The 54,890-nt window shown below is 62.8% G+C and carries 62 protein-coding genes and 1 tRNA gene (2 of these 63 cut by a window edge); 16 read left to right on the top strand and 47 right to left on the bottom strand.

The annotated features are described in order from the left end of the window. Window positions 1-913 carry the 3' portion of a diaminopimelate decarboxylase gene (gene lysA, locus AC56K1_RS14670; RefSeq protein ID WP_497158540.1) on the top strand. It extends 365 nt beyond the left edge of the window, so only the last 913 of its 1,278 coding nucleotides appear in the window; the start codon falls outside the window, past its left edge; the stop codon is at window positions 911-913. 40 nt (window positions 914-953) lie between these two features. Here lysA and msrQ read toward each other — a convergent pair whose 3' ends face one another. From msrQ to AC56K1_RS14645, 5 genes are all read right to left on the bottom strand, one after another. Continuing rightward, entirely contained in the window at window positions 954-1,577 is a 624-nt protein-coding gene (gene msrQ / locus AC56K1_RS14665; RefSeq protein WP_497158539.1) for a protein-methionine-sulfoxide reductase heme-binding subunit MsrQ, read from the bottom strand. Between the two features lie 3 nt (window positions 1,578-1,580). Further along, entirely contained in the window at window positions 1,581-2,552 is a 972-nt protein-coding gene (msrP, locus tag AC56K1_RS14660) for a protein-methionine-sulfoxide reductase catalytic subunit MsrP (protein ID WP_497158538.1), read from the bottom strand. A gap of 93 nt (window positions 2,553-2,645) precedes the next feature. Further along, window positions 2,646-3,812: a c-type cytochrome biogenesis protein CcsB gene (gene ccsB, locus AC56K1_RS14655; protein WP_497158537.1), complete on the bottom strand. Its 1,167-nt coding sequence runs from the start codon at window positions 3,810-3,812 to the stop codon at window positions 2,646-2,648. Between the two features lie 23 nt (window positions 3,813-3,835). Then, on the bottom strand, window positions 3,836-5,929 hold the full coding sequence (locus AC56K1_RS14650; RefSeq protein ID WP_497158536.1) for a cytochrome c biogenesis protein ResB: 2,094 nt from the start codon (window positions 5,927-5,929) through the stop codon (window positions 3,836-3,838). 179 nt (window positions 5,930-6,108) lie between these two features. Next, window positions 6,109-6,771 carry a c-type cytochrome gene (locus tag AC56K1_RS14645; protein WP_497158535.1) on the bottom strand — a complete coding sequence of 221 codons (663 nt, stop codon included), beginning with the start codon at window positions 6,769-6,771 and terminating at the stop codon, window positions 6,109-6,111. Window positions 6,772-6,941: 170 nt separating this feature from the next. Between AC56K1_RS14645 and yihA the strand changes: the two genes are divergently transcribed. Further along, on the top strand, window positions 6,942-7,688 hold the full coding sequence (gene yihA, locus AC56K1_RS14640) for a ribosome biogenesis GTP-binding protein YihA/YsxC (RefSeq protein ID WP_497158534.1): 747 nt from the start codon (window positions 6,942-6,944) through the stop codon (window positions 7,686-7,688). 25 nt (window positions 7,689-7,713) lie between these two features. Continuing rightward, the gene (hemB, locus tag AC56K1_RS14635; protein WP_497158533.1) at window positions 7,714-8,727 is read left to right on the top strand and encodes a porphobilinogen synthase; all 1,014 of its coding nucleotides are present in this window, start codon (window positions 7,714-7,716) and stop codon (window positions 8,725-8,727) included. Window positions 8,728-8,817: 90 nt separating this feature from the next. Here the strand turns inward: hemB and AC56K1_RS14630 are convergent, their stop codons facing one another. From AC56K1_RS14630 to AC56K1_RS14610, 5 genes are all read right to left on the bottom strand, one after another. Continuing rightward, window positions 8,818-9,723, bottom strand: coding sequence for a hypothetical protein (locus tag AC56K1_RS14630; protein WP_497158532.1), 906 nt, complete (start codon window positions 9,721-9,723; stop codon window positions 8,818-8,820). 213 nt (window positions 9,724-9,936) lie between these two features. After that, window positions 9,937-13,041, bottom strand: a complete 3,105-nt coding sequence (locus AC56K1_RS14625; protein ID WP_497158531.1) for an efflux RND transporter permease subunit — start codon at window positions 13,039-13,041, stop codon at window positions 9,937-9,939. Then, window positions 13,038-14,243, bottom strand: a complete 1,206-nt coding sequence (locus AC56K1_RS14620) for an efflux RND transporter periplasmic adaptor subunit (RefSeq protein ID WP_497158530.1) — start codon at window positions 14,241-14,243, stop codon at window positions 13,038-13,040. The genes AC56K1_RS14625 and AC56K1_RS14620 overlap by 4 nt, the downstream gene beginning before the upstream one ends. A gap of 145 nt (window positions 14,244-14,388) precedes the next feature. After that, window positions 14,389-15,750: an ATP-binding protein gene (locus AC56K1_RS14615; RefSeq protein WP_497158529.1), complete on the bottom strand. Its 1,362-nt coding sequence runs from the start codon at window positions 15,748-15,750 to the stop codon at window positions 14,389-14,391. Then, entirely contained in the window at window positions 15,747-16,475 is a 729-nt protein-coding gene (locus tag AC56K1_RS14610) for a response regulator (RefSeq protein WP_497131563.1), read from the bottom strand. The genes AC56K1_RS14615 and AC56K1_RS14610 overlap by 4 nt, the downstream gene beginning before the upstream one ends. 203 nt (window positions 16,476-16,678) lie before the next feature. Here AC56K1_RS14610 and AC56K1_RS14605 point away from each other — a divergent pair, with 203 nt between their 5' ends. Further along, window positions 16,679-17,242 carry a Spy/CpxP family protein refolding chaperone gene (locus AC56K1_RS14605; protein WP_497158528.1) on the top strand — a complete coding sequence of 188 codons (564 nt, stop codon included), beginning with the start codon at window positions 16,679-16,681 and terminating at the stop codon, window positions 17,240-17,242. A 111-nt stretch (window positions 17,243-17,353) separates the two neighbouring features. Here AC56K1_RS14605 and dsbD read toward each other — a convergent pair whose 3' ends face one another. From dsbD to AC56K1_RS14455, 30 genes are all read right to left on the bottom strand, one after another. Continuing rightward, window positions 17,354-19,228 (bottom strand): protein-disulfide reductase DsbD, encoded by a 1,875-nt coding sequence (gene dsbD / locus AC56K1_RS14600; protein WP_497158527.1) that lies wholly within the window; start codon window positions 19,226-19,228, stop codon window positions 17,354-17,356. 133 nt (window positions 19,229-19,361) lie between these two features. Then, window positions 19,362-19,757 carry a 50S ribosomal protein L17 gene (gene rplQ, locus AC56K1_RS14595; RefSeq protein ID WP_497158526.1) on the bottom strand — a complete coding sequence of 132 codons (396 nt, stop codon included), beginning with the start codon at window positions 19,755-19,757 and terminating at the stop codon, window positions 19,362-19,364. Window positions 19,758-19,879: 122 nt separating this feature from the next. Further along, window positions 19,880-20,857 (bottom strand): DNA-directed RNA polymerase subunit alpha, encoded by a 978-nt coding sequence (locus AC56K1_RS14590; RefSeq protein ID WP_171085163.1) that lies wholly within the window; start codon window positions 20,855-20,857, stop codon window positions 19,880-19,882. Between the two features lie 291 nt (window positions 20,858-21,148). Beyond that, complete coding sequence (gene rpsD, locus AC56K1_RS14585; RefSeq protein WP_497158525.1) at window positions 21,149-21,772, bottom strand: 30S ribosomal protein S4; 624 nt, start codon at window positions 21,770-21,772, stop codon at window positions 21,149-21,151. A gap of 262 nt (window positions 21,773-22,034) precedes the next feature. Then, entirely contained in the window at window positions 22,035-22,439 is a 405-nt protein-coding gene (gene rpsK, locus AC56K1_RS14580; protein ID WP_005663404.1) for a 30S ribosomal protein S11, read from the bottom strand. Window positions 22,440-22,453: 14 nt separating this feature from the next. Beyond that, window positions 22,454-22,819: a 30S ribosomal protein S13 gene (gene rpsM / locus AC56K1_RS14575; protein WP_056337616.1), complete on the bottom strand. Its 366-nt coding sequence runs from the start codon at window positions 22,817-22,819 to the stop codon at window positions 22,454-22,456. A 12-nt stretch (window positions 22,820-22,831) separates the two neighbouring features. Then, window positions 22,832-22,945, bottom strand: coding sequence for a 50S ribosomal protein L36 (gene rpmJ, locus AC56K1_RS14570; protein WP_005663407.1), 114 nt, complete (start codon window positions 22,943-22,945; stop codon window positions 22,832-22,834). Window positions 22,946-22,980: 35 nt separating this feature from the next. Beyond that, window positions 22,981-23,199: a translation initiation factor IF-1 gene (gene infA / locus AC56K1_RS14565; RefSeq protein WP_005663428.1), complete on the bottom strand. Its 219-nt coding sequence runs from the start codon at window positions 23,197-23,199 to the stop codon at window positions 22,981-22,983. A gap of 19 nt (window positions 23,200-23,218) precedes the next feature. Beyond that, entirely contained in the window at window positions 23,219-24,553 is a 1,335-nt protein-coding gene (gene secY / locus AC56K1_RS14560; RefSeq protein ID WP_497158524.1) for a preprotein translocase subunit SecY, read from the bottom strand. Between the two features lie 28 nt (window positions 24,554-24,581). Beyond that, a complete protein-coding gene (rplO, locus tag AC56K1_RS14555; protein ID WP_171085167.1) occupies window positions 24,582-25,013 on the bottom strand; it encodes a 50S ribosomal protein L15 in 432 nt (143 codons plus the stop codon). 28 nt (window positions 25,014-25,041) lie between these two features. Then, window positions 25,042-25,221, bottom strand: a complete 180-nt coding sequence (gene rpmD, locus AC56K1_RS14550; RefSeq protein ID WP_020655693.1) for a 50S ribosomal protein L30 — start codon at window positions 25,219-25,221, stop codon at window positions 25,042-25,044. A gap of 10 nt (window positions 25,222-25,231) precedes the next feature. After that, window positions 25,232-25,750: a 30S ribosomal protein S5 gene (gene rpsE / locus AC56K1_RS14545; RefSeq protein ID WP_036208946.1), complete on the bottom strand. Its 519-nt coding sequence runs from the start codon at window positions 25,748-25,750 to the stop codon at window positions 25,232-25,234. A 12-nt stretch (window positions 25,751-25,762) separates the two neighbouring features. Next, window positions 25,763-26,125, bottom strand: a complete 363-nt coding sequence (gene rplR / locus AC56K1_RS14540; RefSeq protein ID WP_171085170.1) for a 50S ribosomal protein L18 — start codon at window positions 26,123-26,125, stop codon at window positions 25,763-25,765. Window positions 26,126-26,136: 11 nt separating this feature from the next. Beyond that, entirely contained in the window at window positions 26,137-26,670 is a 534-nt protein-coding gene (gene rplF, locus AC56K1_RS14535) for a 50S ribosomal protein L6 (protein WP_497158523.1), read from the bottom strand. Between the two features lie 9 nt (window positions 26,671-26,679). Next, window positions 26,680-27,075: a 30S ribosomal protein S8 gene (rpsH, locus tag AC56K1_RS14530; protein ID WP_171085175.1), complete on the bottom strand. Its 396-nt coding sequence runs from the start codon at window positions 27,073-27,075 to the stop codon at window positions 26,680-26,682. Between the two features lie 14 nt (window positions 27,076-27,089). Continuing rightward, a complete protein-coding gene (rpsN, locus tag AC56K1_RS14525) occupies window positions 27,090-27,395 on the bottom strand; it encodes a 30S ribosomal protein S14 (protein ID WP_091877215.1) in 306 nt (101 codons plus the stop codon). 4 nt (window positions 27,396-27,399) lie between these two features. Further along, on the bottom strand, window positions 27,400-27,939 hold the full coding sequence (gene rplE, locus AC56K1_RS14520) for a 50S ribosomal protein L5 (protein WP_497131571.1): 540 nt from the start codon (window positions 27,937-27,939) through the stop codon (window positions 27,400-27,402). A gap of 6 nt (window positions 27,940-27,945) precedes the next feature. Next, window positions 27,946-28,260, bottom strand: coding sequence for a 50S ribosomal protein L24 (gene rplX, locus AC56K1_RS14515; RefSeq protein ID WP_091877211.1), 315 nt, complete (start codon window positions 28,258-28,260; stop codon window positions 27,946-27,948). A gap of 9 nt (window positions 28,261-28,269) precedes the next feature. After that, window positions 28,270-28,638, bottom strand: a complete 369-nt coding sequence (gene rplN / locus AC56K1_RS14510; protein WP_155436388.1) for a 50S ribosomal protein L14 — start codon at window positions 28,636-28,638, stop codon at window positions 28,270-28,272. 234 nt (window positions 28,639-28,872) lie between these two features. Next, a complete protein-coding gene (gene rpsQ, locus AC56K1_RS14505) occupies window positions 28,873-29,145 on the bottom strand; it encodes a 30S ribosomal protein S17 (RefSeq protein WP_258826434.1) in 273 nt (90 codons plus the stop codon). Further along, the gene (gene rpmC / locus AC56K1_RS14500; protein WP_091877207.1) at window positions 29,142-29,333 is read right to left on the bottom strand and encodes a 50S ribosomal protein L29; all 192 of its coding nucleotides are present in this window, start codon (window positions 29,331-29,333) and stop codon (window positions 29,142-29,144) included. The genes rpsQ and rpmC overlap by 4 nt, the downstream gene beginning before the upstream one ends. Window positions 29,334-29,345: 12 nt before the next feature. Further along, window positions 29,346-29,765 (bottom strand): 50S ribosomal protein L16, encoded by a 420-nt coding sequence (gene rplP / locus AC56K1_RS14495; RefSeq protein WP_005663456.1) that lies wholly within the window; start codon window positions 29,763-29,765, stop codon window positions 29,346-29,348. A gap of 2 nt (window positions 29,766-29,767) precedes the next feature. Further along, complete coding sequence (rpsC, locus tag AC56K1_RS14490; protein ID WP_497158522.1) at window positions 29,768-30,598, bottom strand: 30S ribosomal protein S3; 831 nt, start codon at window positions 30,596-30,598, stop codon at window positions 29,768-29,770. A gap of 11 nt (window positions 30,599-30,609) precedes the next feature. Next, window positions 30,610-30,942 carry a 50S ribosomal protein L22 gene (gene rplV / locus AC56K1_RS14485; RefSeq protein WP_171085678.1) on the bottom strand — a complete coding sequence of 111 codons (333 nt, stop codon included), beginning with the start codon at window positions 30,940-30,942 and terminating at the stop codon, window positions 30,610-30,612. After that, complete coding sequence (gene rpsS / locus AC56K1_RS14480; protein ID WP_182990704.1) at window positions 30,939-31,214, bottom strand: 30S ribosomal protein S19; 276 nt, start codon at window positions 31,212-31,214, stop codon at window positions 30,939-30,941. Before rpsS ends, rplV begins: the two co-directional genes overlap by 4 nt. A 10-nt stretch (window positions 31,215-31,224) precedes the next feature. Next, window positions 31,225-32,055 carry a 50S ribosomal protein L2 gene (gene rplB / locus AC56K1_RS14475; protein ID WP_489874421.1) on the bottom strand — a complete coding sequence of 277 codons (831 nt, stop codon included), beginning with the start codon at window positions 32,053-32,055 and terminating at the stop codon, window positions 31,225-31,227. Continuing rightward, window positions 32,055-32,372, bottom strand: coding sequence for a 50S ribosomal protein L23 (gene rplW / locus AC56K1_RS14470; protein WP_171085187.1), 318 nt, complete (start codon window positions 32,370-32,372; stop codon window positions 32,055-32,057). The genes rplB and rplW overlap by 1 nt, the downstream gene beginning before the upstream one ends. Further along, a complete protein-coding gene (gene rplD / locus AC56K1_RS14465; protein ID WP_489874422.1) occupies window positions 32,369-32,989 on the bottom strand; it encodes a 50S ribosomal protein L4 in 621 nt (206 codons plus the stop codon). The genes rplW and rplD overlap by 4 nt, the downstream gene beginning before the upstream one ends. 2 nt (window positions 32,990-32,991) lie before the next feature. After that, entirely contained in the window at window positions 32,992-33,648 is a 657-nt protein-coding gene (gene rplC, locus AC56K1_RS14460; protein ID WP_171085191.1) for a 50S ribosomal protein L3, read from the bottom strand. 275 nt (window positions 33,649-33,923) lie between these two features. After that, a tRNA-Val gene (locus AC56K1_RS14455) sits at window positions 33,924-34,000 on the bottom strand. Window positions 34,001-34,245: 245 nt separating this feature from the next. Here AC56K1_RS14455 and AC56K1_RS14450 point away from each other — a divergent pair. The 7 genes from AC56K1_RS14450 to AC56K1_RS14420 all read left to right on the top strand — a co-directional run bounded on the left by AC56K1_RS14450 (window position 34,246) and on the right by AC56K1_RS14420 (window position 41,074). Further along, window positions 34,246-34,821, top strand: coding sequence for a TerD family protein (locus tag AC56K1_RS14450; RefSeq protein WP_497158521.1), 576 nt, complete (start codon window positions 34,246-34,248; stop codon window positions 34,819-34,821). A 77-nt stretch (window positions 34,822-34,898) separates the two neighbouring features. Further along, window positions 34,899-35,927, top strand: coding sequence for an ATP-grasp domain-containing protein (locus tag AC56K1_RS14445; protein WP_497158520.1), 1,029 nt, complete (start codon window positions 34,899-34,901; stop codon window positions 35,925-35,927). Continuing rightward, on the top strand, window positions 35,924-37,108 hold the full coding sequence (locus tag AC56K1_RS14440) for a phosphoribosyltransferase domain-containing protein (protein ID WP_497158519.1): 1,185 nt from the start codon (window positions 35,924-35,926) through the stop codon (window positions 37,106-37,108). The genes AC56K1_RS14445 and AC56K1_RS14440 overlap by 4 nt, the downstream gene beginning before the upstream one ends. Beyond that, window positions 37,086-37,838: an HAD family hydrolase gene (locus AC56K1_RS14435; RefSeq protein ID WP_497158518.1), complete on the top strand. Its 753-nt coding sequence runs from the start codon at window positions 37,086-37,088 to the stop codon at window positions 37,836-37,838. Before AC56K1_RS14440 ends, AC56K1_RS14435 begins: the two co-directional genes overlap by 23 nt. Continuing rightward, on the top strand, window positions 37,835-38,923 hold the full coding sequence (locus AC56K1_RS14430) for a cysteine protease StiP family protein (protein WP_497158517.1): 1,089 nt from the start codon (window positions 37,835-37,837) through the stop codon (window positions 38,921-38,923). The genes AC56K1_RS14435 and AC56K1_RS14430 overlap by 4 nt, the downstream gene beginning before the upstream one ends. Next, window positions 38,916-39,842: an HpcH/HpaI aldolase/citrate lyase family protein gene (locus AC56K1_RS14425; protein WP_497158516.1), complete on the top strand. Its 927-nt coding sequence runs from the start codon at window positions 38,916-38,918 to the stop codon at window positions 39,840-39,842. Before AC56K1_RS14430 ends, AC56K1_RS14425 begins: the two co-directional genes overlap by 8 nt. After that, a complete protein-coding gene (locus AC56K1_RS14420; RefSeq protein WP_497158515.1) occupies window positions 39,839-41,074 on the top strand; it encodes a TerD family protein in 1,236 nt (411 codons plus the stop codon). The genes AC56K1_RS14425 and AC56K1_RS14420 overlap by 4 nt, the downstream gene beginning before the upstream one ends. Here AC56K1_RS14420 and AC56K1_RS14415 read toward each other — a convergent pair. The 6 genes from AC56K1_RS14415 to rpsL all read right to left on the bottom strand — a co-directional run bounded on the left by AC56K1_RS14415 (window position 41,071) and on the right by rpsL (window position 47,135). After that, window positions 41,071-41,961, bottom strand: coding sequence for a hypothetical protein (locus tag AC56K1_RS14415; RefSeq protein WP_497158514.1), 891 nt, complete (start codon window positions 41,959-41,961; stop codon window positions 41,071-41,073). The genes AC56K1_RS14420 and AC56K1_RS14415 overlap by 4 nt on opposite strands. Window positions 41,962-42,147: 186 nt before the next feature. Beyond that, window positions 42,148-42,462, bottom strand: coding sequence for a 30S ribosomal protein S10 (gene rpsJ / locus AC56K1_RS14410; RefSeq protein WP_091877180.1), 315 nt, complete (start codon window positions 42,460-42,462; stop codon window positions 42,148-42,150). Between the two features lie 186 nt (window positions 42,463-42,648). Beyond that, window positions 42,649-43,839 carry an elongation factor Tu gene (gene tuf, locus AC56K1_RS14405; RefSeq protein WP_497158513.1) on the bottom strand — a complete coding sequence of 397 codons (1,191 nt, stop codon included), beginning with the start codon at window positions 43,837-43,839 and terminating at the stop codon, window positions 42,649-42,651. Between the two features lie 75 nt (window positions 43,840-43,914). Beyond that, the gene (fusA, locus tag AC56K1_RS14400; protein ID WP_497158512.1) at window positions 43,915-46,020 is read right to left on the bottom strand and encodes an elongation factor G; all 2,106 of its coding nucleotides are present in this window, start codon (window positions 46,018-46,020) and stop codon (window positions 43,915-43,917) included. A gap of 114 nt (window positions 46,021-46,134) precedes the next feature. Beyond that, window positions 46,135-46,605: a 30S ribosomal protein S7 gene (gene rpsG / locus AC56K1_RS14395; protein ID WP_171085213.1), complete on the bottom strand. Its 471-nt coding sequence runs from the start codon at window positions 46,603-46,605 to the stop codon at window positions 46,135-46,137. Between the two features lie 146 nt (window positions 46,606-46,751). Next, the gene (rpsL, locus tag AC56K1_RS14390; RefSeq protein WP_091877422.1) at window positions 46,752-47,135 is read right to left on the bottom strand and encodes a 30S ribosomal protein S12; all 384 of its coding nucleotides are present in this window, start codon (window positions 47,133-47,135) and stop codon (window positions 46,752-46,754) included. 377 nt (window positions 47,136-47,512) lie between these two features. Here rpsL and AC56K1_RS14385 point away from each other — a divergent pair, with 377 nt between their 5' ends. After that, on the top strand, window positions 47,513-49,312 hold the full coding sequence (locus AC56K1_RS14385; protein ID WP_497158511.1) for a phosphoethanolamine transferase: 1,800 nt from the start codon (window positions 47,513-47,515) through the stop codon (window positions 49,310-49,312). Here the strand turns inward: AC56K1_RS14385 and AC56K1_RS14380 are convergent. Next, window positions 49,299-50,867, bottom strand: a complete 1,569-nt coding sequence (locus AC56K1_RS14380) for a MutS-related protein (protein ID WP_497158510.1) — start codon at window positions 50,865-50,867, stop codon at window positions 49,299-49,301. The two genes, AC56K1_RS14385 and AC56K1_RS14380, sit on opposite strands and share 14 nt — an antisense overlap. A gap of 99 nt (window positions 50,868-50,966) precedes the next feature. Between AC56K1_RS14380 and AC56K1_RS14375 the strand changes: the two genes are divergently transcribed. From AC56K1_RS14375 to AC56K1_RS14360, 4 genes are all read left to right on the top strand, one after another. Then, a complete protein-coding gene (locus tag AC56K1_RS14375) occupies window positions 50,967-51,323 on the top strand; it encodes a YbhB/YbcL family Raf kinase inhibitor-like protein (protein ID WP_497158509.1) in 357 nt (118 codons plus the stop codon). 339 nt (window positions 51,324-51,662) lie between these two features. Further along, window positions 51,663-52,931 (top strand): efflux RND transporter periplasmic adaptor subunit, encoded by a 1,269-nt coding sequence (locus AC56K1_RS14370; RefSeq protein ID WP_497158508.1) that lies wholly within the window; start codon window positions 51,663-51,665, stop codon window positions 52,929-52,931. 31 nt (window positions 52,932-52,962) lie between these two features. Then, a complete protein-coding gene (locus tag AC56K1_RS14365) occupies window positions 52,963-53,673 on the top strand; it encodes an ABC transporter ATP-binding protein (protein WP_497158507.1) in 711 nt (236 codons plus the stop codon). 10 nt (window positions 53,674-53,683) lie between these two features. Next, on the top strand, window positions 53,684-54,890 hold the 5' portion of the coding sequence (locus tag AC56K1_RS14360) for an ABC transporter permease (protein WP_497158506.1). Its footprint extends 104 nt past the window's final position; 1,207 of the gene's 1,311 nt are visible here — the first part of the coding sequence; its start codon is at window positions 53,684-53,686; its stop codon lies beyond the right edge, outside the window.

The following is a 54,890-nucleotide window of genomic DNA, read 5'->3' as shown; positions in this document are numbered from 1 at the left end:
CAACGTGGAGTCGATTCCCGAGCTGCACCGCCTGAACGACGTCGCGGGCAGCATGGGCAAGCGCGCGCCGGTCTCGCTGCGCGTGAACCCGAACGTCGACGCCAAGACCCACCCGTATATCGCCACCGGCCTGAAGGCCAACAAGTTCGGCGTCGCTTTCGATGATGCGCTGGACACCTACCGCGCCGCGGCTGCGCTGCCGAACCTGGACGTGGTCGGCATCGATTGCCATATCGGCTCGCAGCTGCTGGACGACGCGCCGCTGCTGGAAGCGCTCGACAAGCTGATCGAGCTGATCGACACGCTGGGCAGCGAAGGCATTCATTTGCACCACCTGGACATCGGTGGCGGCCTCGGTGTCGACTATGGCGCGGAGGGCGACAAGCCGCCGGTGCCGGTCGGGACCTACCTGGCCCGCCTGTTCGCGCGCATCGATGGCTGGCGCGCCGAGAAGCATGGCGGTCAGCCGATCAAGGTGATCTTCGAGCCGGGCCGCTCGATCGTGGCCAATACCGGCGTGCTGCTGACCCGGATCGAATTCCTGAAACCGGGCGCGGAAAAGAATTTTGCGATTGTCGATGCGGCCATGAACGACCTGATGCGCCCGACCCTGTACCAGGCCTGGATGGGCGTGCAACCGGTGGTGCCGCGCGATGGCGCGCAGCTGATCTATGACGTGGTGGGCCCGATCTGCGAATCCGGCGACTGGCTGGCACGCGAGCGCGCGCTCGCCATCGAGCCGGGCGACCTGCTGGCGATCATGACCGCCGGTGCCTACGGCATGACCATGGCCTCGAACTACAACACGCGCGGGCGCGCGGCCGAAGTCATTGTCGATGGCGACCAGGTCCACCTGATCCGCCAGCGCGAGAATCCGGCCGAGCTGTTTGCGCTGGAATCGATGCTGAAATAAGCGTCATTTGCCAAAAGAAAACCCGCCGCCGGCGGGTTTTTCATGCGCGTGCGGCCTGCGATTTCTTCGCAAAACTCCAGTACACCCGCAATCCCAGCAGCACCGCCACGATCACCCCAAAAATGATCGGCTCCTGGAAATCGTTCTTCCCCGCCTTCATCCACCAGAAATGCAGGATGCCCAGCGGCGCGATCACATAAATCAGCCGGTGCAGCTGCTGCCAGCGCTTGCCGCCCAGGCGGCGAATCATGGCATTGGTGCTGGTCGCCGCCAGCGGTATCAGGAGCACGAAGGCGATGAAGCCGACCGTGATGAAAGGCCGTTTGACCACGTCCTTGAGCATCTCCGCGACATCGAAGAAATGGTCGAACCACAGGAAGCAGGTGAAGTGCAGCAGCGCGTAGAAGAAGGCGAACAGCCCAAACATGCGGCGCAGCTTGATTACCCAGTTCCACCCGGTGAAGCGGCGCAGCGGCGTCACGGTAAGCGTGATGCAGAGGAAGTAAAGCGTCCAGTCGCCGGTGCCGCGCGTGAGGAATTCGAGCGGCTCGACCGGCACGCCCTGCGCCACCAGATATGCCATGCGCAGGAAAGGCAGCAGCGCCAGCACGAACAGCGCCGCCTTGATGAAACCGATCTGTTTGGTGGACGGATTGAACGCCATCGGTCAGAAGAATTTTTTCAGGTTCATGCCGGTGTAGAGCGAGGCCACCTGGTCGTAGCCGTTGAACATCAGGGTCTTGCGCTTCTTCTGGAAGAAGCCGTCCTCGCCGATGCGGCGCTCGGTGGCCTGCGACCAGCGCGGGTGGTCCACGGTCGGGTTCACGTTGGAGTAGAAACCGTATTCGTTTGGCGCCGAATCGTTCCAGGCGGTGCGCGGCTGGCGGCTGAGCAAGCGGATCTTGACGATCGACTTGGCCGACTTGAAACCGTACTTCCACGGCACGACCAGCCGCACCGGCGCGCCGTTCTGGTTCGGCAGCACCTGGCCGTACATGCCTACTCCCAGCAGCGCGAGCGGATGCATGGCCTCGTCCATGCGCAGGCCCTCGACATAAGGCCAGTCGAGCACCGAGGTGCGCAGGCCCGGCATCTGGCGGGGATCGGCCAGGGTGGTGAATTCGACGTACTTGGCGGAGCCTAGCGGCTCGACCTGCTTGAGCAGGTTGGACAAGGAATAGCCGACCCAGGGGATCACCATCGACCAGCCCTCGACGCAGCGCAGGCGGTAGACGCGTTCCTCGAGCGGGGCCAGTTTCAGGATGCGGTCGATGTCGAGCGTGATGGGCTTCTTCACCTCGCCCTCGATCGTCACCGTCCAGGGGCGGGTTTTCAGGGTATGCGCGTTCTCGACGGGGTCGCCCTTGTCGGTGCCGAACTCGTAGAAGTTGTTGTACGAGCTGGCGTCCTTGAACGAGGTCTGCTTTTCCTGCGTGGAGAAGGCGGCGTTGGCGGTGGCGGCCAGGCGCTGGCCGGCCGCCTGGGCAAAGGCTTCGCGGTTGGCCATCTCCCAGAGCCCGCTACCGACGGCGGCCGTGGCCGCCATGCGGGCGATGAAGCGGCGGCGGTCTTCGTAGACCTCGCGCGGCGTGATCTCCGATGGGAGGACGAGCTTGTCCTGGCTGGGTTTGATGAGCATGGCGACCTCGCAAGCAATGGAGGTTTACCTTACACCAGTTTCCCTTAAGCCTGCGTTAGGCGGCCCACTTAGAAATGGGCGCGCCTTGGACAATCACAGTTCGCCGTAGGAATGCAGGCCCGACAGGAACATGTTCACGCCGAGGAAGGCGAAGGTGGTCACGAGCAGGCCCACCACCGACCACCAGGCCGCCACGCGGCCGCGCAGGCCGGACATGAGGCGCATGTGCAGCCAGGCCGCGTAGTTGAGCCAGACGATCAGGGCCCAGGTTTCCTTCGGGTCCCAGGACCAGTAGCCGCCCCAGGCTTCGGCGGCCCACAGCGCGCCCAGGATGGTGGCGACGGTGAAGAAGGCGAAGCCGACCGAGATCGACTTGTACATGACGTCGTCCAGCACCTCGAGTGCCGGCAGGCGGTCGGCCAGGATACCGTGGGATTTCAGCAGGTAGGCGGTGCCGACCATCGCGGCCAGCGCGAAGGTGCCGTAGCCGATGAAATTGGCCGGCACGTGGATCTTCATCCACCAGCTCTGCAGCGCCGGCACCAGCGGCTGGATCTGCGCGGCGTCGCGCGCCACCGTGTACCACAGCAGGAAGCCTACGGCCGCCGCGATGATCAAGAGCACGAAGGCGCCGAGCTGGCGGGTCGCGTAGCGCTGCTCGTAGTACAGGTAGAACAGCGCGGTGATGAGCGAGAACAGGATGAACACTTCGTACAAATTCGATACCGGGATGTGGCCGACGTCGGCGCCCATCAGGTAGGACTCGTACCAGCGCACCATCATGCCGGTCGCGCCCAGCACCACGGCGGCCCAGCACAGCTTGCTGCCGATGGCGCCGCCGAATTCCGAGCGGCTCGCCAGGCCCAGCCAGTAGAACACGGTCGAGAACACGAACAGCGCGCTCATCCACAGGATCGCGGACTGGCTCGACAGCATGTATTTCAGGACGAATTTGGTGTTGGCGGCGTCGATCGCGCCGCCATAGATGGAAATGGCCCAGAGCGACAGCAGCGCCACCAGCGGCATCAGCCAGCGCATGGGCTTCCAGTGCCAGCCCAGCAGCGTGAAGGTCGGCGCGCTCAGCACCAGGATCGCCTGCTCATAGCCGTCCATGAAATGGCCGTAGCGGCTCAGCGCGAACAGCGCGGCCGCCAGCAGGCCGGCGCCATACAGCCAGTCGATGGCGGTCAAGCGCTTGAAGAAGCCGGCCTCCCGGGTATAAGTCTTCGGCTGGCCCGCCTGGGTTTGGGACAATTCCATCATTTTCTCCAGATGCCGCGGCTTTACGCCGACTGCGGCAGTTTTTCCTTCAGGTCCTCGAATTCGCGTTCAAAGTCGAGTGTCTTGCGCTGCGTGCTCATGGCCATCAGCGCGTGGGCGCCCCCTTCGCTTTCGCGCACCCACACCCACAAGCGCCGTTCACGAATATAGAACATTGCGAACACGCCGGCTACCAGCAAGAGGCAACCGAAATAGACGATCGGCTTGCCCGGCGAGCGGGTCAGCTGCAGCACCGAGGCCTTGACCTCGACGAATTCGTCCAGCTGCAGGTAGACCGGCGCGCCATAGAACACGCTGTCGGACAGTGCATTGGTAGCCAGCTGCAGGTAGCGGCCGTGGGCTTCGGTCGGTTCGACCGGCGGCTCGCCGGCATGCTGCTGGGCTGCCTGCCACAGCTCCCACAGGGTGCCGTTGAGCATCTTCATGAAGATATTCGCGGCCTTTTCCTGCTCGGCCGCCGGGATTTTTTCCAGGAATTGCGACACGCCGGCGAAGCCGCCGCGCCCGTCCGCGCCGGAGAAGATCGCCAGCGTGCGGGCTGCCGATTCTTCCAGCTGGCGGCCCAGGCCGCCCTCGCCACGCTGCTCCGGCGCCAGCGCGCGCTCGGCATAGCGTTTTGCCGCCACCGCGCGCAGCGCCGGGTCGGCCAGCGCCGCGCGCAGCCGCATCCAGGTGCGCACGCTGTACTGGTCGTCCGCCGGGATGCGCAGGTAGCTGAACGGCTCCGCCGGGCTGGCGCGCACGCCGGCCAGGTAGAGCTGGGCGCCGTCGATCGTCACCGGCTGCATGTAATTCATGAATTCGCGCGCCTGGCCGGTCTTGTCGCGCAGCTTGTACTGCACGCTTGGGCCGACGTTCTTCAAATCCTTGTTGTCTGCATTTTTTGCGGCCGAGCCGGAGGCCTTGCCCAGGGTCGCCGTCAGCTGCTCGTTGAACGAGGTATTCTTCGCCACGGCCCGCGCGTCCTGGCCGGCGGCGATGTTCTCGACATTGAAGGGGCGGAAGCCCGACCATTCGACCGAATACGTTTCGCCGTTTTGCACCAGCTCGGTGCTTGACCCCACCGCGCCGGCGATCTGGAAGGCATCCGCCTTGTTGCCGGCCATCGGGAAGCCGGTGAGCTTGAGCTTGCTGCCGCCATCGTCGAAGCTCGACTGGTAGACGGCGATGCCCTTGTAGATCAGCGGCTGGTTGACCTTGATCGTGGCCGGGAAGGTCTTGCCGGTCTCATGGTCGTGCACCACCACTTCGCTGGCGAACAGCTTGGGCATGCCGGTCGAGTAGAAATCGACGACGAATTTCTTCAGCTGGATGGTGAACGGCAGCTCCTGCACCAGCACGCCGGACGCCTGGGGCAGCAGTGCGCTATTGCTTGCCTGTCCTTCGGCGATCAGGGTATTGCCGCGGAAGGTAGGGTTGGACGTGCTGAGGCGGTGCTGGGCCGGGATGTCGGCGATCACGCCGGTGCCGTTGAAGGGCGTCTTACCCAGGAACCATTGCTGGAACTTGACCGGCAATTCCGAGTCCAGCATGCCGCCCAGCAGGATGACGATGATCGCGGAGTGCGCGAAGATATAGCCGAACTTGTTGCCGGCGCCCTTCTTGGCCGCCACCAGGGTGCCGCCGTCCTTCGCTACCTGCTTGACCGCATAGCCGGCATGGCGCAGGCGTTCGGCGGTCTGGTCGGCCAGCGCGGCGCGTTTCAAAGGCGCGGTCCATTCCATCTTGTGGTGGAAATTGCGCAGCGAATCTTCGCGCACGTTCTCGCGCCAGCTGCGCATGTCGCGCATCATCTTCGGTCCGTTGCGCACGACGCACAGGCCGGTCGAGAGGATCAGGGTGACCAGGATCAGCAGGAACCACCAGCTCGAATACACGCTGTACAGGCCGAGCTTGTCGAAGACCTCGAACCAGAACGGCCCGAGCTGGTTGACGTAGTTCGGCATCGGCTCGTTCTGCTTGAGCACGGTGCCGATGATCGAGGCGATCGCGACGATCGTGAGCAGGCTGATGGCGAAGCGCATCGACGACACCAGCTCGACCGCTTCGGCAAAGCCGCGGCGGCGGGTGTTCAGTTCAATTCCGGTGGTGCTCATGTTTCACTTCTCTACAGCGTGCGTAACCGCCAGAGCATACAACACGTAGGGTGGGCGTGATACAGGCCAGTGGCCTGTATCACGCCCACGCGGTGGTAGTTAGGGGAAAATACGTCGCGACAGTGCCTGCGAGAGTTGACCGCGCGGGCGGCGAAGCCGCCCACCCTACGGAATCGCGCTTATTTGAGGCCCGAGATATAGTCCGATACCGCCTTCATTTCTTCCGGCGACATGCGCTGCGCCAGCGTGGTCATCTGCACGCTGTTCTTGCGGGTGCCGTTCTTGAATGCGTCGAGCTGGGCATAGGTGTAGTCCTGGTGCTGTCCCGACAGGCGCGGGTACTGGGCCGGGATGCCGCCGGCGGTGGCGCCGTGGCAGCTGGCGCAGGCAGCGACGCCCTTCTCGGCGATGCCGCCGCGGTAGATCTTGCGACCCAGTTCCACGGTTTCCTTGTTCTTGGCGGCGCCCGGCTTGGCCTTCTGCACGGCGAGGTAAGCTGCGATATGGCGCTTTTCTTCGTCGGTCAGCATCTTGGCATAGGTCGTCATGACCGGCTGCTGGCGTTGCGGGGTGGTGAAGTCGACCAGCTGCTTGTAGGTATAGGCTTCGATCTGGTTCGACAGCTTCGGGTTGGCGACGATCGTCGAGTTGCCGGCGGCGCCATGGCAGGACATGCAGGCCGGCAGGCCGCGTGCGGCATCGCCCGAATCATAGAGGGTACCGCCCTTGGCCGGATCGGCCTTGTTGGCGACGTGGGGCACATCGGCGGCGGAAGCACTGCCGCACACGGCCAGGGTTGCAACCAACAAGTACTTCAAAAGCGGAAACGTCAAACGATTCATTCAAGCACCCTGAAAAAGTCAAAAGCAGATTTTGGAATTTACAGTGAAACAGTGCAGCAGTCTTGCCGATACCCCCCGGCGGAGCAGGGATTAACCCCTTATTGTACAATAGCTTTGTTTCCTCATCGCCATTCAGTTGTCACTTAAACCTTTCCCCACGCATAAATCGCATGTCCAAACTATGGCAAGCCCGGTTCTTCACGACCGTTAATCAGCTGCGCGATCTGCCCGACACCCAGGTGCCGGAGATTGCCTTCGCCGGGCGCTCGAACGCGGGCAAATCCACGGCGATCAATATTCTCACCAATCAAAAGGGCCTGGCCTTCGCGTCGAAGACGCCGGGCCGCACCCAGCACATCAATTATTTCTCGATCGGCGGCGCCCATGTGGGCCAGCACCGCAAGGACCCGACCATTGTCGACGAGATCCGCGCCCTGCTGGTCGACCTTCCCGGCTATGGCTATGCGGAAGTGTCGGGCACGGCCAAGCTGCACTGGCAGAAGCTGCTGGGCGACTACGTCCAGCGCCGCGAGCAATTGGCCGCGCTGGTGCTGATCATGGATTCGCGCCGTCCGTTCACCGATCTCGACACGCAGATGCTCGAATGGTTCGCCCCGACCGGCAAGCCGATCCACTGCATCCTGACCAAGGCCGACAAGCTCAACCAGAACGAAAAGGCGAACATCCTGCGCCAGTCGCGCCAGATCCTCGACAGCTATGTCGATGAAGAAGGCCAGGGCTTCCCGTTCACGGTGCAACTGTTCTCGGCGCTCAAGCGCATCGGCATCGAAGAAGCCGACGCCAAGATCCAGGAACTGATCGGGCTCGACCGCGACGAGGAAGTCGCAGACGAGGGCGAGGACGAAGCCCAGGACGGCGCCGCCCCGTCGACGGACGAAGATTCGGATTCGGAATAATTGTAGAGCGACAGCTAAATCGACCATGACCATCATCATCCCCGCCACCTACCCTGCAGCCCGCATGCGCCGCATGCGCCGTGACCCGTTCTCGCGCGCCTTGATGCGCGAAAACGTCGTCACGGCTTCGGACCTGATCTATCCGGTGTTCATGCTCGAGGGCGAGAACCAGCGCCAGCAAGTGGCATCGATGCCGGGTGTCGAGCGGGTCTCGGTCGACCTGCTGCTGAAAGTGGCGGAGGAATGCGTGGCGCTGGGGATCCCGGTGATGGCCCTGTTCCCGGTGGTGGATGCCTCGCTCAAGACCTATGACGGCATCGAGGCGACCAATCCGGACGGCCTGGTGCCGCGCGCCGTACGCGAGCTCAAGCGCCGCTTCCCGGAACTCGGCCTCATGACCGACGTTGCGCTGGACCCGTACACGACCCACGGCCAGGACGGCCTGCCGGACGAGAACGGCTACATCGTCAACGAAAAGACCATCGAGATGCTGATCCGCCAGTCGCTGGCCCAGGCCGAAGCCGGCGTGGACATGGTGGCGCCGTCGGACATGATGGACGGCAGGATCGGAGCAATTCGCGGCGCCCTGGAGGAGAACGGCCACATCCATACCCGCATCATGGCCTATTCGGCCAAGTATGCATCAAGCTTTTACGGGCCCTTCCGCGATGCAGTCGGTTCGGCCGCCAACCTGGGCAAGGCCGACAAGAACACCTACCAGATGGACCCGGCCAACAGCGACGAAGCCCTGCGCGAAGTGGCGCTCGACCTCGCCGAAGGCGCCGACATGGTCATGGTCAAGCCCGGCATGCCCTACCTGGACGTGGTGCGCCGCGTGAAGGACGAGTTCAAGGTGCCGACCTTTGCCTACCAGGTCAGCGGCGAGTACGCGATGATCAAGGCAGCCGCGCAGAACGGCTGGCTGGACCACGACAAGGTCATGATGGAATCAATGATGGCGTTCAAGCGCGCCGGTGCGGATGGGGTGCTGACCTATTTTGCGCTGGAGATTGCGCGGTTGTTGAAGGCAAGGGCTTGACAGGCTTGCTTGTACAGTGAAAAACGGTGCCGATGGCACCGTTACTTTTTGCGCTAGCGGTTTGCGTGCAATTTCGTTGAACAGCGCCGACTATCGCCACTGCTCCGGCGGCTTATATTCAGGGAACATCTCCTTGAACAAGAACGTCATCAGCTGATCCGTATCCTGCGGCCGCGCGCTCAGCTTGACGATGCGCCCGAGGCGGTGCGAATCCCACTCGAAGTCGCCGGTCTTTTCCTTGCGGATCAACTCGATCATCTTCCGGACCACGGCGATCTCGATATCCGGGTCGCTCCCCTGCTCCACCGTCACCTGCGTCAGCCAGCGGCGCTTGAAGTTGGGGTTCCAGCCGCGGAACTTCAGGTCCATGCTGTGGAAGGTCTTGTTCGTGACGGAGAACACGCCGCCGCTCTCGTTGCGGTCTTCGCGGCCGCGGCCGTTGATGGCGGCGATGTTGGCCAGCGCATTGCGCGTGCCGCGCGCGGCTTCGCTTTCCTCGGCCGGCTGGTCGCTGCCGGTCGGGGCGCCGCGCTGGCGCCGGCGCGCTTCCATGAAGGCCTGCATGTCCACCGGCTGCTCGGCATCGAACTTCGGTTGTGGCTTGGGCTGCTCGACGGGTTCCTCGGGCGGCGTGGTGATGGTGTCGGGCAGGCGCGCGATCTCGATGCGCTCCTGGCGCGGCTTCGGCGCCGGCTTGACCTTCGGCACGACTTTCGGCGCCTGCTCGCGCGGCGCCGGCTTGGCCGGCTGTTTCAGCGGGGCAACATACACTACCTCGCCCTCGTTGCCGGACGCCGGCTTGGCCTGCCTCTCGTCCTGCTCGGGCTGGAACAGCCACACCGCCACCAGCAGCAGGTGCAGCAGGATCGCGGCGGCCAGCGCCGGGCGGTTCGGACCCTGGCGGCCGTACGTGAGCACGGTGCGCCCGGGCAGCGCCTGGCCGCAGTGGGCGCACACGTCGCTGTGCTCTTCGTAGATGTGGGAATGGTCACGCAAGGTCGAACGGTTTCCTGGGACGGCGTCTGTAAAAGGCGAATGAGAGCGGCACGAGAGGCGCAGTCTAACCGTTTTGCGGCGCTCGCGCACCCCAAGGGTCCCGTAGTGCTGAACAGCTTAACCCGGCCCGGGGTTGACGGATGTTACAAGATGTTTCAGGAAGACCTGAACCGGCAGGGGGAGCTGCCCTGCCGGTCGTTTTTAAGTTTCCCCTCAGTGTGCAGCGTCGTGCGCCGCTTCCAGCTTGGTCAATTGCCTGTCCGTCATCGGGCCGGTGCCGCTGTACTTGTCGAGGTAGAGGTAGATCACCGGGGTGATGTACAGCGTGATGACCTGCGAGAAGATCAGGCCGCCCACCACCGCCAGGCCCAGCGGCTGGCGCAGCTCGGCGCCGGCGCCGATGCCCAATGCGATCGGCAGCGCGCCCATCATCGCCGCCAGCGTGGTCATGAGAATCGGGCGGAAGCGCAGGATGCAGGCTTCGCGGATCGCCTCATGCGGCTTGAGCCCCCCGTTGCGCTGGGCGTCGAGCGCGAAGTCGATCATCATGATCGCGTTCTTCTTCACGATACCGATCAGCATCAGGATGCCGATCATCGCGATCAGGGTCAGGTCCATGTCGAAGATCCACAGCGTCAGCAGCGCCCCCACCGCCGCCGACGGCAGGCCGGCCAGGATGGTCAGCGGGTGGATGTAGCTCTCGTAGAGCACGCCCAGCAGCACGTAGATCACGCCGATCGCGGCGATGATCAGGATCAGCTGGCTCGACTGGGTGTCCTTGAACACCGCCGCATCGCCGCCGTAGTTGGTGATCACCGAGGCCGGCAGTTTCATGTCGCGGCCCATCTGTTCGATGGCGGCCGTGGCGGCGCCCAACGGCACCTCGGGCGCCAGGTTGAAGGACAAGGTGATCGCCTGCAGCTGGCCCTGGTGATTGACCGCCAGCGGGCCGACCGTGCGGCGCACGTTGGTAAAGCTCGACAGCTTGACCAGCTCGCCGTTCTTGGAGCGCACCGAGACCCGCGACAGGGCTTCGTCGTAGTAGCGGTCGGCGGCGGCCGCTTCCAGGATCACGTAATAGCTCGCCGCGGTCGAGTAGATGGTCGAGACCTGGCGCTCGCCGAACGAGGCGTACAGCACGGTGCGCACGTCGGCCATCTCGACGCCCAGCAGCGCGGCCTTGTCGCGGTCGATGTCAATGGTGGCCTGCAGCGCCTTGTTCTGCGAATCGCTGGTGACGTCGCGGAAGCGCTGGTCGCTGCGCATGCGCTCCAGGAACTGCTCCGCCCAGCCGCCCACCTCGCCGCCCGACACGCTCTGCAGCGTGTACTGGTAACGGCTCTTGGACTGGCGCCCGCCCAGCTGCAGGTTCTGCACCGGCGACAGGAACACCTGCACGCCGGCAACCTGGCGCGTGGCCTTGCGCAGCTCTTCGACAACGAGCGGCATCGCCGGGCGCCCGCTGCGGGGTTTCAGCACCAGGAACATGCGGCCGGTGTTGCCGCCGCCGCTGAACGACGTCACGTCCTGCACGTGGGGATTGGCGCGCACGATGTCCACTACCTTGGCCTGCAGGTTCATCAGGGCCAGCGACGAGGTGTCTTCGGCCGCTTCGACCGTGACGCGGATCTGGCCGATGTCTTCTTCAGGGAAGAAGCCCTTTGGCATGGTCATGTACAGCACCACGGTGAGCACCAGGGTGCCGGCGGCCAGCATCAGCACGATGAACCGATGGCGCAGCGCGATGTCGAGGGTACGGCCGTAGCCGTCGCGCACGTTGGTGAACATCGCCTCGAAGCGGCGGCCGATCCAGGACATGTCCTTCGGGTCGACGTGGCCGCCGTGCTTGATCAGGCGTGAGCACAGCATCGGCACCAGGGTCAGCGACACGATGGCCGAGACCAGCACCGCCAGGCCGACGATCACGGCGAACTCGCGGAACAGCAGGCCGATTACGCCCGGCATGAAGAAGATCGGGATGAACACCGCCACCAGCGAGATCGAGATCGAGATAATGGTGAAGCCCATCTCGCGCGAGCCGATGAGGGCGGCCTGCATCGGCTTCTTGCCCATCTCCATGTGGCGTACGATGTTCTCCAGCACCACGATCGCATCGTCGACCACCAGGCCGACGGCCAGCGTGATGCCGAGCAGGGAGATGTTGTCCAGGCTGTAGCCGAAGGCATACAGCAGCGACAGCGCGCCCAGCAGCGAAATCGGCACGGTAATGGCCGGGATGAAGGTGGCGGTCAGGCGGTGCAGGAACAGGAAGATCACCAGGATCACCAGGATCACGGTGCCCGCGAGGGTCAGGTTGACATCGTGGATCGCTTCGCGGATCGACACCGAACGGTCGTTGACGAGGTGGATCTTGATCGACTGCGGCAGCTGGGTCTCGAAGCGCGGCATCAGGTTGCGCACTGCGTCGACCACCTGCACGGTATTGGCATTGGGCTGGCGCTGGACCATCAGCACGATCGAGCGCTCGCCATTGAGGCTGCCGGTGGCCTTGACCGACTGGTAGCTGTCCTGGACTTCGGCGATGTCGCGCAGGCGTACCGGCAAGCCGTCGCGGGTGGCGACGATCAGGCCGGCGAAGTCGGCGGCGCGCATGAGCTGGCCGCCGCCCTGGATGGTCAGGCTCTGGCTCGGGCCGTCCAGGATGCCGAGCGGGGTGATCGAATTGGCCGAGCGCAGGACCGTGGCCAGCTCGGACATCGAGATATTGCGCGCGTTCATGAGGTCGTGCTTGGCACGGACCCGCACGGCAAAGCGCTTGCCGCCGTTGACCGTCACCTGGGCCACGCCCGGCAGGGTCGAGATGGCCGGGGACACCAGGTTTTCCGCGTAGTCGTTCAGCTCGGACAAGTCCATCGACGGCGAGGTCATGTGCATGAACAGCACCGGGGCGTCGGCCGGATTGATCTTGCGGTAGGACGGCAGGTCGGTCATTTCCTGCGGCAGCTGGCGCTGGGCCTGCAGCAGCGCGGCCTGGACGTCCACGGCGGCCTGGTTGACGTCGATCGATTCATCGAACTCGAGCGTCAGCGAGGTGTTGCCCTGGGTGCTGGTGGAGGTGATGAGCTTGATGCCGGCGATGGTCGCGAACTGCTTTTCCAGCGGCAGCGCGACCGAGGAGGCCATCGTTTCGGGGCTGCCACCGGCCAGGTTGGCGTTGACGTTGATGACCGGTGTGTTATAGCTCGGCAGCGCCGCGACCGGAATGTGCATGTAGGCCAGCACGCCGACCAGGATCAGGGCCAGCGACAGCAGCACCACCATCACCGGACGGCGGATACACAGTTCGGAAAGGTTCATGCCTTGTCACCCTTCTTTTGGCCCGGTGCCGCGCCGGCGGTCGCGGCCGGTAGACCGGACTGGCCAGGCTTGGCGCCAGGCGCACCGGCCGGACGGACCTTGCCGCCCGGACGCAGGTTCTGCTTGCCTTCGGTGATGACCTTCTCGGTGCCGGTCAGGCCGGTCACGGCAGCATACTCGCCAAAACCGTGCAGGCGCGCCACCTTGACCTGATTCGCGACGTTGCCCTCGCCCACCACATACACGAAGGTGCCGGCAGTGCCGGTGATGATCGCATTTTGCGGAATCACGACCGCATCGCGGATGGTCTGGACCGTCACGCGGGTGGTGACGTACTGGCCCGGCCACAGGCTGCTGGCGCTGTTCGGGAACTGGGCCTTCACGCGGATGGTGCCGGCGGCAGGGTCGACCGCGTTGTCCACGAAGCGCAGCTCGCCCGTGACGGGTTTGGCATCCTGGCCCGTGCTGGCCTGCACCTCGACCTTGCCGGCGCGCTGTGCCGACAGCACCGCGCCGAGCGCAGACTCGGGCAGGTTGAAAGACACGTCGATCGGGTCGAGCTGGGTGACGCTGGTGAGCGAGGTGGTCGGCTGTACCAGCGCGCCCGGGTGGATGTCGATGGCGCCGACGCGGCCCGACATCGGCGCGCGGATGGTGGTGTAGCTGGCGCTGACCTGGCTGGCGCGCACGGCGGCAGCATTGCTCTGCATCGCGGCGCGGGCGGCTTCGACCTGGCTCTTGAGCGAATCGACGGCGCTCCTGGCGATGAAGTTCTGGGCGGCCAGGTCCTGGCTGCGCTTGTACTGGCGCTCGAGGTCGGCCAGGGTCGCGCGGTTCTGCGCCACCTGCGCTTCGGCGCGGGCGACGTTGGCGCGGTCGGCGCGGTCGTCCAGCGAGAACATCACCTGCCCTTCCTTGACGAACTGGCCTTCGCGGATGTGCACTTGGCGGATGGTGGCGGTGGTCTGCGGATGCAGGTCGACCGTGCGCATCGGCGTGACGGTGCCGTTCGCGGACAGCTCGACGCCGACGTCCTGGCGCTGCGGCGACACGGTGTTGACGGTGGTCGGCGGCTGCCCACCCTTGCCGCCCGGCCCCTTGCCATTGTCGGCCTGGGCGCTATCGCCCTTGTTCATGGTCCAGGCGCCGGCCACGGCCAGGGCCACGACCGTGGCGATGATGCCGATATTTTTCTTGTTCATGTTCGTCCCTTTGCCGCCAGTGCCTGCGGCTCTTTCATGATGTGGTCCGGTGCGCGGGCAGCAGCGCAGGAGCGCGGCGCTGCATTCTCGCACACCCGTATTTCAGGATGACCGTTCCGTCATCCGTTTGCGTGTCGCATTCGGGTCACTTGTTCGGGTAGTACTCCGGCAGCACCAGTGTGACTTCCAGGCCGCCTTCCGGGTGGTTGGCCAGCGCGATGCTGCCGCCGTGCTGCTCGGCGATGTTGCGGGCGATCGTCAGGCCCAGGCCGGTGCCGCCCGACTCGCGCGAACGCGAGGTCTCGACGCGGTAGAACGGGTCGAACACGCGGCCCATCTCGGCGGCCGGGATGCCCGGGCCGCTGTCGCGGATGCGCACGCGCGCCGCGCCGTTCATGCGCTCGACGCAGACGCGCACGTCGCGGCCGTACTTCACCGCGTTGTCGATCAGGTTGCCCAGGCAGCGGCGCAGGTCCATCGGGCGGCCCAGCATGGCGATGCCGGCACTGCCGATCAGTTCGACCTGCTGGCCGGCGTCGACGGCGTCGGCGCATACTGCTTCCAGCAGCGAGTCCAGGTCGAGCATGTGCATGTTCTCGGTGGTGTCCATGCTGCGCGCCAGCACCAAACCTTCGCGCACCATGTCCTGCATCGCCGACAGGTCGCCGATCAGGCGTTTCTGCAGTTCCGCGTCCGGCACCTTTTCCAGGCGCAGGCGCATGCGGGTCAGCGGCGTCTGCAGGTCATGCGTGATCGCCGCCAGCATCTGGGTGCGCTGGAAGATGTACTGGCGGATCCGCGCCTGCATCGCATTGAAGGCGGCGCTGGCCTGGCGGATTTCGCTCGCGCCGGTCAGTGCCAGCGGTGCGCGGTTGATGTCCTGCCCCAGGTCTTGCGCGGCGCGCGCCAGCACCTTCAGCGGGCGCGTGGTCATGCGCGCCACGACATAGGCGAGCGCGCCGATGCTGACCAGGAACAGGCTGATCACGGTGCGGTAATCAGTTTCGGGGCCGGTAAAGGCCGAGCGCGGCGGCAGCACCGACAGGCGCAGTTCTTCGCCGTCGCGCAGGCGCACGCTGAGCGCCTCGCAGGCGCCCTTCCACTGGGTCCGGATCAGGCCATACAGCACGGTCTGCAGGTGCGGCATGTCACAGGAGGCCGGGCGCACGCCGGTCGAGGTGATGCGGTAGCCGTCGCCCAGGCGCGCCGCCAGCGAGCGCGCGAACCAGGTCGGCGGCTCGGTCAGCGGCTGGGGGGCGGCCACTTCCAGGCGCAAGCCGGGGCGGTTGGCCACCGACAGGTAGACCGAGCGCGCCGAGGTCGGCACGATCTCGGTGGCCATCACGAGCTGCTCGGCGCGTTCCAGCAGGTGCTGGTCGCGCTGCTGCTCGATCACGCGCTGGCGTTCGAGGTCTGCCACCAGCTGGGTGAGCGTGGCGGACATCAGGATGCCGAGGAGCAAGGTGACGAACACGCGCCCGGTCATCGAACCGAAGAATGCTTTCACGCCGGCGGCTCCACGGTCACCTGGCCGGCCAGCACATAGCCGCCGTTGCGCACGGTCTTGATGATCTGCGGCATGCGCGCGTCTTCGCCCAGCTTCTGGCGCAGGCGGCTGATCTGGATGTCGATCGAGCGGTCGAAGGGGTCGGCGTCGCGGCCCTGGGTGAGGTTGAGCAGCTGGTCGCGGTTGAGCACGCGGTTCGGGTGCTCCAGGAACACGCGCAGCAGGCGGAACTCGGCGCCCGAGAGCATGATCACCACGCCCTGCGGGTTGAGCAGGTGGCGCGCGGTCAGGTCCAGCGTCCAGCCCGAAAAGCGCATCTGCTGCACGTTCTCGGACGGCGCATTCGACGGCATCGCATGCGAGCGGCGCAGCACGCTGCGGATGCGCGCCAGCAGCTCGCGCGGTTCGAAGGGCTTGGGCAGGTAATCGTCGGCGCCCATCTCGAGGCCGAGGATGCGGTCCAGCGGCTCGTTGCGGGCCGTGAGCATGATGACCGGCAGGCTGGAAGTGGCGCGCAGCTTGCGGCACAGGGTCAGCCCGTCGTCGCCCGGCATGTTCAGGTCGAGCACGATCAGGTCGGGGCGCGCCTCGTCGAGCGACTTCCACATGCCGGTGCCGTCGGCGGCAGCCAGGGTGCGATAGCCGTTCGACTCGAGGTAGTCGGCCAGCAGGGTGCGGATGTCGCGGTCGTCGTCGACGATCAAGATCGTTGAGGGATTATCCATAACCTCAATTATCCGCATTCAAGACAAGCTTGGACAGCCGTTTTGTATCGGCTTGTATATGCCGATAGCGCCGAAACATATTGATACAAACAACCGGACAGGGGAAATCCCAGCGTTACACTTGCAGCCCATGATGGGAACCGTGCAGCGAGCAGTCCGGATGCTGGATGCACACCTACCAGACTCTCACACAAGGAATAAACATGAAGACCATCGGCAAAAACATCGTGATCGTGCTAGCCGCACTCGGCATCGCCGGCGCGTCGATCGGCGTGCAGGCGCAGACCCAGGCGCCGCAGGACGGCCGTCACGGCCACGCCATGACCAAGGAAGAGCGCCAGGCCAAGCGTGCCGAGATGCGCAACCTGACCCCGGAACAGCGCCAGGCCAGGATGGCCGAGTTCAAGGCCAAGCGTCTCGAGCACCGCGCGGCCCGCCAGGCCAAGCTGCAGGAAGCGCTGAAGCTGACCCCGGCCCAGCAGCCGGTGTGGCAGGCTTTTGTCGCCAGCATGACGCCACCGCAACAGGGCGAACGTGCGGAGCAGCGCTTGAGCCGAGAGCAGCGCGCCGCCCTTACCGCGCCGCAACGCCTCGAACGCCGCATTGCCATGCAGAAGCAGCGCGTCGCCCGCATGGAAGCGCGCCTGTCGGCACTGAACAGCCTGTACGCCGCGCTCACGCCGGAACAGCGCAAGGTGTTTGATGAGCAGAAGCAGGGGCGCCATGGCGGGCGTCATCATGGCGGCCATGGCATGATGCGCGGCTAAGCTAAGCCATCGATGTGAAAAGACGCCCTCGTGACGTCTTTTTTTGCGCTGGTCCCGCGTGACGGGCGGCTGCTATTGCGGTGTACCGCGTGGCTTGCCCACGCGTTCAACTCACGGCAGCTTGGCCAAGGAAGCCAGAAACTTCGTTGAATCCTGATACCCGATCACCCGACTATCCGGAATCTCCTTGCCCGACTGGTCGAACAAGATGATCCCCGGCGGCCCGAACAAACTAAACCGCTTGAGCATCGCCTTGTCATCCGCATCGTTCGCGGTCACGTCCACCTGCAGCAGCACCGTATTGGCCAGCTTGGCCTGCACCGCCGGATCGACAAAGGTCAGCTTCTCCATCTCCTTGCAGGACACGCACCAGTCCGCGTAGAAGTCGAGCATGGCGGTCTTGCCGCCGGTATTGGCCAGCGCCTCCTCCAGCTGCGCCACGGTCTTGACGCGCTTGAATACCAGCTCCTGGTGCGCGCCGCCTTTCAAGTGCGCCAGCGGAGCCAGCGCATCGCGCCCGCCGCTCGCCACGCCCAGCAGCTGCATCGCGCCCAGCACGGCGAACGCCGTACCGCCCGCCATCGACGCCCAATGACGATGCTTGCGCAGCAGGTAGAAGCCGTAACCGAGCAGGAGCAGCGCCCAGCCCAGCATCTGCAGCACGGGCGGCAGCACCGGCGACACCAGCCACAGGGCCATCGCCAGCATCAGCACGCCGAACAGGCGCTTGACCGACTCCATCCACGCCCCCGCACGCGGCAGCAGCGAGCCGGCCGAGACGCCCACCAGCAGCAGCGGGATGCTCATCCCGACCGCCATCGCGAACAGGGCCGCGCCGCCGACCAGCACGTCGCGCGTCTGGCTGATGTAGACCAGGGCGCCAGCCAGCGGGGCCGCCACGCAGGGTCCGACGATCAGGGCCGAGATCGCGCCCATCGCGAACACCCCGGCCAGTTTGCCGCCCGAATGGCGGCCGGAGGCGGAAGCGAGCCGGCTTTGCAGCGCCGTCGGCAGCTGCAACTCGTAAAAACCGAACATCGACAGCGACATCGCGACGATCAGGAGGGCGAACGCGCCAAGTACCCATGGGTTCTGCAGCGCCGCCGCCAGACCCTCGCCGATCAACCCCGCTGCGATGCCCAGCGCCGTGTAGACGATGGCCATGCCGAGCGAATACGTTACCGACAGGATGAAGCCGCGCGAGCGAGCCACGTCCTTGCCCTCCCCCACGATGATCGAGGACAGGATCGGCACCATCGGCAGCACGCAGGGCGTGAAGGCCAGGCCGAGGCCAAGCAGGATGAATGCTGGCACGATCGCCAGCAGGCTGCCACCGCCCAGCACGGCGGCGATGGTCGACATGTCCGATGGCGCTTGCGGGGCCGCTGCCTGCACCTGCCGCGTGGGCGGCGCTGCTGCAGGTGCAACGACCGGCGTTGCGGGCGCGGTCTCCATCGCAGCTTGCGACGACGAGGGTGAGTTCGATACCGGTGGCGCATTCGCGCCGATCGGCAGTGCCGGTTGAGCGGGCGTGCCGCCCGCGGCCGCCAGCTGGGCCGCATGTTCCTGCGGCGGATAGCACAGCCCGGCGTCGGCGCAGCCCTGACTGGTCGCGGTCAAGGTGAACGGACCGTTGCCCTCGACCGGGATGCGGATGACCAGGGCGCTCTTGTAGGTTTCGACATCTTTCTGGAAGGTCTCGTCGTACTTCACCTTCCCCGGCGGGATCTCGGGCGTGCCGAGCGTGGCGCCGGTCGCGCGGAAGGCGAAGCGCTCGCGGTACATGTAATAGCCGTCGGCGATCTGGTAGCGCACCTCGACCGTCCTGGCATCCAGCATGCGGGCGTCAAAACGGAAGGCGATGGCAGGATCGAGGAAGTCATCGGCGGCGCGCACGCCGCCTGCAGTGAGCATCAACAATGCGGTGAACAGCAGCAGGCAGGCTTGCAGCAGGCTGCGCGGGGTGATACGAGGCGATCGGGGCATGGTGTCGGATGAGTTGTTACAGCGCACCGGCATGGTACACCGGGCAGGCAATCGTTGCGCGGCAAAGGCCAGGCGCAGGGACGAAAAAAAACCAGGCCCGAGGCCTGGTTCTCTTTGTCGTCGCGAAAAGCGATTACTCAGCGGTTGGAGCGTCTTCCATCGAGGTTTCGTCCGGACGGTCCATCAGTTCGACATACGCCATTGGCGCGTTGTCGCCCACGCGGAAACCCATTTTCAGGATGCGCAGGTAGCCGCCGTTACGGTTGGCGTAACGTGGGCCCAGTTCAGCGAACAGCTTCAGGACCATTTCGCGGTCGCGCAGGCGAGCGAAGGCCAGGCGCTTGTTTGCCAGGGTGTCGGTCTTGCCCAGGGTCAGGATCGGCTCGATAACGCGGCGCAGTTCCTTAGCTTTTGGCACGGTGGTTTTGATGGCTTCATGACGCAGCAGGGAAACGGTCATGTTGCGCAGCATTGCCAGGCGGTGGGACGAAGTACGGTTCAGCTTGCGAAGGCCGTGACGGTGACGCATGGTAAATCCTTTCGAGTGTTTTCAATGCCAGTTCTTCGATCGTTCATGCTGAAGCATGTCCGCGGACCGGTTCTTAAGGGTTAAAACTGCCCGGACAGACATTGTCCAGGCAGGTGCAGCAATTACTTTTCCAGACCTGCAGGTGGCCAGTTTTCCAGCTTCATGCCCAGGGTCAGGCCGCGGGAAGCCAGGACTTCCTTGATTTCGTTGAGCGACTTGCGGCCCAGGTTTGGCGTCTTGAGCAGTTCGTTTTCCGAACGCTGGATCAGGTCGCCGATGTAGTAGATGTTCTCTGCCTTCAGGCAGTTTGCCGAACGAACCGTCAGCTCCAGGTCATCGACCGGACGCAGCAGGATCGGATCGACCAGCGGAGCGCGCGATGGCGCTTCGGCGGCGGCTTCGGTGCCTTCCAGGGCAGCGAACACGTTCAGCTGGTCCACCAGGACGCGTGCCGACTGGCGGATCGCTTCTTCCGGGGTGATGACGCCGTTGGTCTCGATGTTGATGATCAGCTTGTCCAGGTCGGTACGCTGTTCGACACGTGCCGATTCCACTGCGTACGAGACGCGGCGCACTGGCGAGAACGAAGCGTCCAGGATGATGCGGCCGATGGTCTTGTTGGTGTCTTCCGACAGGCGGCGGACGTTGCCCGGCACGTAGCCGCGGCCTTTTTCGACCTTGATCTGCATGTCCAGCTTGCCACCAGCGGTCAGGTGAGCGATCACGTGATCCGGGTTGATCAGTTCCACGTCATGCGGCAGGTCGATGTCCGAAGCCAGGACGGCGCCTTCGCCTTCCTTCTTCAGGGTCAGCGTCACGGAGTCACGGTTGTGGACCTTGAAGACGACACCCTTCAGGTTCAGCAGCAGGTCGACGACGTCTTCCTGCACACCGTCCAGCGACGAGTACTCGTGCACGACACCGGCGATCGTCACTTCGGTCGGCGCGTAGCCGGTCATCGACGACAGCAGCACGCGGCGCAGCGCGTTGCCCAGGGTGTGGCCATAACCACGCTCGAACGGCTCCATCACGACTTTCGCGTGGCCGGCGCCGAGTGCTTCGACGTCGATGATACGTGGCTTCAACAGACTGTTTTGCATGAAATGTCCTTTTCAATACCCTCGGTTCGTTACACCGATAAGGCTGATGGCATTAATAAATAAAGCGCCTGCTCGACGAGCAGGCGGTGAGACGAATGTGGTGAACGACGGGGATGGTGAGAGCTTCGTCCTGTTGCGGCGCCGACCCGAGGTCGCTGCAGCCACACACCACCACGTCCTTCCCGTGCAGGCGGGAACCCAATTTTTGCGACTGAGCCACCAAAATTGGATCCCCGCCTTTGCGGGGACGTCCGTCCAAGAACCGACCGAGGTCGGTTCTGGCGCGGTCGATTAACGCGAGTACAGTTCGACGATCAGCGCTTCGTTGACGTCAGCAGCGATTTCGTTACGTTCTGGGAACGAACGGAAGGTGCCTTCCATCTTCTTGCTGTCGACCGAAACCCAGCTCGGCATGCCGACCTGCTCAGCCAGCGACAGGGCTTCAGCGATACGAACCTGCTTCTTGGCCTTTTCACGCACAGCGATCACGTCGCCGGTCTTGACCTGGTACGAAGCGATGTTCACGACATTGCCGTTCACGGTGAAGGCCTTGTGGCTCACCAGCTGGCGCGCTTCAGCGCGGGTCGAGCCGAAGCCCATGCGGTAAGCGACGTTGTCGAGACGCGATTCCAGCAGCTTCAGCAGCGTTTCGCCGGTGTTGCCTTTTTTGCGCGATGCGTCGGCGAAGTAGCGGCGGAACTGGCGTTCCAGGATGCCGTACATGCGCTTGACCTTCTGCTTTTCACGCAGCTGGTTGCCGTAGTCCGAGGTGCGGGCACCCGACTTGACGCCGTGCTGGCCTGGCTTGATGTCCAGTTTGCACTTCGAGTCGAGCGAGCGGCGTGCGCTCTTGAGGAACAGGTCAGTGCCTTCACGGCGCGACAGTTTTGCTTTTGGTCCGATATAACGTGCCACGTTAGAGTCCTTTTATGAATTAATCACGCCCCAGCGATGCTTTCGCATCCAGGCGCTAGTCCGACCCACTGGGTGAGCGGACGTGGCTTAATAACACCCGCCGACAAGATGCGGCAGGCGACAAGAGCCGGGCAGTATAACCCATTTCTGGGCTCTGCACCGGCTGATCTCGTAATACATAACGGGGCACAAGGCCCCGTATGATGGCTTTTCGCCACAGTCAGCGGCCCGAAGACCACTCACTGCAAGCGCGCAATATCAATTAGATACGACGACGCTTCGGAGGACGGCAGCCGTTGTGTGGAACTGGAGTAACGTCCTGGATCTCGGTGATCTTGATACCCAGGTTGTTCAGTGCACGCACAGCCGATTCACGGCCTGGGCCTGGGCCCTTGATGCGCACTTCCAGGTTCTTCACGCCCGATTCCTGAGCGACCTTGCCAGCAGCTTCGGCAGCGACCTGAGCTGCGAACGGGGTCGATTTGCGCGAACCCTTGAAGCCGGCGCCGCCGGAAGTTGCCCACGACAGGGCGTTGCCCTGGCGGTCGGTGATCGTGATGATCGTGTTGTTGAAAGAAGCGTGCACGTGGGCGATGCCCTCGGCGACGTTCTTCTTGACTTTCTTGCGCACGCGGGCTGCTGCTGCACTGCTCTGTTGCTTGGCCATAGTCGGTTCCTAGATTATTTCTTGAGCGATTGAGCGGCCTTGCGCGGACCCTTGCGGGTGCGAGCATTGGTGCGGGTACGCTGACCGCGCACTGGCAGACCCTTACGGTGACGCATGCCGCGGTAGCAGCCCAGATCCATCAGACGCTTGATGTTCATGGACAGTTCGCGGCGCAGATCGCCTTCCACGACAAACTTCGCGACTTCGTCACGCAGCTTCTCGAGTTCGTTATCGTCGAGGTCCTTGACCTTCTTGTTGGTCGCGATACCAGTCGCGTCGCAGATCTTCTGCGAGCGTGGGCGGCCAACACCGTAGATCGCCGTCAGGCCGATAACAGTGTGCTGATGATTTGGGATGTTAACCCCTGCAATACGTGCCATTCGTTATTCCTCTTAACCTTGACGCTGCTTGTGACGCGGCTCGACGCAGATCACACGGACCACGCCCTTGCGCTTGATGATCTTGCAGTTGCGGCAGATCCGCTTGACTGAAGCGTTAACTTTCATTTTGCACTCTCTTCGGTTCGTTTACTTAATGATTTTTACTTGGTGCGGAACACAATGCGGGCCCGGGACAGGTCGTACGGGGTCAACTCCACCGTCACCTTGTCGCCCGGGAGAATACGGATGTAATTCATCCGCATTTTACCCGAGATATGCCCCAGAACCACGTGCCCATTTTCCAGCTTCACGCGAAATGTTGCGTTCGGGAGATTCTCGAGAATCTCCCCTTGCATTTGGATGACGTCGTCTTTTGCCATACGCTCTATGCCTTCCCGCTTAACGCGACGGAATACCGCCCTTGAAGTTCGCCTTCCGCAACAATGATTCGTACTGTTGCGACATGACGTAATTCTGTACTTGTGCCATGAAGTCCATCGTCACCACCACAACAATCAGGAGGGACGTGCCACCGAAGTAGAAAGGAACTTTCCACTGCGAGGTCATGAATTCCGGCACCAAACACACCAGGGTGATGTAAACCGCACCGGCCAGGGTCAGGCGCATCAGGATCTTGTCGATGTAGCGTGCGGTCTGATCACCAGGACGAATGCCTGGGACAAACGCGCCGCTCTTCTTCAAGTTGTCCGCCGTTTCCTTGCTGTTAAATACCAGCGCCGTATAGAAGAAGCAGAAAAACACAATCGCCACCGCATACAGCAACGCGTGGATCGGCTCGCCTGGACCCATCGACGCAGCGAGGTCTTTCAGGAACCCGATGAACGGGCTCGTGGAATCCTTGCCACGCGTGAACCAGTCGACGATCGTCGCCGGGAACAGGATGATCGAGGAAGCGAAGATCGGTGGGATCACGCCGGCCATGTTCAGCTTCAAGGGCAGGTGGCTGGTTTGGCCACCGTAGATCTTGTTGCCGACCTGACGTTTTGCGTAATTCACCAGGATCTTGCGCTGCCCGCGTTCCACGAACACGACGGCATACGTTACCGCTGCCACCAGGACCACGATGATGATCGCGGAGAAGCTGCTGATCGAACCGTTGGACACGAGAGTGAACAAGCCACCCAGGGCCGAAGGCAGACCTGCTGCGATACCGGCAAAAATGATGATCGAAATACCGTTGCCAAGACCACGTTCGGTGATCTGCTCGCCCAGCCACATGAGGAACATGGTGCCGGTCAGCAGAGTCGTCACCGTGACGAAGCGGAAGCCCATGCCCGGATCGAGCACGAGGCCAGGCTGCGACTCGAGCGCGACCGCGATGCCGAACGCCTGGAACAGAGCCAGTGCCACCGTGAAGTAACGGGTGTACTGGGTGATCTTGCGGCGGCCGGATTCGCCCTCTTTCTTCAGCGCCTCGAGTTGCGGCGAAACGATCGATGCGAGCTGCATGATGATCGAAGCCGAAATGTAAGGCATGATGCCGAGGGCGAACACGGTAAAGCGGGACAAGGCGCCGCCCGAGAACATGTTGAACATGCCCAGGATGCCGCCTTCATTCTGCTTGAACAGTGCCGCCAGCTGCACCGGGTCAATCCCGGGGACCGGGATGTGAGCACCGATGCGGTACACGACCAACGCGCCAAGCAAAAACCACAGCCGGCCCCAGGGGAATCCGGAAGCAGCGCTTTTACCAAGTTGTGAATTAGTCGCCAATTTTTGCTCCGATCAGGCAGGGCCGCAATTAAGCGACCGAACCGCCAGCTGCTTCGATCGCCGCTTTCGCGCCGGCCGAGACCTTCAGGCCCTTGAGGTTCACCGCCTTGGTGACCTCGCCCGACAGGATGACACGCACGTCGCGCGCCAGCACTGGCAGGATGCCTGCTTGCTTGAGCACCATGATGTCGACATCGCCGACAGCCAGGTTGTTCAGGTCCGACAGGCGCACTTCCGCCTTGAACGTCGCGTTCAGCGACTTGAAGCCACGCTTCGGCAGACGACGCTGCAGAGGCATCTGACCGCCTTCGAAGCCGACTTTGTGGAAGCCGCCCGAACGCGATTTCTGACCCTTGTGACCACGGCCGGCAGTCTTGCCCAGGCCGGAGCCGATACCGCGACCGACGCGGCGCTTGTAGTGCTTGGCGCCGTCAGCTGGTTGAATGGTATTGAGTTCCATTGATTTCTCCGTACGTAAGCCCGAAGGCTTACGAGACTACTTTAACGAGGTACGCGACTTTGTTGATCATGCCACGCACGGATGGGGTGTCCTGCAGCTCGGAGACCGAGTTGACACGACGCAGACCCAGGCCGCGCACGGTGGCACGGTGATCCTGACGGGTACCGATCAGGCCCTTGACGAGCTGAACTTTGACAGTGTTTGCCATTTTCTTCCCCTTAACCCAGGATGTCTTCAACCGACTTGCCGCGCTTGGCGGCGATGTCGGAAGCAGTGCTCATTTTCGACAGGCCGTCGAGCGTGGCGCGAACCAGGTTGTACGGGTTCGACGAACCGGTCGACTTGGCGACCACGTCGGTCACGCCCATCACCTCGAAGATAGCGCGCATTGCGCCACCAGCGATGACGCCGGTACCAGGCTTGGCTGGCGACATCATGACGCGCGAGGCGCCGTGACGACCGGTGACGGTGTGGTGCAGCGTACCGTTCTTGAGGGGCACCTTGATCAGGTTGCGGCGGGCTTCTTCCATCGCTTTTTGCACGCCGACTGGAACTTCCTTCGACTTGCCTTTGCCCATGCCGATGCGGCCATCGCCGTCACCGACAACGGTCAGCGCTGCAAAACCCATGATACGACCACCCTTGACCACTTTGGTCACGCGGTTGATCGCGATCATTTTCTCGCGCATGCCATCATCCGGCTTGTCGCTTGCCATTTTCGCTTGCATTTTTGCCATGACGATTCTTCCTTAGAACTTCAGACCGGCTTCACGCGCGGCTTCCGCCAGCGCCTTCACACGGCCGTGGTAACGGAAACCCGAGCGGTCGAACGCTACTTCGGTGATTCCTGCTTTCAGTGCTTTTTCAGCGACGCGCTTGCCGACGATGGCAGCAGCGGCAGCGTTACCGCCGACGCCGGTCTTGCCAGCCAGTTCAGCGCGCACTTCAGCTTCCAGCGTCGAAGCCGACACCAGCACCTTTGCGTCCGGGCTGGTCAGGTTCGCATAGATGTGCAGGTTGGTGCGGTGAACCGACAAACGGTTCACGCCCAGCTGGGCAATCTTGATGCGGGTTTGACGTCCGCGACGCAGACGTGATTCTTTTTTGTCCATGTCAGCTCCGATTATTTCTTCTTGGTTTCTTTAAGCTTCACCACTTCGTCCGAATAACGGACACCCTTGCCTTTGTAAGGCTCAGGCGAGCGGTAAGCACGCACTTCGGCAGCCACCTGGCCGACCTTTTGACGATCGATACCCTTGATCAGGATCTCGGTCGGGGTCGGGGTGGTTGCAGTGACGCCTTCCGGCATCGCGTGCAGCACCGGGTGCGAGAAGCCCAGGGACAGGTTCAGGGCGTTGCCCTGCACTGCCGCCTTGTAGCCCACGCCCACCAGGTTCAGCTTGCGCTCGAAACCCTTGGTGACGCCGGTAACCATGTTGTTGACCAGGGCGCGCAGGGTACCCGACATGGCGTTCGATTCACGGGAATCGTCCACCACGGCGAAAGTCAGCGTGCCGTCTTTGTTTTCTACTTTGACCTGGCCGGTCAGGGCCTGGGTCAGGGTGCCCAGCGGGCCCTTGACGGTGATCGACGACGCGTTGATCGCGACATCGGTACCGGCCGGGACGGCGATTGGCATCTTAGCTACTCGAGACATGTCTACTCCTTAAGCCACGTAGCACAGCACTTCGCCACCGACGCCGGTAGCACGTGCTTTGCGGTCGGTCATGACGCCTTGCGGGGTCGAAACGATAGCGACGCCCAGGCCGTTCATGACGGTTGGGATCTCGTTCTTGCCCTTGTAGACGCGCAGGCCTGGACGCGAGACGCGCTCGATGCGCTCGATGACCGGACGGCCGGTGTAATACTTCAAACCGATTTTCAGTTCCGACTTGCCACCTTCGGTGGACACGGCGAAATCTTCAATGTAACCCTCGTCCTTCAGGACGTTGGCAATGGCAACCTTGACTTTGGACGACGGCATTGCGACCGTGGTTTTCTGGACAACTTGTGCGTTGCGAATGCGGGTCAGCATATCGGCGATAGGATCGCTCATACTCATTGCATATTCTCCTATTACCAGCTGGCTTTGGTCATACCCGGGATTTCGCCTTTCATGGCGAACTCACGGACTTTGGTGCGGGCAAGACCGAATTTACGGAAAGTGCCACGTGGACGACCGGTGATTGCGCAGCGGTTACGCTGGCGGGTCGGCGCCGAGTTACGTGGCAGTGCCTGCAGTTTCAGGCGTGCTTCGTATTGCTCTTCTTCCGACTTCGACTGGTCGTTGATGATCGCTTTCAGAGCTGCACGCTTTGCGGCGAATTTCTCCACCAGGTCTGCACGCTTCTGTTCGCGGTTAATCAGTGCAAGTTTTGCCATGCTCTTAGTTCCTGAACGGGAATTTGAAGGCGGCGAGCAGCGCTTTGGCTTCTTCGTCGGTCTTAGCGGTGGTCGTGATCGAGATGTTCATGCCACGCAGCGCGTCGATCTTGTCGTAGTCGATTTCAGGGAAGATGATCTGTTCCTTGACGCCGATGTTGTAGTTGCCACGACCGTCGAACGATTTGCCGTTCACACCACGGAAGTCACGCACGCGCGGCAGGGCCACGGTGATGAAGCGATCCAGGAATTCGTACATGCGGTTACCGCGCAGGGTCACCATGGTACCGATCGGATAGCCTTCGCGGATCTTGAAACCTGCGATTGCCTTGCGCGACTTGGTGGTGACCGGCTTCTGGCCGGCGATCTTGGTCAGGTCGCCGGTTGCGTGCTCGAGCACTTTCTTGTCAGCGATCGCTTCACCGACACCCATGTTCAGGGTGATCTTGGTCAGACGCGGCACTTCCATCGCAGACTTGTAGCCGAATTTCTCGGTCAGTTCAGCGACGACTTTTTCTTTGTAAATATCTTGGAGACGGGCCATTTATTCTTACCCCTTCACTACTTCGCCGCTCGACTTGAAGACGCGGACTTTTTTGCCGTCCTGGTCTTTGAAGCCAACGCGATCTGCCTTGCCGGTCGCCGCGTTGAACAGCGCGACGTTCGACACGTGAATCGGCATAGTCTTGTCGACGATACCACCAGTAACACCGGTCATCGGGTTAGGCTTGGTCGCTTTTTTAGCGACGTTGACGCCCTCGACGATGACGTGTTCAGCGTCTACACGCTTCTGAACGACACCGCGCTTGCCCTTGTCTTTACCGGCCAGAACGATGACTTCGTCGTTTTTACGAATCTTATCCATGTCGAATCCTTACAGAACTTCAGGTGCCAGGGACACGATCTTCATGAACTTTTCAGTGCGCAGTTCGCGGGTCACTGGTCCGAAGATACGGGTACCGATCGGCTCCAGCTTGGCGTTCAGCAGGACGGCGGCATTGCCATCGAACTTGACCAGGGAACCATCCTGGCGGCGCACACCTTTGGCGGTACGCACAACCACGGCGTTGTAAATTTCACCTTTTTTGACACGACCACGTGGCGCAGCAACCTTGACGGTTACTTTGATCACGTCGCCAATGCTCGCATAACGGCGCTTGGAACCGCCCAACACCTTGATGCACAGAACTTCCTTTGCACCGGTGTTGTCGGCCACTTCGAGCCGGCTTTCGGTTTGAATCATAGTATTTTCTTTCCCAACTTAAGCCGAAGAAACCCCACGGCGAACCGTAGGCCTGCGGTCAGTCTTGGTCCCGCCATAACGCCCCTGCTGGAGCACTATGTTTGGGTGATGGACTTTCCAAATAACTTTCGTTACAGGCCGCAGTTACCGAGGGGGGACAAACTGCGGCAACACATGAACGAAGCCCGCTAGTATCCCAGATACCAGCGGGCCACGCAAGACAAATTTTAAGGCTTAGATGACCTGTGCTTCTTGCACAACGCGAGTCACCGTCCACGCTTTCGTCTTCGAGATCGGGCGACCTTCCGTGATCTCGACCGTGTCGCCGGTCTTGACCTGGTTGGTCTCGTCGTGCGCGTGATACTTGTTCGAACGCACGATGATTTTGCCGTACAGCGGGTGCTTCACGTGACGCTCGATCAGTACGGTCACCGTCTTGTCCATTTTGTCGGACACGACTTTGCCGACCAGCGTACGCTTCAGCGCCGTTTTAGTGGTGTCGTTCATTTGGCTTCCTTCTGGTTCATCACGGTCTTCACACGTGCGATGTCGCGACGTACTTTCTTGAGCTGCGAAGTGTTACCCAGCTGCTGGGTAGCGATTTGCATGCGCAGGCCGAACTGGGCCTTGAGCAGCTCATTCAGCTCCTTTTGCAGGGCTTCCTGGTCCTTGCCGAGGAGTTCCGATGCTTTCATATTCAACTCCTTTTATTGGCCGACCTGGCGGACCACGAAAGTGGTAGCCAGTGGCAGTTTGGCAGCGGCCAGGCGGAACGCTTCGCGTGCCAGTTCTTCAGCGACGCCGTCCATCTCGTACAGGACTTTGCCTGGCTGGATTTCAGCGACGTAGTATTCTGGATTACCCTTACCGTTACCCATACGGACTTCGGCCGGCTTGTTCGAAATCGGCTTGTCCGGGAAGATACGGATCCAGATACGGCCGCCACGCTTGATGTGACGGGTCATGGCGCGACGTGCCGCTTCGATCTGGCGTGCAGTGATACGGCCGCGGGCAACTGCCTTCAGACCGAATTCACCGAACGAGACCGCGGTGCCGCGGGTGTGCGAAATGCCGGTGTTACGGCCTTTCTGCTCTTTACGATACTTCCTGCGCGATGGTTGCAGCATGCTTATTCTCCTGCTTTCTCAGCTGGCGCAGCGGCGGCTGGGGTCGCCAGCTTGACGGCTGGGCGAGCACGCACGGTTGGCGCTGCAGTGGCTGGACGGGCGCCGCCGGCCGGACGTGGGCCGCGCGATGGCTTGCCATCGTCACGACGTGGACCGCGTGGCTTCTTGTCGTCCGGCGGGGTGTCGATGACTGGTGCTTCGCCGGTGACCGAACGGTCGCCCTTGTAGACCCAGACCTTGACGCCGATGATGCCGTAGGTGGTCGATGCTTCGCTGGTGCCGTAGTCGATATCGGCGCGCAGGGTGTGCAGAGGCACACGGCCTTCGCGGTACCATTCGGTACGTGCGATTTCGATGCCGTTCAGGCGGCCCGACGACATGATCTTGATGCCGACGGCACCCAGACGCATGGCGTTTTGCATGGCACGCTTCATCGCGCGGCGGAACATGATGCGCTTTTCCAGCTGCTGCGAAATCGAGTCGGCGATCAGTTGCGAATCGATCTCAGGCTTGCGGATCTCTTCGATGTTGACGTGCACGGGCACGCCCATGATCTTCGCCAGCGAAGTCTTCAGCACTTCGATGTCTTCGCCTTTTTTACCGATCACGACACCAGGACGCGACGAGTAAATGGTGAAGCGTGCATTCTTGGCTGGACGCTCGATGACGATGCGGCCGACCGAAGCGTTCTTCAGCTTCTTTTTCAGGAATGCGCGTGCTGCCAGATCTTCTTGCAGCATGTCGGCGAAGTTGCCGTTGCCAGCGTACCAGCGCGATGCCCAGTTACGGGTGACCGCCAGGCGGAAGCCGGTTGGGTGGATTTTCTGACCCATCGTATGACCCCTTAGTTACCGACAGTCACGTAAATGTGACAGGATTGTTTCGAAATGCGATCACCGCGGCCTTTGGCGCGAGCCGTAAAGCGCTTGAGGATCGGGCCCTTTTCAACATAGATCTGCACGACTTTCAGCTCGTCGATGTCGGCGCCATCGTTGTGTTCCGCGTTGGCGATAGCCGACTCGAGAACCTTCTTGATGATGGTCGCGCCCTTCTTCGGGCTGAACTGCAGAATGTTGAGTGCTGCGTCAACTTTCTTGCCGCGGATCAGGTCCGCAACGAGGCGGCCCTTTTGTTCCGACAGGCGCACGCCTTTGAGGATTGCTTTAGTTTCCATTATTTTTTCGCCTTCTTGTCAGCGGCGTGGCCCTTGAACGTACGGGTCAGCGCGAATTCGCCGAGCTTGTGGCCGACCATGTTCTCCGACACGTACACAGGCACGTGCAGCTTGCCGTTGTGCACAGCGATCGTCAGACCGATGAAGTCAGGCGTGATCGTCGAGCGGCGCGACCAGGTTTTTACTGGCTTTTTGTCTTTATTCGCTTGCGCGGTTTCGACTTTTTTCACCAGGTGGGCGTCAACAAACGGCCCTTTTTTCAATGAACGAGTCATGTGTTATCCCTTATTTCTTGCCGCGGCGCGAAACGATCATCGACGAAGTACGCTTGTTCGAACGCGTCTTCTTGCCCTTCGTCTGTTGGCCCCAAGGCGACACTGGATGACGACCAGCTGCGGTTTTACCTTCACCACCACCGTGCGGGTGATCGACCGGGTTCATGACCACACCGCGAACGGTAGGACGAACACCGCGCCAGCGCATCGCACCAGCTTTACCGATCTTGCGCAGGCTGTGTTCGGCATTGCCGACTTCGCCCACGGTCGCGCGGCACTCGATGTGCACGCGACGGACTTCACCCGAGCGCAGGCGGACCTGGGCGTAGGTGCCTTCACGGGCCATCAGCACGACGCCGGCGCCGGCGGTACGGGCCATCTGGGCACCCTTACCTGGCAGCATTTCGACGCAATGCATCACGGTACCGACCGGGATGTTACGGATTGGCAGGCAGTTACCCGACTTGATCGGCGCTTCCGAGCCGTTCATGACGCTGTCGCCGACAGCCATGCCTTTGGTGGCGATGATGTACGCACGATGACCATCCGCGTAGCACAGCAGAGCGATGTGCGCGGTACGGTTTGGATCGTATTCAATACGCTCGACCTTGGCCGGGATACCGTCCTTGTCGTTGCGCTTGAAGTCCACCATACGGTAGTGTTGCTTGTGACCACCACCGATGTGACGGGTGGTGATGTGGCCGTTGTTGTTACGGCCGGCAGTTTTCGATTTCTTTTCAACCAGTGCTGCGAACGGACGACCCTTGTACAGGCCTTCGGTCACAACTTTCACCATGCCGCGACGGCCTGGGGAGGTTGGCTTCATCTTAACGAGTGCCATTATTTAGCCTCCTCGACAAAATTGATTTCCTGACCCGGCTTCAGGGCCACGAAAGCGCGCTTGGTGTGGTTGCGACGACCGGTGAAACGGCCCGAACGCTTCTGCTTGCCTTCGCGGTTTGCGGTTTGCACCGATTCCACTTCGACTTTGAACAGCAGCTCGACGGCAGCCTTGATTTCTGGCTTGGTCGCATCCGGCAGAACCTTGAACACGATCTGTTCGTTCTTTTCAGCGACGAAGGTCGCCTTTTCGGAAATGACCGGAGCCAGCAGCACCTTCATCAGGCGCTCTTCGCTGAATTTGATTGCGGCGCTCATGCGTACATCTCCTCGATCTTGGCCAGTGCAGCTTTGGTGACCAGGACTTTTTTGTAGAACACCAGCGACATCGGATCAGCTGCTTTCGGCTCGACGACCAGCACGTGCGGCAGGTTACGCGAGGCGAGCAACAGGTTTTCTTCGATGGTGTCGGTGATCACCATGACCGATTCCAGGCCCATGCCCTGCAGCTTTTGGCTCAGCAGCTTGGTTTTTGGAGCGTCGATCGACAGGTTTTCGATAACGACCAGACGGCCTTCACGAGCCAGTTGCGAGAAGATCGAGCAGATACCTGCACGGAACATCTTCTTGTTGACTTTGTGGGTGAAGTTCTCGTCAGGCGAGTTCGGGAAGATGCGACCACCGCCGCGCCACAGTGGCGACGACGACATACCAGCACGAGCGCGGCCGGTACCTTTTTGGCGCCATGGCTTCTTCGTGGTGTGGTGGACTTCTTCACGGTCTTTCTGCTTGCGGTTACCGCTACGTGCGTTGGCAGCGTAGGCGACCACGACCTGGTGAATCAGTGCTTCGTTGTATTCGCGGCCGAACACGGTATCGGCGGCGGCTACGCCGGCGCCAGCTTGACCTTGCTCATTCAGGAGCTGAAGTTCCATAATTAAGCTCCTTTCTTGGCTTTGACTTTGACGGCTGGCTTGACAACCACTTGGCCGTTCTTGGCGCCAGGAACGGCACCCTTCACCAGCAGCAGTTGACGCTCAGCGTCGATACGAGCGACTTCCAGGTTCTGGGTGGTGACGGTGACGTCGCCCATGTGACCGGTCATGCGCTTGCCTGGGAACACGCGGCCTGGATCCTGCGCCATACCGATGGAGCCAGGAACATTGTGCGAACGCGAGTTACCGTGGGTAGCACGACCCGAGGCGAAGTTGTGACGCTTGATGGTACCGGCGTAGCCCTTACCGATCGAGGTGCCTTGCACGTCGATTTTCTGGCCCACTTCGAACATCGAAGTATCAATGGTGTCGCCGGCTTTGAGTTCAGCGGCTTGTGCGGATTCGATGCGGAATTCCTTCAGCATCGTACCGGCTTCCACGCCAGCTTTGGCGAAGTGACCGGCGGCGGCTTTGATCACGCGGGAAGCGCGACGTTGACCGAATACGACCTGAACAGCGGTATAACCGTCAGTTTCAGGAGTTTTGACTTGCGCAACACGGTTGTTCGACACGTCGAGCACGGTAACTGGGATCGAATCCCCGTCATCCGTGAAGATGCGCATCATGCCAACCTTGCGACCGAGAAGGCCCAGGCTCATTTTTTCTCCATTCCCACCTACGATTGGGCGGGGCTAATTTAACTACAGGAAAAGGTGCGGGCAAAAAAGATAAACCCATACCGAAGCCGGCTAGTATAGCGTGCAAAAAGGCTTGACGCAACAAGAGATTCGGGGGTATGTCGACCCTGTTGCGTTTTCCGCTGCACTTGGAGAAAGAAAGAAATCTGACCTGCTGGTCAGCGCAGAAAAGACAAAGGAACCGTCTTTTCTCTGCAGGCCTGGGAGGCCTGCGATCTGGAACTGCTAAGGAATTTTGGTGGGCGGTGCAGGATTCGAACCTGCGACCCCTTGGATGTCGACCAAGTATTCTAACCAACTGAACTAACCGCCCGGGGAGCCGAATTATACGATCGGTCCTGTGGGTTTTGCAATAGCTGTGTTGTGTGATTGTGAAAATAGTGCGCGGGCCATGTTCACGGCAGCGCTGCCGTATGGACACCCCTCCCCGCAAAGATGGAATATTCCGCGTGTACAATTGAATAATTAACGCCTACTATATTGGCGTGTCGATCGAAGCCCCGGCGCAGCGGTAGCGGCAGCACCGCTGGCTGCACCCCTGACAGAAAAGGAGTTCGTATGGCAATCAGTCTGCAAAAAGGCGGCAACGTCAACCTGAGCAAGGAAGCGCCCGGTCTCACCAAGGTCATCATCGGCCTGGGCTGGGATCCGCGCTCGACCGACGGCGCCGCGTTCGACCTCGACGGCAGCGCCTTCCTGCTCAAGTCCGATGCCAAGGTGCGCGGCGATACCGACTTCATTTTCTATAACAACCTGAAGTCGAGCGACGGCTCGGTCGTGCATGCAGGCGACAACACGACCGGCCAGGGCGCCGGCGACGACGAGAAGATCGCCATCGACCTGGCGGCGGTGCCCGCCGAGGTCGACAAGATCTCGTTCTGCGTCACCATCCACGACGCCGACGCGCGGCACCAGAACTTCGGCATGGTCGGCAAGGCCTATATCCGCTGCCTGAACGCGGCCGGCGAAGCCGAGATCGCGCGCTACGATCTGTCCGAAGACAGCTCGACCGAAACCGCCATGATCTTCGGCGAACTCTATCGCCACGGCGGCGAATGGAAATTCCGCGCCGTCGGCCAGGGCTTCAAGGGTGGCCTGGGCCCGCTGGCCCGCTCGTTCGGCGTCAGCGTCTGAGCCTTTTTACCGATCCCGCTTCACTGCGCCCGCGTTCCACCATGCGGGCGCCTGCCTCCACTTCTACTTAGGACTCCATGCGCGTCTGGTACAACAGGACGTTCTCGTCCGTCTACGCCGCCTTTACGCTGATCCGCCAGGCCGATACGGCCGGGCGTTTCACCATTATCCACAGCAATGCCAACCGCCACACCCCGGCCGCGCGCCTGGCGCACGAGTTCTACAACGAGCCGACCGGGCTGGAAGCGAACGCCTATGTCGACTGGTGTTTGGCCTTCTGCCGCGAGCACCGGATCGACATCTTCGTGCCGGGGCGCGAAGCGACCACCCTGGCGGCGCACCACGAGTGTTTCGAAGCGCTCGGCACGCGCGTGCTGAGCGCGGCTTCGCCGTCGAAGCTGCAGCTCATCCATGACAAGGCCGGCTTCTATGCCGAGACCGAGTTGCCGCAGGCGCCGGTGGCCGAGTTCCGCCACTTCGAGAACGTCGAACAGTTCGACGCCGCCTGGGGCCAGCTGCGCCCGCGCCATGCGAAGCTGTGCCTGAAGCCTTCGCGCTCGATCTATGGCCTGGGCTTTGCCGTCATCGACGAGGAGCGCTCCAGCGCCGCCCTGCTGCTGGCAGGCGTCGAATACCACATCGGCTATGCGGACCTGCGCCGCGGCCTGGCCGAGCTGGGGCAGTTCCGCAGCATGCTGCTGATGGAATTCCTCGATGGCCACGAGTACAGCGTCGACTGCGTGGGAGACAACGGCCGGCTGGTGGCGGCCGTGGCGCGCCGCAAGCTTGCCGCCGGCAGCGGCCAGCTGATCGACATGCGGCCCGACATCGTCGAGGCGAGCACGAAGCTGGCGCGCGACTATGGCCTGAACGGCATCTTCAACGTGCAGTTCCGCGAATCGGGCAAGGGCGAGGCGCGCCGTGTACGCCTGCTCGAGATCAATCCGCGCATGTCGGGCGGAATCGGCATGGCCTGTGCGGCCGGACCGAACCTGCCGTGGATTGCATTGAAGGGCTTCGCCGACGGCTTCGACACGGTCGCCGTGCCCGAGGTACGCAACGGCATGCGCGTGGTCGAGGTGGCGCAGGCAGTGGAGCTGGCATGAATGCCAAATCCGAACCGCTGGACCTCGTGCGCCGCAGCGTGGCCCTGCCCACAGGCCAGCTCGAGCTGACGCTCGACCAGGGCGTCGAGGAAGCCGACGCGCTGCTCGGCTTTGCCGCACGGGCGAACGCCAAGCGCGGCTTCCTGTTCCTCAGCAAGGTGCTGGGCAAGCACTGGCCGGTGAGACCATCGACCATGATCGGCATCCACGACCGCTTGGGCGCGACCGTACCAAATGTCGACGGCCCGGTGGTCTTCATCGCCATGGCCGAAACGGCGATCGGCCTGGGCCAGGGCGTGTTCGAAGCCTGGCTGCGCGCCCACCCGGGCCAGCCTGCCCTGTTCGTGCACACCACGCGCTACCGCGTGGGCACGGGACCGCTGATCGAATTCGAGGAAGCGCACAGCCACGCGCCGCGCCAGTTCCTTCACCTGCCGCAAGACCCCGCGCTGCAGGCGCTGCTGTTGAAAGCACGCACCCTGGTGCTGGTGGACGACGAGGCCAGCACCGGCAACACCTTCCTGAATCTGACGCAAGCCTGCCGCCGCCTGAACCCGGGTATCGAGCGCGTGCACCTGGCGACGATCACCAATTTCATGGGTGCGGCGGCGACCGAAGGTTTAAGCGAGCGTTTCGGCCTGCCGGTGAGCATGGGTGCGCTGGTCAGCGGCGAATACCGTTTCATGCCCGGCGAGTACACGGTGCCCGCGGGCGAAGCGCAGCGCTATGATCCTGACGCCGACCGCGGCGCCAGCACCCGTTTCGGACGCCTTGGTTTGTCTGGCGCCCTGCCCGCGGCGGAGGCGCTGGCGGTGCTGTTGTCCAGCGAATTCGCACCAGGTGCGTCGGTGCTGGTGCTCGGCACCGGCGAATTCATGCACGCAGCCATGCTGCTGGGCGCGGCGCTGGAACGGCACGGCATCGACGTGATGGTGCAGTCGACCACGCGCTCGCCCATCCTGACCTGGGGCGCAGTGGGCCATGCCTTGCGCTTCCCGGACAATTACGGCGAAGCCGTCGCCAATTTCATCTACAACGTCGCGCCCGGCCAGTACGATCACGTGCTGGTCTGCCACGAGACGGCGTCGAGCCCCGCGTTGCGCGAGCTGGCCGGCCTGTTGAAGGCGCGCCTGTTCCATTTCCTGACCGAGGACCAAGTTGAAGAAGTTCCTGTTCGCTGACCTGGACGACACGCTGTTCCAGACTTTCGAGAAGTGCAGCGGCGCCGAGGCGCTCGAGCCGGCCGCCTATTACAAGGACGGCAGCATCTGCTCGTACACCACCCGTGCCCAGCGTGCCTTCCTGGCCTTCGTGCAGGACGGGATGACGCTCATCCCGACCACCGCGCGCGACCTGGACGGCCTGCGCCGCGTGCACCTGCCTTTCGAGAGCTACGCCATCATCAATTACGGCGGCGTGGTGCTGCAACCCGACGGCAGCGCCTACCAGCCCTGGCTGGAAGGGATGCGCGATGCCATGCATGCCGCCCTGCCCGGCCTGCAGGAACTGGCGCTGCATATCGACGCATACGCGGCGCGCACCGGCTTAAAGGGGCGTGCGCGCATGATCGAGGATTTCGCCACGCCCTTCTTCCTGGTGGTGAAAGACCCGGACAAGCAGCACGAGCGCCTGGCGCCGATCGAACACGAGGTGGTGCGGCCGTGGATCGCGGACGGCAACCAGGACTATGTCGTCCACCGCAACGGCAACAACCTCGCCATCCTCCCGAAAGCGCTCGACAAGGCGCATGCCGTGGCCTGCGTGACCGAACTGCTGCGCGCCGAGCATGGCGACATTGTCACCTTCGGCATGGGCGACAGCCGCTCGGACGCGCCCTTCATGGCGGCCTGCGACTATGCGATCGTGCCGCGCGCCACCCAGCTGGCCCGCGTCACGGTGGGGGCGCTGTGAGCTTTTCGGGCAGCTACCGCAGCGGCGAGGTGGAATTCCTGCTCACGCCCCTTGAAGCGCAGGCATACACCAGCGTGCTTGAGAAGGAGCGCCTGATCCAGTCCGGGCAGCGGCATTACAGCCAGATGCTGTCGCCGGAAACGGTGCCGTCAAAACGCTACATGGCCCTGTTCGAAGAGGCCTGCCGCGCCAACAACGATCGCATGGCACAGGATTGCCTGCGGTTGGCGGCGCTGGTCGCGGCGCGGCGCGAGGGCGCGATCACCGTGGTGTCGCTGGCGCGCGCCGGCACGCCCGTGGGCGTGGTGGTCGCGCGCCTGCTGCGCGAGGTGTTCGGGCGCGCGGCTGTCCATTATTCGGTGTCGATCGTGCGTGACCGGGGCCTGGATGGCGCGGCGCTGCGGCACATCCTGGCCCAGGGCCATCGACCGGAATCGATCGTGTTCCTGGACGGCTGGACCGGCAAGGGCGTGATCGCGCGCGAGCTGGCGCTGTCGGTCTCCGCCTTCAATGCGGCCCATGGAAGCGGCATCGACCAGGGCCTGTACGTGCTGTCCGATCTGGCCGGCGCGGCTGCCTGTGCTGCGTCTGGCGAAGACTACCTGATCCCGTCGAGTATCCTGAACGCGACGGTATCGGGCCTGGTCAGCCGTACGGTGCTGGACGAGCGCATCGGCCCGCAGGACTTCCATGGCTGCGTGTATTACGGCGAGTATGCAGAGCACGACCAGTCGCAGCGCTTCGCCGATGCGCTGGTGGCGCAGGCAGCCGCACAGGCAGCAAGCGGCTTGCCGGATCCTGAGGCGCTCGACGCGAAGCTCGCCGGGGAGCGTTCGCGCGCCTACCTGGCGCGGGCCATGGCAGGCTACGGCGTCCAGGATGTCAATTTGATCAAGCCCGGCATCGGCGAAGCCACCCGGGTGCTGCTGCGCCGCGTGCCGCGCCTGCTGGTGCTGCGCCAGCGCGGCGCCCTAGAGGTCGCGCATCTGGAAGCGCTGGCTGAAGAAAAACAGGTGCCGGTCGAGATCGACCCGCTGCTCCCCTATCATGCTGTATCGCTCATCAGGAATGCATTAGATGGCTAACCGGATCAAGTCGATGGGCGCGTCGTTGTACGTGCCCGCCAATCATAAGGACCTGGCGCTAATCGCCAACGGCGAGAAACCGCCGCAAGCGCGCTCGCTGATCTTCTGCCTCGAGGACGCCATCGCCGAGCGTGAGCTGAGCTGGTCGCTGTTCAACCTGTCGGTGGTGCTGGCGAACATGCATGAAGAGATCGCGGCCGAGCGTTTCGTCCGGGTGCGCAATCCGGAAGTGATGGAGCGAGTGCTGGCGATGCCCGGGGTGGACAAGCTGACAGGCTTCGTGCTGCCGAAGGTCACCCGCCACAACTTCGACACCTATTTCCGCCTGGTGCGCGATACCGAACATGTCTTGATGCCGACGCTGGAGACGGCCGAGGTGTTCTGCGACAGCGAGATGCAGCAGCTGCGCGCCGTGTTCGATGCCCCGGGCGTGCGCCAGCGCATCCTGTGCCTGCGCATCGGCGGCAATGACCTGCTGGCCCTGCTCGGCCTGCGGCGGCCGCGCAGCATGACGATCTACCGCACGCCGCTGGGCCCCGTCATCGCGCGCCTGGTGACCACCTTCCGTCCCTATGGCTTCGCGCTGACCGCGCCGGTGTTCGAATACCTCGACCTGCCCGAGCTGCTCGACCAGGAGGTAGTGGAAGACCTGGCCTATGGCATGGTCGGCAAGACGGCGATCCACCCGACCCAGATCAGCCCCATCGAGCAGCACTACAAGGTGCGCCCGCAAGACCTGGCGGTGGCGCGCGCCATTCTGGATGACGCCAGCCCGGCCGTGTTCCGCATGGACGACGCCATGTGCGAAGTCGCCACTCACCGTGCCTGGGCCGAGCGCCTGGTCGAACAATCGCACCGCTTCGGCGCCCACGGCCTCGATACGGGACGCCGCACCTCTTTGGAAGGAGAACCGTCATGAACCAGTTCGCACGCGGACAAAAGGGAAAACTGTCAGACCTTGGCTGCGGCAGCGCATTCACGGTCGAGATCGAACTCCAGGCGCCCGGCATGTCCGTAGACGTATCCTGCTTCGGGCTGGATGCGTCGGATCGCCTGTCGGACGACCGCTACATGGTGTTCTACAACCAGCTGGCCAGCCCCGAGGGCGCGGTGCGCCTCGAATTGGGTGGCGCTGCTGCCCGCTTCGCGGTCAACCTCGACCTGCTGCCGGCATCGATCGCCAAGCTGGTATTCGTCGCGGCCATCGACAGCGCGCATACCATGCGCTCGCTCGGCGCCTGCTCCTTGAGCATCGGCAGCGCGCTGCGCTTCCCGTGGTCGGGCGCCGACTTCGGCGATGAAAAGGCAGTGATCGTGGCGGAACTGTACCGGCGCGACGGCACTTGGCGCTTCGGTGCGGTCGGCCAGGGCTTCAATGGCGGCCTGTCGGCGCTGCTGGCGCATTTCGGGGGCAGCGAGGCGGCGCCCACGCCGGCACCGGCTGCAACGCCTGCTCCTGCAGCGGCGTCTGCAAAAGTCTCGCTATCGAAAGTCACGCTGGAAAAGCGCGGCGACAAGGTCTCGCTCGACAAGCGCGCGGGAAAAGGCTTCGGCCGCATCCACGTGAACCTGAACTGGAACCAGTCGAATACGGCCGCGCCGCCGCAACCGGCCAAGACCGGCTTCTTCGACAAGCTGATCGCAGGTGCCGGCGCCGGCCGCAAGGGCCGCGGCGGCATCGACCTGGACCTGGGCTGCATGTACGAGCTGGCCGACGGCCGCCGCGGGCTGGTGCAGGCGCTCGGCAACTCCTGGGGCGACTTCGAGCGCGAGCCCTTCATCAAGCTCGATGCGGACGACCGCACCGGCGCAGTGAGCGGCGGCGAGAACCTGTACATCAACGGCGAGCGCTTCGACCAGATCCGCCGTGCGCTGATCTTCTCGTTCATCTACGAGGGTGTGCCCAACTGGGCCGCGACCGACGGGGTGGTGACGATCGCCGCGCCCGACCAGGCGCCGATCGAAGTGCGGCTCGACGGCGGCGGCAGCCAGATCATGTGCGCGATCGCCCTGATCGAGAACCGCGGCGGCAGCATGCAGGTGACCAAGCTGGCGGAGTACTTCCAGCAGTCCGGCGGCACCAGCGCGCACGAACTGATGGACCGCCACTTCGGCTTCGGCATGCGCTGGAAGACCGGCTCGAAAGGCTAAGCGGCGCGTACGTGGCCGGCCAGCAGTTCCGGCCGGTCCAGGTACATCAGCACATAGCGTGGCGCCTTGCGTGTCACCTGCCAGTGCAGCAGCGTGACGTCCGCATCCGGCTTGAGCACCAGGACGCAGTTGGGCTTGTCGAAAGGCGTCACCAGCAGAGTCTCGGATGCATGGATGCCATGGCGGCGGCGCCAGCGTTCGGGCGCTTCTTCCACCCTTTCGCAGCGCTCGACGGCGCTCAAGGGGATGCTGCCTTCGCTACGCGCGCCAACGTGCAGGTGCAGTGCGCCGCCGGCCAGCACATGGCTGCCGCCGCCCACATGCCAGCGGTCCCCCATGATCCATGCGAACGAATACACCACCCCGATGCCGCCGACCACGTGGATCAGCTGGCGCGTCTGCGCGTCGCTGATCCACAGGTTGATGAGCAGGACGTTGATCGGCAGTTCGAGGAGCAGCGCCACCATGGCCACGCCGATGGCCGTGCCGTAGGCGCCGCGGCGCAGGTAAGTGAGCGCCACGCCGTCCGGCACAGGCACCGACGCACGGCGCAGCAGCCATTGCGCAAAGCCGATCCACATCAGGCGGTCCAGCCGGAACCTGCCGACCAGCTCGGGCGGCAGGAATGCCGTGATTCGTTCGCGCCATCCGCTGGCAGCCTGGAAGCGGCCAAGCGCGTCAGGTGCGTGCGCGAGGTCTTTCGCAGCGACCAAGGCCAGCGGCAGCGCCAGGCCGAAGGGTCGCAGCGCTGCCGACAAGTCGGCAGGCAGGGCTTGCCTGGCCAGCATCAGCACGATGAAGGCAAGGTAGCCATAGCCCGCAAGCTGCAGCCAGGAAGCGCGGCGCAAGGTGGCGGCGGCATTGTTAAAGCTGTGACTGACCAGCATGCGTTCTCGCGTTGATGAGTTCTCTCGACCTCAACATATTAAGGAGGGGCGCACGGCATGGCAATTCACCAGCGGTAGACCGGCAAATTTTTACCAAATGGTAAAAATAATGACAAAGGCCGGGAGTTCTCGCGAACTTCCCGGCCTTTGCTTCGCGGCGCATTGCTGCGCCGGCGAAAATACGAATTACTGCAGCTTGATTTCGACGTCCACGCCAGCTGGCAGGTCCAGCTTCATCAGCGCGTCAACGGTCTTGTCGGTAGGATCAACGATGTCCATCAGGCGCTGGTGCGTACGGATTTCGAACTGGTCGCGCGAGGTCTTGTTGACGTGCGGCGAACGCAGGATGTCGAAACGCTGGATACGGGTTGGCAGTGGGACTGGGCCCTTGACCACGGCGCCGGTGCGCTTGGCGGTGTCGACGATTTCCAGTGCGGACTGGTCGATCAGCTTGTAGTCGAATGCCTTCAGGCGAATGCGGATTTTCTGGTTAGCGGACATGCTATTTCCTTTAAAAGAACGTTCCGGCTCGTAGCCGGCAATGTGTGTAAGGTGTTTCTGTACTGCTCAAGAGGCGGGAGTATATCACCCTTCCCTCTCATAAAGATGGGGACAGACCAAAAAGTCTGTCCCCACTTGTTGCCCCAGCGGGACAGCTGTCCCGTGGAGCGATCCAGCTAACCGAAATTAGCCCAGGATCTTGGCAACCACGCCGGCGCCGACGGTACGGCCGCCTTCGCGGATAGCGAAACGCAGGCCTTCTTCCATCGCGATCGGGTTGATCAGCTTGACGGTGATCGACACGTTATCGCCTGGCATGACCATTTCCTTGTCCGCTGGCAGCTCGATCGAGCCGGTCACGTCGGTGGTACGGAAATAGAACTGCGGACGGTAGTTGTTGAAGAACGGGGTGTGACGGCCGCCTTCATCTTTCGACAGAACGTAGATCTCGCCGGTGAAGTGGTTGTGCGGCTTGATCGAACCCGGCTTTGCCAGGACCTGACCACGCTGGACGTCTTCACGCTTGGTACCGCGCAGCAGCAGGCCGACGTTGTCGCCAGCTTGACCCTGGTCCAGCAGCTTGCGGAACATTTCCACGCCGGTGCAGATGGTCTTGACGGTGTCGATGATGCCGACGATTTCGATTTCTTCGCCAACCTTGATGATGCCGCGCTCGACACGACCGGTAACGACGGTGCCGCGACCCGAGATCGAGAACACGTCTTCCACTGGCATCAGGAAGGCGCCGTCAACAGCGCGCTCTGGCGTCGGGATGTAGGTGTCGAGTGCATGCGCCAGGGCGATGATGCAGTCTTCGCCCATCTCGCCCGGCTTGCCTTCGAGGGCCATACGTGCCGAACCCTTGATGATTGGCAGGTCGTCGCCTGGGAACTCGTACTTCGAGAGAAGCTCGCGGACTTCCATTTCGACCAGTTCCAGCAGTTCTGCGTCGTCGACCAGGTCGCACTTGTTCAGGAACACGATGATGTACGGAACGCCGACCTGACGCGCCAGCAGGATGTGCTCGCGGGTCTGTGGCATTGGGCCGTCAGCGGCCGAGCACACCAGGATCGCGCCGTCCATCTGCGCAGCACCGGTAATCATGTTCTTGATGTAGTCGGCGTGGCCTGGGCAGTCGACGTGCGCGTAGTGACGGTTTTCGGTCTCGTACTCGACGTGCGCGGTGTTGATGGTGATGCCGCGTGCTTTTTCTTCTGGAGCTGCATCGATCTGGTCGTATGCTTTTGCTTCGCCGCCGAATTTCTTCGACAGGACGGTTGCGATTGCTGCCGTCAGGGTGGTTTTGCCGTGATCAACGTGACCGATGGTGCCGACGTTGACGTGCGGCTTGTTCCGCTCGAATTTACCTTTTGCCATTTTTCGATCTTCCTTTAAATGAACTGTCTTACTTTATTTTTAACGGGGCAGGACACACGTCCCGCCCCCGCGGTATTACTTGGACTTTGCGGTGACGATGGCGTCAATCACGTGCTTCGGAGCTTCCGAGTAGTGCTTGAATTCCATCGTGTAGGTCGCACGACCCTGGGTCGCCGAACGCAGCGAGGTCGAGTAACCGAACATTTCCGACAGCGGGACTTCGGCCTTGATGATCTTGCCGCCGCCGCCTGGGATTTCGTCCATGCCCTGGACCATACCGCGACGCGACGACAGGTCACCCATCACCGAGCCAGCGTAGTCTTCCGGCGTTTCCACTTCCACGGCCATCATTGGCTCGAGGATGACTGGCGATGCTTTACGGCAGCCGTCCTTGAATGCCATCGAACCTGCCATACGGAACGCGTTCTCGTTCGAGTCGACGTCGTGGTACGAACCGAAGGTCACGGTGACTTTGACGTCAACGACCGGGTAACCAGCCAGCACGCCGGTGGTCAGGGTTTCGCGCACACCTTTTTCGACTGCAGGGATGTATTCGCGAGGAATCACACCGCCCTTGATGGCGTCGACGAACTCGAAGCCCTTGCCCGGCTCTTGCGGCTCGATGGTCAGGACTGCGTGGCCGTACTGGCCGCGACCGCCCGACTGCTTGACGAACTTGCCTTCGACGTCGGTGACCGTCTTGCGGATGGTTTCGCGGTAGGCAACCTGTGGCTTGCCGACGGTCGCTTCGACGCTGAATTCGCGCTTCATGCGGTCGACGATAATTTCCAGGTGCAGCTCGCCCATACCACCGATGATGGTCTGGCCCGATTCTTCATCGGTACGCACGCGGAACGACGGATCTTCCTGTGCCAGGCGGTTCAGCGCCAGGCCCATTTTTTCCTGGTCAGCCTTGGTCTTCGGCTCGACAGCCTGCTGGATGACCGGCTCAGGGAAGACCATCTTTTCCAGGGTGATGACCGACGAAGGATCGCACAGGGTTTCGCCCGTGGTCGCTTCTTTCAGGCCGACCGCTGCGGCGATGTCGCCTGCGTGGACTTCCTTGATCTCTTCGCGCTGGTTGGCGTGCATCTGCAGAATACGACCCAGGCGTTCTTTCTTGCCCTTGATCGGGTTGTAGACGGTATCGCCCGACTTGATCATGCCCGAGTAGACGCGGAAGAAGATCAGCTGGCCGACGAACGGGTCGGTCATGATCTTGAATGCCAGCGCCGAGAACTTCTCGTCGTCGGCTGCGCGGCGGGTGACCGGCTGGTCGTCCTCGTCGGTACCGCCGACTGGCGGGATGTCGACTGGCGACGGCAGGTATTCGATCACGCCGTCGAGCATGGCTTGCACGCCCTTGTTCTTGAACGCGGTGCCGCACATCATCGGGACGATTTCCGACGCGATGGTGCGCTGGCGCAGGGCGGCCTTGATCTCTTCTTCCGAGAGGTCGCCTTCGTCCAGGTACTTGTTCATCAGCTCTTCCGACGCTTCAGCGGCGGTTTCGACCAGCTTCTCGCGCCATTCGTTGGCTTGATCAACCAGCTCGGCCGGGATGTCGCGGTAGTCGAACTTCATGCCCTGCGAAGCGTCGTCCCAGAAGATTGCCTTCATCTTGACGAGGTCGACCACGCCCAGGAAGTTCTCTTCGGCGCCGATCGGGATCTGCAGAGGAATCGGGTTGGCCTTCAGGCGCGCGCGCATCTGGTCATAGACCTTGAAGAAGTTCGCACCGGTACGGTCCATCTTGTTGACGAAGGCCAGACGTGGGACTTTGTACTTGTTAGCCTGGCGCCACACGGTTTCCGACTGTGGCTGCACGCCGCCGACTGCGCAGTAAACCATGCAGGCGCCGTCGAGCACGCGCATCGAGCGTTCGACTTCAATGGTGAAGTCGACGTGGCCCGGGGTGTCGATGATGTTGATGTGGTGCGGCTCGAAATTGTTGGCCATACCTTTCCAGAAGCAGGTCGTCGCTGCCGAGGTAATGGTAATGCCGCGTTCCTGCTCCTGCTCCATCCAGTCCATCGTCGCGGCGCCATCGTGCACTTCGCCGATCTTGTGGTTCACGCCGGTGTAGAACAGGACGCGTTCGGTGGTGGTGGTTTTACCAGCATCGATGTGAGCGGAGATACCGATATTGCGGTAGCGCTCAATGGGGGTCTTGCGTGCCATAATTTTTCCTAAATCTTTGAATGGACAAAACCGGGCGGCATCTTGGAGTCAAAATGTGCCCGGCCTGAACAACAGATACTGCGGCCGCGCCCCCAGGGGAGTCTGGCCAATTGCTTAGAAGCGGAAGTGCGAGAACGCCTTGTTCGCTTCGGCCATGCGGTGCACTTCGTCACGACGCTTCATGGCGCCACCGCGCATTTCAGCCGCTTCCATCAGCTCACCGCCGAGGCGTTGTGGCATGGATTTTTCGCTGCGCTTGTTTGCGGCTTCGCGCAACCAACGCATGGACAGCGCCATACGGCGGACCGGACGAACTTCCACTGGCACCTGGTAGTTGGCGCCGCCGACACGGCGGGACTTGACTTCCACCAGCGGCTTGGCGTTGTTGATCGCGGTCACGAACACTTCCAGCGGGTCCTTGCCCGATTTGGTCTGGATGTATTCAAACGCACCGTAGATGATGTTTTCAGCGACCGACTTCTTGCCGGACAGCATCAGAACGTTGACGAACTTGGCGACATCGGTATTGCCGAATTTTGGATCTGGCAGGATCTCGCGCTTGGGTACTTCACGACGACGTGGCATTTCAATTCCTTTATCTTCAGTTGAGTGCTTTAGGGGCACTCGCGAGGGCCATCATGACCACTCACTTACTCGGCCTGACGGCCGGCTCAACTTAACTTTTAAATGTGACCCCGGTGTGACCGAGACCGCGTATTCCAGCTCCGCTATTACTTCTTCGCAGCCTTGGCACGCTTGGCGCCGTACTTCGAGCGAGCCTGCTTACGGTCTTTGACGCCCTGGGTATCCAGTGCACCGCGAACCATGTGGTAACGCACACCCGGCAAGTCTTTTACACGACCACCGCGCAGCAGGACAACACTGTGCTCTTGCAGGTTGTGGCCTTCACCGCCGATGTACGAAATGACTTCGAAACCGTTGGTCAGGCGAACTTTGGCGACTTTACGCAGAGCCGAGTTCGGCTTCTTTGGGGTCGTGGTGTACACACGGGTGCAGACACCGCGCTTTTGCGGGCAGTTTTCCAGTGCCGGCGACTTGCTCTTCACAACCGCGGCAACGCGCGGCTTGCGAATCAGTTGATTGATGGTTGGCATCGTTCCTAATCCAACAAAGTACTACAGTTGATAACCCGGACCGCTGTCCGGGGACTGAAACCTAGTCCCGCTCAGTTCCACAGCGCAGGCGACGAAAGCCACTCACCGAAGGAGCGGCTGCGAATGCGTATACGATGTGCAGAATAAAAACGAGAACTCGCGAGTATAGGCTTGATATGGCAAGGGGTCAACCGCTTTGGTGAGCAGCGAACCCGGCAGCGGGCCCAGGAGCCGGTTTACCGTGGAGGATGTGGCAAGCTTGCTACAAGTGTTCGCCATCCCGGCTCTACCCGTAGCGCGCCCGCTAGCGTTTCTGCCGATAAAGACGGCTGCCGCCAAAGTGAGCATAATAGCCGTTTTTCCCGCCTGCCGAGCCGATGTCCCGCCTGTTGCACCGATTGCCGCCTGCGCTGCTGCGCCCTGCCAACCTCTACCTGCTGCTGAGCTATGCGTTGCTGTCGGCCATGCCCTTCGCCGGGCAGCTGTTGGGCACGCCGCTGGAAGACCCGTGGCAGTTGCTGGGCGCCGGGCTGTTCGCCTGGATGGCGGCCTGGGCCCTGTTCAAGCGTCCCGCCTGGTTCCACTGGGCGCTGCTGCCGGCCTTCCTTGCGCTGCCGACCGAGCTCTACCTGCTTACTTATTATGGCCAGGGCATCTCGACCCACCACCTCGGTGTGATCGCCGAAACCAGCCCCAGCGAGGCGCTGGAATTCGTTGGCGGCAAAGCCTGGCTGCTCGGCGCGGTCATCATTGCCGTGCTGCTATGGTTCGGCTCGACCTGGATGGTGGCCTGCCGCACCCGCGCTTTCGACTGGACCGACCGCTCGCGCTGGGTAGTGCTGGCGGTACTGGGCAGTTGCGCGGCGGTGCTGGCCTATGGGCACAAATATGGCGTTGCGCAGCGGGTGAGCGCATCGTCAAGCGCGTCGGCAGCCGCCACCGCCCGGCCGCCGGCGCTGCCGCACTGGGCCAGGCTGCCTTTTGATCTCGGCATCTTCTCGCGCTCCTGGCCTTTTGGATTGACCGCGCGCGGCGTCGACTTCTATAAAGAGCGCATCTACCTGGCGGAACTGAACCGGCGCAGCGCGGCCTTCCGCTTCGGCGCGCACCAGGCGGGCGACGCGCATGCGCCGCAGGTGGTGGTACTGGTGCTGGGAGAATCCTCACGCTACGACCGCTGGAGCCTGAACGGCTACGAACGCGACACCAATCCGCTGCTGGCGAAAGAAAACAACCTCGTCATGCTGCAGGACGTGATCACCCCGGTGTCGGCCACCCGCCTGTCGGTCCCGGTGATCATCTCGCGCAAGCCCGCCATGCAAAGCCTGAAGGACGGCTTCTCCGAAAAATCGATGCTGTCGGCTTTCAGGGAAGCCGGCTTCAAGACCTTCTGGATCTCGAACCAGGTCTCGTTCGGCAAGTTCGACACGCCGGTATCGGTGTTCGCCAAGGAAGCGGACGACGTCCAGTTCCTGAACCTTGGCGGTTTTTCAGGCGTCTCGAACCACGACGACGTACTGCTCGCGCCGCTGCGGCGCGCAATCGCAGACCCGGCGCAAAAAGTCCTGGTGGTGCTGCATACGCTGGGCAGCCACTGGAACTACGCCCACCGCTACCCGAAGGAGTTTGACCGCTGGCACCCCTCGCTCACGGGAATCGCCAAGCCGGACGTCACCGACACCCGCATCGAGCCGCAGATCAACAACAGTTACGACAGCGCGATCCTGTACACCGACTGGTTCCTGTCGAACGTGATCGGGGTGCTCAAGGAATCGAAGCTGCCGTCCTCGCTGCTCTACGTGGCCGACCATGGCCAGACGCTCTACGACAAGTCGTGCAAGATCGCCTTCCACGGCCATAACACGCAGTACGAATTCCACATCCCGGCCTTCGTCTGGTATTCCAGCACCTATGCCGAGCGCTTCCCCGCCAAGGTCGAACAGCTGCAGCGCCATCGCCAGGCCAGGCTCTCGACCGAGAACATGTTCCACACGGTGCTCGACATGGCCGACGTCCGCTATCCGGGCGAGCGGCTCGAATGGAGTTTCATGAGCCCGGAATTCAAGCGCCACAAGCGCTATGTCGACAGCTATGGCTGGACCGACTACGACGACGCCACCATGCGCGGCGACTGCCGCGAGGTGATCGCGCGCGGCAAGCCGCTCAAGCGCAACTGAGCGCCTTCGGGGCCGGGGCCGGTTCTGATTCCGGCTCGGCCAAGTGCTCGCTGAGCCAGCGCGCCACCTCCGCCGCCCTGTCCTCGATCCCGGCGCCAAACCCCTGCGTGGCCAGCAGCGCGATACCGTTCGGGTTGCGCAACACGCCCGGATTCACCACTGGGCTGCCGCTGGAAGTATCGATGCGCAGCGGCTCAAGCCGGCCATGCAGCAGGCGCGCCAGCACCAGGTTGTGCGAGGAGACCAGCACCAGGTCGCGCGCGCACAGGGTTTCCAGCACCGCGGCGGCGGCCGACACCGATTCCAGGTGATTGGTGCCGCGGAAAACCTCGTCGACCAGGCAGATGCCGGCCGGCGCGCCACTGGCGGTCAACAGTTCGCGGGCACGCCGCAGTTCCGACATATACAGACTTTCGCCCCCTAGCAGCGAATCCTCGTTCTGCATGCTGGCCCGCACCGGCACCGCCGGCAGGCGCGCTGCTTTCGCGTAGCAGAAGCCGAAGGCGCGCGCCACCACCAGGTTCAGGCCCACCATGCGTAGAAACGTGCTCTTGCCCGATGCGTTCTGGCCCGAGATGAAGGCGCCCTGGCCGTCGAGGGCCACCGACAGCGCGGTCGGCTTCTCCATTAACGGGTGCACGCCGTCCTGCAGCTCGAGCGTACGCGCCGGCGTGCGCTCGGCCCGGCACCAGTGGTCCAGGCCGCGCAGGTGGCGCCCCAATGCCACGTCGGCTTCCAGTTCGGCAGTGCGCAGGTAGACGGCGCGCAGGAAGTCGCGCGCCTCGTACACGGCGCGCATGGTCTTCCAGTAGCGGCGCACGTTCCACGCGCCGAACCAGTTGGCATAGGCAGCCCCGCCCGGGATCATGCGCATCAGGACCGAGCGACCGACCCGCTTGTGCAGGCGCGCGGCGGGGCCTTGCGCGTCGACGAAAGGCGCCAACAGCGGGCCGCCGAGCTCCGCCAGCTTGTGGCTGGCTGCCAGCAGGGCGTTCAGGCTGTTCAGGGTAGCCGTCCACAGTTCGATGCGGCGGTGGTAGCTGATCTGCAGCGCCATCAAGGGCACCAGGGCGGCGAGCGTCGCCATCCAGCCGAGCGGCTGCGTCGCCAGCAAGGCCAGGGATCCCAGCAGGAGCAGCGGCAACGTCCACAGCCAGCGTGCCCAGGATGGCGCCTCGGGGCCTTCGGCGCCGAACAGCAGGCCGGCCAGCTCGGTGTCGGCATGGCGTAGGGGCAGCAGGGCTGTCGTCATGGCATCGAGGCGCGCCGGATCGGCCAGCAGGCCGCGCAGTCGCTCGCTTAGGGCCGCGCATTCGGTGTCGTCAACGCCCGCACGCAGGCGCCGATGCAGCATCTGGCGCCCGAAGATGCTGCTGCCCTGCGCCAGTTTGTCTTCATACGATTCGAGCAGCAGGTCTTGCCAGGTCTGGTCGTCGAGCGCGGTGCGTTCGTCGTGCCCGGCTCGGTGCAGGCGCCCTATTTCTTCCGGCGTAAAAAAATGCGCTGGCGGTTCGCGGCCAGCTGCCGGCTGCAAATCGTCGGGCAGCAGGTTCAATAGGGAGTCAAACAGGGAAGCAAGCTTGGGAGGCATGGGCTGGAAAAGGCGGAGGCGACGCAGGATCTTAACAGCCCGTCAATACCGAATGTTCAAGCTTTGTCACGCATCCGGAATCAACTGCGTACGTTCCCGTTCGTGCACTGGCTGGCCTGGAACATCCCGGCCAATGTCACCAGCCTGCCGGAAGGCCTGCAGGAGCAGCCGCGCCTGACCGATCCCGAAGGCGTGCTGCAGGGCCGTAACACGCGCGGCCCGATGGGCTATTTCGGGCCGAAGCCGCCGGTGGGCGACAAGCCGCACCATTACCACTTCCAGGCATATGCGCTGGACACCATGCTCAAGGTGCCGTTCGGTGCGGACCGCGACACCCTGCTGCAGGGGATGCAGGGGCATGTGATTTCCAAGGGCGAGGTGATGGGGAAGTACGGGCAAAAACAGCAGCCGCAGAAATAGGGTTCGCTGCCGAATACGCCGCGCGCGGCCAGCGAATACGCCGCTCGTAGCGGTGTGCAGTTTGTGCCCACGCGTTCAAACCGTGCATGAGCAGACGTATCGTCCATTCGGGAGCCGGTTGAACGCGTGGGCAAGGTAGTTTAGGCCAGGGCCTGAACTACAAATTGCGCACCCTACGGTGTGCGGCCGTGTCCGCGTACGTACGGACACCCCTCGCGGACAGTCCGGACACGGCTGTCCGTTTTTACTTCTCCTTCCCAATCAATGACTTAGCTTCCCCTCCTCTGCTGGCACGGATCGTGCACTAACGACCACAAACCCGTCGTTACTGGACACCCCATGATCCGCGATACATCAGAACAAGACGCCGTCCTTACCCCGGCCCCGGTCCACAAGCTCAAGCGCCGCGCGCTCTGGATAGGCGGCGCCGTCGCCATCATAGCCGTCACGGCCGCCGTCCTCGGCACTTGGAGCAGCAGCGAGCACTCCGTCAGCGAAACCCGCCTGCGCATCGCCGAAGTCACCCGCGGCACCCTGGTGCGCGACGCTTCGGTCAATGGCCGCGTGGTGGCCGCCGTCAGCCCGACCCTGTATTCCACCTCCCCCGCCACCGTCAACCTGAAGGTCGCGGCCGGCGACACCGTGAAAAAAGGCGACGTGCTGGCCGTACTGGAGTCACCCGACCTGTCCGATGAACTCAAGCGCGAAGTGTCGAGCTACGAGCAATTGAAAGCCGAAGTGGCGCGCCAGCAGATCCTGGCGCGCAAGCAGAAGCTGCTGGCCAAGCGCGAAGCCGACACTGCCGAGATCGACCGCCTGTCCGCCCAGCGCACACTGGAGCGCTACGAAAGCGTCGCGCAGGTCGGCATCATCGCCAAGATCGATTACCAGAAAGCCAAGGACGCGCTGAACTCGGCCGAAATCAAGGCGCGCCACGCGACCCAGGCCGCCAGCCTGGAAAGCGACGACGTGCAGCTGGCGCTGAAGACCAAGGTCAATGAGCTGGAACGCCAGCGCCTGTCGATGGCCAATGCCCAGCGCCGGGTCGATGAGCTGACCGTGCGCGCGCCGGTTGACGGCTTCATCGGCACCCTCAACGTCCAGAACCGCATGGTCGTCGCCGCCAACGCGCCCCTCATGACCCTGGTCGACCTGTCCAAGCTCGAAGTCGAACTCGAAGTGCCGGAATCGTACATGACCGACATTGGCCTGGGCATGAACGCCGAGATCACGCTGCCGAGCGGCAAAGCCACCGGCAAGCTCTCCGCCCTGTCACCCGAAGTCGTCAAGAACCAGGTGCTGGCGCGCGTGCGCTTCGACGGCGAGCAGCCGAAAGGACTGCGCCAGAGCCAGCGCGTGACTGCCCGCCTCCTGATCGAGGAACGCCCGAACGTGGTCATGCTGCCGCGCGGCCCTTTCGTCGAAAACGATGGCGGGCGCGTCGCCTACCGGGTGGAAGACGGGGTGGCCGTGCGCACCCCGGTTCAATTGGGCGCCACCAGCATTTCCGCCGTCGAGATCCTGTCGGGCCTGAAGGTCGGCGACAAGGTCGTCATTTCCGGCACCGATACTTTCAAGAACGCACAGCGCATCTCGATCAACCGCTGAACGCTTAACAAGACAAACAAAGGAGAATCCCATGCTGCGCATGACCAACCTGAGCAAGGTGTACCGCACCCACATGATCGAGACCCACGCGCTGCGCGGCTTCGAGATCGACGTCAAGCAGGGCGAGTTCGTCACCGTGACCGGCCCTTCCGGCTCCGGCAAGACCAGCTTCCTGAACATCGCCGGCCTGCTGGAAGAATTCAGCTCGGGCGAGTACATCCTCGACGGCGTCAACGTGAAGGGGCTGGACGACACCGCCCGCTCGCGCCTGCGCAACGAGAAGCTGGGCTTCATCTTCCAGGGCTTCAACCTGATCCCCGACCTGAATTTGTTCGACAATGTCGACGTGCCGCTGCGCTACCGCGGCTTCAACAAGACCGAGCGCAAGGAACGCATCGAGGACGCGCTGTCGAAAGTGGGCCTGGCCTCGCGCATGAAGCACTACCCGGCCGAGCTCTCCGGCGGCCAGCAGCAGCGCGTAGCGATCGCGCGCGCGCTGGCCGGTTCGCCCAAGCTGCTGCTGGCCGACGAGCCAACCGGTAACCTCGACACGCAAATGGCGCGCGGCGTGATGGAACTGCTGGAAGAGATCAACACGGCCGGCACCACCATCCTGATGGTCACCCACGACCCGGAGCTGGCCGTACGCACCACCCGCAACGTGCACATCATCGACGGCCAGGTCTCGGACCTGGTGCGCAAGGGCCCGACCCTGGTCGACAAGGCCCCGGTCTCCGCATAAGGAAAGCGCCATGTTCTCCTACTACTTCAAGCTCGGCCTGCGCAGCCTTCGCCGCAACCCAGCCCTGACCGCGCTGATGGTGCTGACCCTGGCCATCGGCGTGGCCGCCAGCGTCTCGACGCTGACCATCCTGCACATGATGTCGGGCGACCCGATCCCCGAAAAGAGCGACCGCCTGTTCGTGCCGCAGCTCGACAACGGCCCCTTGGAGGGCTGGGTGGCGAGCGATGGCCCCAACGACATGCAGATGAGCTATCCGGACGCCGCCAACCTGCTCAAGAGCGGCCGGGGCGAACGCCGCACCGCGATGTACGGCGTCGAACTGCCGGTCGAGCCGCCGCGCAGCGACATCCCGGCCTTCAATGCGCGTGGCCTGGCGCCGGGCGTCGACTTCTTCGCCATGTTCAAGGTGCCATTCCTGCACGGACAGGCGTGGACCGCGGCTGATGATGCACGCGGCGCCGACGTCGTCGTGCTGGGCCGCGAGATGGCGGAAAAACTGTTCGGCGACGCCAACCCGGTCGGCAAGCAGTTGATGATGAAAGGCTTCCCGTTCACCGTGGTGGGCGTGACCGACACCTGGGCGCCGCTGCCGCGCTACTACAAGCTGATCGGCGGCAGCCGCTTCGGCAAGGGCGAGGAATTCTTCATCCCGTTCTCGAGCGCGATCCGCCACGAGCAGGGTCACAGCGGCAGCATGAACTGCAGCGCCAACCGCGACCCAGGCTTCGCCAACCTCCTGACCTCGGAATGCACCTGGATCCAGTTCTGGTTCGAGACCCGCGCCAGCAGCGACCGCGCCGAGCTGCAATCCTTCCTCGACAACTACGCCAGCGACCAGCGCAAGCTGGGGCGCCTGAAGCGCAATGCGCCGAACAAGCTGTACAACGTGATGGAATGGATGGAAGAACTGAAAGTGGTTGGCAACGATAGCAAGCTGTCGGCCTGGCTGGCCTTCGGTTTCCTGGTGCTGTGCCTGGTGAACACCATCGGCCTGCTGCTGGCGAAGTTCTCGGTGCGCGCCGCCGAAGTCGGCATCCGCCGCGCGCTCGGCGCCTCGCGCCGCGACATCTTCCGCCAATTCCTGATCGAGACCGGCGTGGTCGGCCTGGCCGGCGGCGTGCTGGGACTGGTGCTGGCCTTCGGCGCGCTGGCCCTGATCGGCATGCAGAGCAAGGGCATGGCCTCGATTGCGCGCATGGACTGGCAGATGCTGA

The organism is Telluria sp. ZB4P37, from assembly GCF_059685855.1.
This window is presented reverse-complemented; position numbering and strand designations above follow the sequence as displayed.

Excerpts from the sequence above, each read along its gene's own strand:
- rplD (WP_489874422.1), bottom strand. The coding sequence starts at position 32,989 with ATGGAACTTCAGCTCCTGAATGAGCAAGGTCAAGCTGGCGCCGGCGTA.
- AC56K1_RS14365 (WP_497158507.1), top strand. The coding sequence starts at position 52,963 with ATGCTGCGCATGACCAACCTGAGCAAGGTGTACCGCACCCACATGATC.
- msrP (WP_497158538.1), bottom strand. The coding sequence starts at position 2,552 with ATGCTCATCAAACCCAGCCAGGACAAGCTCGTCCTCCCATCGGAGATC.
- rplX (WP_091877211.1), bottom strand. The coding sequence starts at position 28,260 with ATGGATAAGATTCGTAAAAACGACGAAGTCATCGTTCTGGCCGGTAAA.
- AC56K1_RS14440 (WP_497158519.1), top strand. The coding sequence starts at position 35,924 with ATGAATGCCAAATCCGAACCGCTGGACCTCGTGCGCCGCAGCGTGGCC.
- dsbD (WP_497158527.1), bottom strand. The coding sequence starts at position 19,228 with ATGCCCCGATCGCCTCGTATCACCCCGCGCAGCCTGCTGCAAGCCTGC.
- rpmJ (WP_005663407.1), bottom strand. The coding sequence starts at position 22,945 with ATGAAAGTTAACGCTTCAGTCAAGCGGATCTGCCGCAACTGCAAGATC.
- AC56K1_RS14620 (WP_497158530.1), bottom strand. The coding sequence starts at position 14,243 with ATGAACAAGAAAAATATCGGCATCATCGCCACGGTCGTGGCCCTGGCC.
- rplQ (WP_497158526.1), bottom strand. The coding sequence starts at position 19,757 with ATGCGTCACCGTCACGGCCTTCGCAAGCTGAACCGTACTTCGTCCCAC.
- msrQ (WP_497158539.1), bottom strand. The coding sequence starts at position 1,577 with ATGGCGTTCAATCCGTCCACCAAACAGATCGGTTTCATCAAGGCGGCG.
- AC56K1_RS14605 (WP_497158528.1), top strand. The coding sequence starts at position 16,679 with ATGAAGACCATCGGCAAAAACATCGTGATCGTGCTAGCCGCACTCGGC.
- AC56K1_RS14420 (WP_497158515.1), top strand. The coding sequence starts at position 39,839 with ATGAACCAGTTCGCACGCGGACAAAAGGGAAAACTGTCAGACCTTGGC.
- rplF (WP_497158523.1), bottom strand. The coding sequence starts at position 26,670 with ATGTCTCGAGTAGCTAAGATGCCAATCGCCGTCCCGGCCGGTACCGAT.
- rpmC (WP_091877207.1), bottom strand. The coding sequence starts at position 29,333 with ATGAAAGCATCGGAACTCCTCGGCAAGGACCAGGAAGCCCTGCAAAAG.
- AC56K1_RS14645 (WP_497158535.1), bottom strand. The coding sequence starts at position 6,771 with ATGAATCGTTTGACGTTTCCGCTTTTGAAGTACTTGTTGGTTGCAACC.
- rplB (WP_489874421.1), bottom strand. The coding sequence starts at position 32,055 with ATGGCACTCGTTAAGATGAAGCCAACCTCCCCAGGCCGTCGCGGCATG.
- AC56K1_RS14625 (WP_497158531.1), bottom strand. The coding sequence starts at position 13,041 with ATGAACCTTTCCGAACTGTGTATCCGCCGTCCGGTGATGGTGGTGCTG.
- rpsH (WP_171085175.1), bottom strand. The coding sequence starts at position 27,075 with ATGAGTATGAGCGATCCTATCGCCGATATGCTGACCCGCATTCGCAAC.
- rplN (WP_155436388.1), bottom strand. The coding sequence starts at position 28,638 with ATGATTCAAACCGAAAGCCGGCTCGAAGTGGCCGACAACACCGGTGCA.
- AC56K1_RS14445 (WP_497158520.1), top strand. The coding sequence starts at position 34,899 with ATGCGCGTCTGGTACAACAGGACGTTCTCGTCCGTCTACGCCGCCTTT.
- rpsC (WP_497158522.1), bottom strand. The coding sequence starts at position 30,598 with ATGGGTCAGAAAATCCACCCAACCGGCTTCCGCCTGGCGGTCACCCGT.
- rplO (WP_171085167.1), bottom strand. The coding sequence starts at position 25,013 with ATGGAACTCAATACCATTCAACCAGCTGACGGCGCCAAGCACTACAAG.
- rplR (WP_171085170.1), bottom strand. The coding sequence starts at position 26,125 with ATGGACAAAAAAGAATCACGTCTGCGTCGCGGACGTCAAACCCGCATC.
- tuf (WP_497158513.1), bottom strand. The coding sequence starts at position 43,839 with ATGGCAAAAGGTAAATTCGAGCGGAACAAGCCGCACGTCAACGTCGGC.
- infA (WP_005663428.1), bottom strand. The coding sequence starts at position 23,199 with ATGGCAAAAGACGACGTCATCCAAATGCAAGGGGAGATTCTCGAGAAT.
- rpsK (WP_005663404.1), bottom strand. The coding sequence starts at position 22,439 with ATGGCCAAGCAACAGAGCAGTGCAGCAGCAGCCCGCGTGCGCAAGAAA.
- rpsM (WP_056337616.1), bottom strand. The coding sequence starts at position 22,819 with ATGGCACGTATTGCAGGGGTTAACATCCCAAATCATCAGCACACTGTT.
- hemB (WP_497158533.1), top strand. The coding sequence starts at position 7,714 with ATGACCATCATCATCCCCGCCACCTACCCTGCAGCCCGCATGCGCCGC.
- fusA (WP_497158512.1), bottom strand. The coding sequence starts at position 46,020 with ATGGCACGCAAGACCCCCATTGAGCGCTACCGCAATATCGGTATCTCC.
- yihA (WP_497158534.1), top strand. The coding sequence starts at position 6,942 with ATGTCCAAACTATGGCAAGCCCGGTTCTTCACGACCGTTAATCAGCTG.
- rpsG (WP_171085213.1), bottom strand. The coding sequence starts at position 46,605 with ATGCCACGTCGTCGTGAAGTACCCAAGCGCGAGATCCTGCCAGATCCA.
- rpsL (WP_091877422.1), bottom strand. The coding sequence starts at position 47,135 with ATGCCAACCATCAATCAACTGATTCGCAAGCCGCGCGTTGCCGCGGTT.
- AC56K1_RS14425 (WP_497158516.1), top strand. The coding sequence starts at position 38,916 with ATGGCTAACCGGATCAAGTCGATGGGCGCGTCGTTGTACGTGCCCGCC.
- rpsQ (WP_258826434.1), bottom strand. The coding sequence starts at position 29,145 with ATGAACGACACCACTAAAACGGCGCTGAAGCGTACGCTGGTCGGCAAA.
- AC56K1_RS14590 (WP_171085163.1), bottom strand. The coding sequence starts at position 20,857 with ATGCAAAACAGTCTGTTGAAGCCACGTATCATCGACGTCGAAGCACTC.
- AC56K1_RS14650 (WP_497158536.1), bottom strand. The coding sequence starts at position 5,929 with ATGAGCACCACCGGAATTGAACTGAACACCCGCCGCCGCGGCTTTGCC.
- rpmD (WP_020655693.1), bottom strand. The coding sequence starts at position 25,221 with ATGGCAAACACTGTCAAAGTTCAGCTCGTCAAGGGCCTGATCGGTACC.
- rpsJ (WP_091877180.1), bottom strand. The coding sequence starts at position 42,462 with ATGTCCGCTAACCAGAAAATCCGCATTCGCCTGAAGGCATTCGACTAC.
- rplP (WP_005663456.1), bottom strand. The coding sequence starts at position 29,765 with ATGCTGCAACCATCGCGCAGGAAGTATCGTAAAGAGCAGAAAGGCCGT.
- AC56K1_RS14610 (WP_497131563.1), bottom strand. The coding sequence starts at position 16,475 with ATGGATAATCCCTCAACGATCTTGATCGTCGACGACGACCGCGACATC.
- rpsS (WP_182990704.1), bottom strand. The coding sequence starts at position 31,214 with ATGACTCGTTCATTGAAAAAAGGGCCGTTTGTTGACGCCCACCTGGTG.
- rpsE (WP_036208946.1), bottom strand. The coding sequence starts at position 25,750 with ATGGCAAAAATGCAAGCGAAAATGGCAAGCGACAAGCCGGATGATGGC.
- rplC (WP_171085191.1), bottom strand. The coding sequence starts at position 33,648 with ATGAGCCTGGGCCTTCTCGGTCGCAAGGTTGGCATGATGCGCATCTTC.
- AC56K1_RS14370 (WP_497158508.1), top strand. The coding sequence starts at position 51,663 with ATGATCCGCGATACATCAGAACAAGACGCCGTCCTTACCCCGGCCCCG.
- AC56K1_RS14415 (WP_497158514.1), bottom strand. The coding sequence starts at position 41,961 with ATGCTGGTCAGTCACAGCTTTAACAATGCCGCCGCCACCTTGCGCCGC.
- rplE (WP_497131571.1), bottom strand. The coding sequence starts at position 27,939 with ATGGCCCGTCTCCAAGATATTTACAAAGAAAAAGTCGTCGCTGAACTG.
- rplW (WP_171085187.1), bottom strand. The coding sequence starts at position 32,372 with ATGAGCGCCGCAATCAAATTCAGCGAAGAGCGCCTGATGAAGGTGCTG.
- rpsN (WP_091877215.1), bottom strand. The coding sequence starts at position 27,395 with ATGGCAAAACTTGCACTGATTAACCGCGAACAGAAGCGTGCAGACCTG.
- ccsB (WP_497158537.1), bottom strand. The coding sequence starts at position 3,812 with ATGGAATTGTCCCAAACCCAGGCGGGCCAGCCGAAGACTTATACCCGG.
- AC56K1_RS14450 (WP_497158521.1), top strand. The coding sequence starts at position 34,246 with ATGGCAATCAGTCTGCAAAAAGGCGGCAACGTCAACCTGAGCAAGGAA.
- AC56K1_RS14385 (WP_497158511.1), top strand. The coding sequence starts at position 47,513 with ATGTCCCGCCTGTTGCACCGATTGCCGCCTGCGCTGCTGCGCCCTGCC.